Origin of the sequence: Streptomyces sp. NPDC052721, from assembly GCF_040678315.1 — a bacterium.
In the GTDB taxonomy this organism is placed as follows: domain Bacteria; phylum Actinomycetota; class Actinomycetes; order Streptomycetales; family Streptomycetaceae; genus Streptomyces.
The window spans coordinates 102,246-150,435 of record NZ_JBFATL010000018.1; the positions used below are offsets into that span (position 1 = coordinate 102,246).

The window sequence follows — 48,190 nt, forward strand, 5'->3', positions numbered from 1 at the left end:
GGCCGGTGCACGGCGCGCTGCTGGTACTGGCGGCACTGGGCGTGACCGAGGGGGCGCGGGCACTCAGGCTGCGCCGCAGCGCTCCTGAACCGCTCGGACCACCCGCTCGCACAGTTCATGAGTCGCCAGCGCGCCCCTGGCGCTGAGCACCCGCCCGGCCCGCACCGCGTCACGCCGTACGTCCGCTACGGCGACTGGCCGGTGCACGGCGCGCTGCTGGTACTGGCGGCACTGGGCGTGACCGAGGGGGCGCGGGCACTCAGGCTGCGCCGCAGCGCTCCTGAACCGCTCGCACCACCCGCTCGCACAGTTCATGAGTCGCCAGCGCGCCCCTGGCGCTGAGCACCCGCCCGGCCCGCACCGCGTCGAGGAACGCGAGGGCCGCCTGCTCGATGCCGCGCTGGCGGGCCACCGGCACCCAGTCGCCGCGCCGGCGCACGGTCGGCTGCCCCTTGTGGTCGATCACCTCGGCGAGGTTGACCACCTGGCGCTTGGTGTCCTGCCCGGACACCTCCAGGATCTCCTCGGTGGAGCCGCTGAGCCGGTTCATGACACCGAGCGCGGTGAAGCCGTCACCGCCGAGCTGGAGCACGACGTGGTGGAGCAGTCCGCCCTCGGCGCGGGCGCGCACGGTGACGTCGTCGACCGGGCCCGGCACCAGGAACCGCAGGGTGTCGACGACATGGATGAAGTCGTCCAGGATCATCGAGCGCGGTTCCTCGGGCAGCCCGATCCGGTTCTTCTGCATGAGGATCAGCTCGCGCGGGTGGTCCAGGCACTGGGCGTACCCGGGGGCGTACCGGCGGTTGAAGCCGACGAACAGCGAGACGCCCCGCCGCTCGGCGAGGCCGACCAGCCGCTCGGAGTCGGCGAGTTCATAGGCGAGGGGCTTGTCCACGTACGTCGGCACGCCGGCCTCCAGCAGCCGGGTGACGATCTCGGGGTGGACGGCGGTGGGCGCGTGCACGAAGGCCGCGTCGAGTCCGGCGGCGAGCAGCGAGTCCAGGGTGGTGTGCCGCTGCTCCCGGGGCAGGTGCAGGCTGTCGCCGACCCGGTCGAGGGTGGCGGGCGTGCGGGTGTGCAGGTGCAGGTCGATCCCCGGCTGCGTGCCGAGCACCGGCAGATACGCCTTCTGCGCGATGTCCCCGAGTCCGATGCAGCCGACCTTCACGTGCTCTCCCCTACGGCTTGCCCGCGTGTTTCCTGCCGGAAGCATACGGGGGCCGCCAGTCGGCGATGCCGTCGAAGCCACGCGGGAAGAGCGCGGGTCCGGCCTGCGACAAGGCCCCGATGACCGTGTTCCGTACGGCTGCGACGGCCCGGTTTCCGGCCATGTTCAGGCGGGCGACGCGGACGGCCCGGCGGGACCCGAGCGGCGGCCCCGAGGCGCTGGCGGCAGCTGAACGTCAGCCCCGGTACGGCCCTTCCCTCGGCGGGATGCATACGGTCACCCGTACGGGGCATGGGATTCGGCTTCCCCGGTGCCAAGCCGGCCACCCACCCAGCAGAGTTGCGCGGGTGCATCCAACGAGGACCACCGCAGCGCTTCTGGTCACCGTGGCCGTCTCGGCCCTCTCCGGCTGTGTGACGGTGCGGCAGGCGACGCCGACGGGATCACCGCCGCACAGCGCGCCCTCCCGGCCGGCGGTGCCCCGGCCGGACGGCAGCACGGACCCCCGGATGGTGCAGGCGCCGGCCCGCGAGGCACTGGAGATGGCCGGGCCGTCCCGGCGCCCGGAGCACCCCGGACCGCCCGCCCGGCACCGGGCCCCGGTCGCACCCGAGGTCACCCACCGCCCGCCGGCCCCGCCCCGCCCCCCGCTCCCGGCCTCCTCCCGCCGACCGCACACCCCCGTGCCACCCCCGGCGGTGCCCGGTTCTCCGGACGTCTGCGCCCTGGGCAAGGCGTACGGCGGCTGGCAGAAGGACAGTCCGCAGACGAGGATCTGCGAACAGGCATACGGCCACTGACCGGGGTCCCCCGAGGCAGTGAACTCCCGGCGGTGCCGGGGAGCTTCAAGATCCGGCGCGCAACCGGACTAGGTCCTGTCGTCAAACTCCCGTAGTCCGCCCGGAGGGCGGGCCGCGCGGCGTCAGGTGCGTGCTCTCGGCGTGCCGGGCCCGGGCCCTCGTACTGGATGTACTTGGGTCGGGGCCCGGTGCGGCGAGAGTGCGTGCATGGCGTCGCGCGGCAGACGGGAGTTTGACGACAGGGCCTAGGCCTGGCGCGGCGGTCTCCAGCCTTCGTCGCCCAGCGTGCCGTCCTCCCCCAGCCGCAGTGCCAGACGGCTGATCTCGGACCGGACACCCGCGCCGTAGCCGTCGTCGGCGAGGCAACGCGCGGCGCTGCGGGCCCGGCGCAGATGGCTGCGGGCGGCCTCGGCGCGGCCCAGCTTGGCGTAGTCGGCGGCCAGGTTGAGGTGCAGGGAGGGGAAGAAGCCCCGCACGCTCGACGGGTCGGCGTCCACGCGGCCGTCGGCGACCTCCTCCGCTGCCGACAGCGCCCGCAGGTCCCAGGCGAGTTCGTCCGCCGGGTCGTCCTGGGTGTCGGCCAAGTAGTGGGCCAGGGTGCACCGGTGCAGCGGGTCGCCGTCCTCGCCGACCTCCGCCCACAGGTCCAGGAAGCGGCTGCGGGCCTCTTCGCGGTCGCCTCCGTGGTGCAGCATCACGACCTGCCCGATCCGCGTCAGCACGGCGTCCGGCGCCGCCTGTTCCTGTCGCTCCGCCACGGGTGCCCTCCGGACCGTCGGCAATGGTTCGTTCCCGACGCTAACCGGCCCCGCGGGGATTCCTGGTCAGGCGGCGCCGTGGCGGTGTGGGCCCAGCCTCGGCGGCCGTCACCCGAGATCCGGGATGCGCCAGTCGATCGGCTCGTGCCCCTGCGCGGCGATCGCCTCGTTGATCTGCGTGAACGGGCGGGAGCCGAAGAACTTCTTGGCGGACAGCGGCGAGGGGTGCGCGCCCTTGACCACCACGTGCCGGGTCTCGTCGATCAGCGGGAGCTTCTTCTGCGCGTAGTTGCCCCACAGGACGAAGACCGCCGGGTCGGGCCGGGACGCCACCGCGCGGATCACCGCGTCCGTGAACTTCTCCCAGCCCTTGCCCTTGTGCGAGTTGGCCTCGCCGGCCCGGACCGTGAGGACCGCGTTGAGCAGCAGCACGCCCTGCCGGGCCCACGGCATCAGATAGCCGTTGTCCGGGACGGGCAGGCCCAGCTCCTCCTGCATCTCCTTGTAGATGTTCCGCAGGGAGGGCGGGGTCTTCACGCCGGGGCGGACCGAGAAGCACAGGCCGTGGCCCTGGCCCTCGCCGTGGTACGGGTCCTGGCCCAGGATCAGGACCTTCACCCGCTCGTACGGCGTGGCGTCCAGCGCGGCGAAGACCTCCTCGCGCGGCGGGTAGACGGGACCCTTCGCCCGCTCCTCCTCGACGAACTCGGTCAGCTCCTTGAAGTAGGGCTGCTGCAGCTCGTCGCCCAGAACCCCGCGCCAGGACTCGGGCAGCATGGCGATGTCGGTCACGTCAACGTCCTCACGATGTCGATCAACTACGGCGTGCGGTCACTTCCAGGTTTCCGAACCTACAGGCGACCACTGACAACCGGTGCCGCGAGGGCCGTTCGCCGAGCCCGACAGCCGGGCTCACCAGCTGGTCTTGCGGTGCAGTGTCCACATCATCATGATCGTCGAGGGGTCCAGGGCCTGCTCGCCGCCGGAGATGTCGACGCTGGCCGCGAGGAACTGCCGGCCCTGCCACAGCGGGATCAGCCGGGCGTCGTTCACCATGATCCGCTGGGCCGCCTCCACGTCCTTGACGGTCTGGGCGCGGTCGCTCTCCGCGCGCGCGTGGGGCAGCAGCCGGCCGGTGATCTCCTTGGCCGGGTAGGGCGTACCGAGCGCGTTGTGCTCGCCGACGAACGGGGCGATGAAGTTGTCGGCGTCCGGGAAGTCCGGGAACCAGCCGCGTCCGAAGACCGGGTACTCGCCCTTCTGGTAGCCGACCACGTAGCTCTTCCAGGGGCGGCTCCTGAGGGTGACGGTGAACAGGCCGGAGTCGTCCAGCTGCCGCTTCAGCTCCCGGAACATCAGGGCCGTCTCGGAGCCGTAGCGGTCGGTGGTGTACCAGAGGGTGAGCGGGACGGGCCGGGTGATGCCGGCGTCGGAGAGGATCCTGCGGGCCCTGGGGACGCTCGGTTCGCCGTAGTCGTCGAAGAACGGGGTGGCGTGGCCGGTCAGGCCCTTGGGGACCATCGAGTACAGCGGGTCGACGGTGTCCTTGTAGACCTTGTGCGCGATGGCGCCCCGGTCCACGATCTGGGCGATGGCCTTGCGCACGGCGGGCTGCTTGGCCCAGGGGTCCTTGGGGTTGAACACCAGGTAGCTGATGTCGGTGCCGGCGCCGTCGACCAGTTGCAGGTCCTCGCTGTCGTGCTCCTGGAGGGCGAGGATGTCGTCGGCGGCGAGACCGCGGTAGGTGACGTCGATCTGCTTGTCCCGCAGCGCCTTGACCATGCCGGCGGAGTCCTTGAAGTAGCGGATGGTCACCGCGTCGTTCTGCCGCTTGGCGAAGCCCTGGTAGGTGTCGTTGCGCACCAGGACGGCCTTGCCGTCCTCCTCGTAGGACTGGAGCTTGTACGGGCCGGAGCCGTGGACCGTGGTGTCCTTGCGCAGGGAGTTGGCGGGGTAGTCGTCCGGGTCGACGATCGACATGGCGGGGGTGGCCAGCACGAACGGGAAGGTGGCGTCGGGCTGGTTGAGGTGGAAGACGATCTCGCGGTCGCCGCTGGTCTGGACGCGGTCCAGGCTGCCGAGCAGCCCGGCGGGGCCGCCGGGGGCGTCGATGGTGCGGATGCGGTCGATGGAGTGCCGGACGGCCTCGGCGGTCAGCGGGTCGCCGTCGGTGAACTTCAGGCCGGCGCGCAGCTTGCAGCGGTAGGTGCGGCTCGTGGAGTCGGTGAAGGAGCAGCTCTCGGCGGCGTCGGGCTGAGGGGTGGTGGCGCCGTTCGGGTAGGCGAGGAGCGTCTGGAAGATGTTCCGGTACAGCTCCCAGGAACCGTCCCAGGCACCGGCCGGGTCCAGGGTGCTGGGGGCGCTGGTGGTACCCACGACGATCGGCCCCTGGCTGTCGGGGTCGCCGTCGGACAGCAGACTGCATCCGGCCACCAGCGATATGGACGCGATCGCCGCGACTCTCCGCAGGAATCGGTTCCGGTTGAACACGCGCACGCTCCTCGATCTGCCATACCAAGGGTCGGCAGACCATACCGCAGCGTTCGTGAGCCTGAACCTGCCCGATTTCAGGCGTTCTTGATCGACTGAGCGGTGACGACGTTGTCATTCCGCTGTGCGGACCCTGTACGGCGTTCCGGGCGCCGATCCGTCCGAAAATCGGCGCCCGGAAGAGATGCGCGGCTCAGCCCACGCCGGCGTTGAGGAAGATGCCGCCGTCCACGACGAGGGTCTGACCGGTGATCCAGTCGGACTGCTCGGAGGTGAGGAACGCGGCGGCCCCGCCGATGTCGGAGGGCACACCGAGCCGGCCGAGCGGGTAGGCGGCGGCCGCCTCCTCCTCGCGGTTCTCGTACAGGGCCTGTGCGAACTTGGTCTTGACGACGCCCGGGGCGATGGCGTTGACCCGCACCCTGGGCGCGAACTCGTGCGCGAGCTGCTGGGTCAGGTTGATCATGGCGGCCTTGCTGACGCCGTAGGCGCCGATGAAGGGCGAGGGCGCGAGGCCCGCGATGGAGGCGATGTTGACGATCGCGCCGCCGTTGTCCTTCTGCCAGGCGTGCCAGGTCTTCTGGGCGAAGCCGAGCGCGGAGATCACGTTGGTCTCGAAGACCTTGCGGGCGACGTTCAGGTCGAGGTCCGCCATCGGCCCGAACACCGGATTGGTGCCCGCGTTGTTGACGAGGAAGTCGACCCGGCCGAAGGCCTCCATGGTGCGTTCGACGACCTCGCTCTGGTGGTCGAGGTCGTGGGCCTTGCCGGCGACGCCGATGACCCGCTCGGCGCCGAGCTTCTCGACGGCCTCCTTCAGGGCGTCCTCGCCCCGGCCGGTGATGCACACGCGGTCGCCGCGCGCGATCAGCGCCTCGGCGACGCCGTAGCCGATTCCGCGGCTGGCGCCGGTGACGATCGCGACCCTGCCGGACGGCTCCGGGAGTTCAGTCATGTCCGTGTTACCCCTGGATTCCTTAGTTGAGCGGTCCGCCGGCGACGTACAGCACCTGGCCGGAGACGAAGCCGGCGGCCTCGCCGGTGAAGAACGCGATGGCGTTGGCGATGTCCTCGGGCTCGCCGACGCGCTGCACCGGGATCTGGGTGGCGGCGGCCTTCTTGAAGTCCTCGAAGCCCATGCCGACCCGGTCGGCGGTGGCCTTGGTCATCTCGGTGGCGATGAAGCCGGGGGCGACGGCGTTGGCGGTGATGCCGAACTTGCCCAGCTCGATGGCGAGGGTCTTGGTGAAGCCCTGGAGACCCGCCTTGGCGGCCGAGTAGTTGACCTGGCCGCGGTTGCCGAGCGCCGAGGAGGAGGAGAGGTTGACGACTCGGCCCCAGCCGGCGTCCACCATGTGCTTCTGGACGGCCTTGGTCATCAGGAACGAGCCGCGCAGGTGCACGTTCATGACCGTGTCCCAGTCGGAGGCACTCATCTTGAACAGCAGGTTGTCGCGGAGCACGCCCGCGTTGTTGACCAGGATGGTCGGAGCACCGAGCTCCTCCACGATCCGGGCGACGGCGGCCTCGACCTGCGCTTCGTCGGAGACGTCCGCGCCGACCGCGATGGCCTTGCCGCCGGCCGCGGTGATCTTCTCGACGGTGTCCTTGCAGGCGGCCTCGTCCAGGTCGATCACGGCGACCGCGCGACCCTCGGCCGCCAGTCGTACGGCGGTGGCGGCGCCGATGCCGCGCGCCGCGCCGGTGACGATCGCGACCCGCTGTTCAGTGGTGGACATTGCTGTGTCTCCTCGCCCTTGAGAGAACCTGTCGGGCCCTCGGAGAGGACCCCTTGGTGCGGTGAGCGACCGCTTAGTACCTTCAGCACCCGTGACGCTAGAAGCCCTGGCACCCGGTGTCAACGGCACATCCGCCCGGTGTGATCCATTACCTCACCAGGAGGTCCAGCAACCGCTCCGTCTCGGCGGCCGGGTCGGCCGTCAGCCCGGTGTGCACGGGGCCGGGCTGGACGACGGTGGAACGGGGCGCGATCACCCAGCGGTAGCGGCGCCCCGCGTCGTCGCCGGCCGCCTGCCCTGCCTGGGCGCCGCCCGCGCAGTGCCGCTCGATCGCACGGAGCGCGGCGCGCACCCCGGCGACGTCGGCGGCCGGGTCCAGCGCGAGCAGGCGGGCCTCGTCCAGATGGGTGCGGGCGCCGACGTAGCCCCGGGCGCGGCAGTACACGACCACGCCCGCGTTGATGCACTCCCCGCGCTCCACCCGGGGCACGACCCGCAGCAGCGCGTACTCGAACACGTCCCGGTCGCCGCCCTGGCCCGCCCGGGTGATGTGCCGCTCGGTCACATGGCCGGCCATGTGGATGTGGCGCTCGCTCACTTGCCCTCCTCGATTCCGGAGCCGTCACCGGTGCCGATGCCGGTGATCCGCTCGGCGATGACGGCCGCCCGCGCGAGCAGCGGCCGCGCGTAGGCCCGGCGCAGGTCGTCCGGGGTGTCGAAGCCGGGCTCGTCGGCGAGCCAGACGTCGGGGATCTCGGCGGTGACCTCGGCGAGCAGGTCCTCGGTGACCCGGGGGGCCAGCTCGGCCGCGGCGGCGGACACGTCCGGGGCGAAACGGGCGAGGGCGTGGTCGGAGGCGTCGTACGGGCGGGCCGCCGAACTTGAAGCGGCGGGCCAGTTGTGGTGCCAGATCATGGTGGCGCCGTGGTCGATGAGCCACAGCTCGCCCTGGTGCACCAGCAGGTTGGGGTTGCGCCAGGAGCGGTCGACGTTGTTGATCAGCGCGTCGAACCAGACGATCCGGCCGGCTTCCTCGCGGCTCACCGGGAAGGCGAGCGGGTCGTACCCGAGGGCGCCGGACAGGAAGTCCATGCCGAGATTGGTGCCGCCGCTGCCCCGGAGCAGGTCCTGCACCTGCTGCTCGGGCTCGCCGAGCCCGAGGACGGGGTCCAGGTGGACGGTGACCAGGCGGGGCACGCGGAACCCGAGGCGCCGGGCGAGTTCGCCGCACACCACCTCGGCGACCAGCGTCTTGCGTCCCTGTCCGGCGCCGGTGAACTTCATGACGTACGTCCCGAAGTCGTCGGCCTCGACGAGCCCCGGCAGCGAGCCCCCCTCACGCAGGGGCGTGATGTAGCGGGTCGCGGTGACTTCCTTGAGCATCGCCCCAGGTTACTGGGGTACGGCCCGGCGTCCGGCCGACAGCCGGCCCACAGCCGCGGCTTACGGCCCGCTCATCACCGGACGGGAAGGATCCGGGTGCCCGTCTGAACGGCCGCCGTCTGCCGGCCGTACCCCATGACGGATCACGAGAAGCTCCGCGGAAGGGACCCTCACATGACCAGCCCATCGCTCCACCCCGCAGCGGGACCGGCCCGCCGTACCGTCATGGCGGCGGCCGGAGCGGCGGGGCTCGCCGCCGCGCTGACCGCCTGCGGTTCGGGCGACGACTCCTCCGGCACCGTCGACACCAGCTCGGGGTCCGGCGGGTCCGCGCAGGACAGCGCCGCGCTGGCCAAGACCGCCGACATCCCCGAGGGCGGCGGCAAGATCTTCAAGGACCAGGGCGTCGTGGTCACCCAGCCGTCGGCGGGCACCTACAAGGCGTTCTCGTCCAAGTGCACCCACCAGGGCTGCGCGGTGGGCAGTGTGGCGAACGGCGTGATCGTCTGCCCCTGCCACAACAGCGAGTTCTCCGTGACGGACGGCAGCGTGAAGAAGGGGCCCGCGACGCAGCCGCTGCCCGCGGCGAAGATCACCGTCTCCGGCGACGAGATCACGCTGGCCTGAGCGGGCTCAGCGCCGTCCGCGCGCCCGTTTGAAGCTGCCGAGCAGTTCGTCGGTGGTCACGACCGTGGCGACCAGCGCGAGGGTGTTGCGGATCAGCGCGGGGGTGTAGTCGGCGGGCACCCCCGCGACGGCGTCGGCCGGGACGACGGCGGTGTAGCCGAGGTTGACCGCGTCGAACACCGCGTTGGGGACGGCGACGTTGGCCGAGACGCCGGTGACGATCAGCGTGCGGCAGCCGAGGTTGCGCAACAGGGCGTCGACCTCGGTGCCGTGGACCGGGGACAGCCCGTGCAGCCGCCGTACGACGAAGTCCTCCTCGGTGACCTCGATCGGGGGTGCGACGCGGACCGCCGTGCTGCCGGTCAGCTGCTGCACCGCAAGCCGTTCGGCGGCCCGGAACAGGCGCGCGTTGCGGTTCGCGCCCCGGCCGTCGGGGCGGCGTTCGGCGACCGCGTGGATCACCTGCACGCCGGTCTCGTGGGCGGCGGCGACCAGCCGGGCCACGTTGTGCAGGGCACCGGAGGAGCGTGCGGCGCGGGCGAGTTCGGGCAGGGCGCTGTCGGGGCCGACGACCCCCTGCTGGCACTCCACGGTGAGCAGCACGGTGCTCACGGGATCGAGGAGGTCGTCGAGTCGTTCGTACGGCATGGCAGCGCCCCCTTGAAGACGACGGCTTCTCTTTTCTGACGTGATGTCAGAGGATCACCATAGTTTTCTGACACGACGTGGGAGAAGAGGGGGCCGCATGACCGTCACACAGCAGCGCCGGGGCCGGAAGATCATGATGACGCCCGGCGAGCTGGACGAGTTCCTCACCGCCCAGCGCACCTGCCGGGTCGCGACCGTCTCGGCCGACGGCGCACCGCATGTCAGCGCGCTGTGGTTCGCCTGGGACGGCACGTCGCTGTGGCTGTACTCGGTGGTGCGCAGCCGGCGCTGGGCGCAGCTGCGCCGCGATCCCCGGGTGGCCGTCGTGGTGGACTCCGGAGAGGAGTACGACCAGTTGCGCGGGGTCGAGCTGTCCGGCCGGGTGGAGTTCGTCGGCGAGGTGCCGCGCCGGGGTGAGCTGTGCGCCGAACTCGACACGGCCGAGACGCTGTTCGCGCGCAAGAACTTCGGCCTGGACGAGATGCCGCACGACGGCCGGCACGCCTGGGCCCGGCTGACCCCGGACACGATCGTGTCGTGGGACTTCCGGAAGCTGGGCGGGGCGTAGCGCGGGCCGCGGGTCTCAGCCCAGCTTCTGTGCGGCCGTCCGCAGCGCCTCGACCGCCGCGCGGATGGAGGGCCGGCGGTCGGCGTCCGCCCGCCAGACCACGTACACATGGCGGCGCACGCGCTGCTTGAGCGGTACCAGGACCACGCCCTCGGGCACCGGGTGCCGGCCCAGCAGCGGCGCGATGCACACGCCCAGTCCGGCCGCGACGAGCCCGAGCTGGGTGTGGGTCTCGCCCGCGCGGTGGCCGACGATCGGCTCGACGCCCTTGGACCGCAGGGTGAACATCAGCCACTCGTGGCAGAACTCGCCCTCGCCCCAGGTGATCCACTCGTCCTCGGCGAACTCGGTGAGGTCCACCTCGTCCCGGTCCGCGAGCCGGTGGGTCGCGGGCATGGCGACCTCGGCCGGGTCGTCCAGCAGGGGTGCCTTGACCAGTCCGTCGGGCACGGGCATCGGCTTGTTGTACCAGTCCAGGACCACCGCGAGATCGAGATCGCCGCGCACGACCCCGGCGATGCCCTGTTCCGGTTCCAGCTCGCTGGAGCGCACGCGCAGTCCCGGGTGCTCGGTGCGCAGGGCGCCGAGCGCGGTGGGGAAGAGGCCGCGGGCGGCGGTCGGGAAAGCCGACAGCCTGAGTTCGCCGACGACCTGGCCGCGGTGCGCCTCCAGGTCGGACTGGGCCAGCTCGACCTGGGACAGGATGCGGGCCGCGTGCTCCGACAGCAGCCGGCCGGCGTCCGTGAGCCGTACGCCCCGGCCGTTCTTGGCCAGGAGCTGCTGGCCGACCTCCCGCTCCAGTTTGCCCAGCTGCTGGGAGACCGCGGACGTGGTGACGTGCAGCGCGTCGGCGGCGGCGCTGACCGAGCCGTGCCGGGCCAGGGCGTCGAGGGTGCGCAGGCGCTCCAGGTTCAACATGTAAGCGATTCTAAGAGGTACCGGGTGAGAAATCTCGATTGTGCTACGAGGTTGTCTCCCGCATCGTGGAGACCATGAGCACGGTCACCGCATCGACCCGAACCGGGTCCCAGTCCACCGCCCCCGCCCGGCCGCGCGCCCGCCTCGACTGGCGGATCCGCTTCGGCGTCCTGTCCCTGATCTGGGGCTTCAGTTTCCTGTTGATCAAGGTGGGGACCGAGGGGTACGCGCCCTTCCAGGTCACCCTCGGCCGGCTGGTGTTCGGTACGGCGGTACTGGTGGCGGCGATGGCGGTGAAGCGGGAGCGGCTGCCGCGCGGGGCCCGGCTGTGGGGGCACATGGCGGTCGCCGCGTTCCTGCTGAACGCCCTGCCGTTCTCCTTGTTCGCCTACTCCGAGCTGACGATCCCGTCCACCCTGGCCGGCATCTGCAACGCCACGTCTCCCCTGTGGGGCATGGCCCTGTCCCTGGTGGCCCTCTCCGAGGACCGGCCGACCCGGGTGCGCGTCGCCGGGCTCGGCCTGGGCTTCCTGGGCGTCCTCACCGTGCTCGGCGTCTGGCAGGGTTTCCACGGGCTGGACGCCACGGGTACGGCCATGGCGCTGCTGGCCTCGCTGAGCTATCCGGTCGGCTGGATCTATGTGCGGCGGACGCTGGCCGGCACGGGGAACTCCCATCTGTCGTTGACCGGGGGCCAGTTGCTGCTGGCGACCGTGCAGCTGGCCGTGGTGACGCCGTTGTTCACCAGCGCGCCGGATCATTTCTCCGTCGTTCCGCTGCTGGCCGTCGCCGCGCTGGGCGCGCTGGGGACCGGGCTGGCGGTGCTGATCCAGTACGGGCTGGTCGCCGAGGTCGGACCCACCACCGCCCAGATGGTCACGTACTTCGTCCCCGTCATCGCCACGGCCGCGGGAGTGGCGATCCTCGGGGAGTCCCTGCGGTGGACCACACCGGTGGGAGCGGTGATCGTCCTGGCGGGGGCGGCGCTCACGCAGGTGCGGGGCAGGGGCGCGTGAGGGGACGGGGTGCGGGAGCGCGGATCCGCTGTGGCTTGCCACGCAGCTCGCCACGCCCCTTTCCGCGTCACCGTCAGCCGTAGACGCGGGCCGGAGAGGGTCGTACCGCCGCTGCCACCGCGTCGGCCAGCGGGGTGATCTCCTCCTCGGTGAGCGGTGAGACCGTGATGCGGACCGCCTGCGGGGAAGCCAGGCGGAAGCGGGCGCCCGGGGCGACCGCCCAGCCTCTCTGGAGCAGGCGGGCGATGGCGCCGGTCTCGTCGGGGACCGGGACCCAGACGTTCATGCCGCTGCGGCCGTGCGCGACGACCCCCCGCTCCGCCAGCGCGTCGACCAGGCCGGTCCTGCGGGCCCGGTACGACGTCGCCACCGCCGCCCGGTCGACCGCGCCGTCGGTCCAGAGGTGGGCCACGGCCCGTTGCAGGAGGAGGCTCACCCAGCCGGGGCCCAGGCGCTGGCGGCCACGGACCCGGTCGACGGTGACGGGGTCCCCGGCGAGGACGGCGAGGCGCAGGTCGGGGCCGTAGGCCTTGGCGGCGGAGCGGACGAAGGCCCAGTGGCGGGTGGCGCCCGCGAGAGGGTGCAGCGGCAGGTCGACGATGCCGTGGCCGTGGTCGTCCTCGATGAGCAGGGTCCCCGGGTGGTCCGCCAGCACCGCGCGCAGGGCACGCGCGCGCGTGGCGGTGACCGAGGCGCCGGTCGGGTTCTGGGCCCGGTCGGTGACGATCAGGGCGCGGGCCCCGGACTCCAGGGCGCGGCGCAGGTCGTCCGCGCGCGGTCCGTCGTCGTCCACGCCGACCGGTGCCGTGTGCAGACCCAGGGCGGGGACGAGGTCGAGGAGGCTGCCCCAGCCGGGGTCCTCGACGGCGACCGTGTCGCCGGGTCTGAGGTGCGCGGCGAGGACGCGTTCGACGGCGTCGAGGGAGCCGGAGGTCACGGTCAGCGGGCCCGCGGGGACGCCGTCGGCGTCGAGTTCGGCCCGCGCGAGGCGGGCGAGGTCCGCGTCCACGGGGTCGTCGCCGTAGAGGACGGGCCGGCGGTCGCCCTGCTCCGCCGCCGCGGCGAGGGCCGGGGCCAGACGGGGAAGCAGGGCCGGGTCGGGATTGCCCGTGGAGAGGTCCCGGCCTCCGGGGGGCACCTCCACGCGCAGCTGCTCGCGGCCGGTGGTGGCCGGCTTGGGGCGGATACGGCTGCCCCGGCGGCCGGCCGTCTCGATCACCCCGCGTTCGCGCAGGATGCGGTAGGCGGCGGCGACCGTGTTCGGGTTCACCCCCAGCTGGGCCGCCAACTCCCGCATGGGGGGCAGGGCTTGGCCCGGTGGCAGCTCGCCGGCGCCGACCGCCTGCTCGACGCCGGCCGCGATCTCGGCTGCGCCACGCCCGGTGATCCGATATTCTCCTAGCACAAACAACATTATGCACTAGTGCAAAACTGGCCGCCACTGGAGGGGACCGCCATGCAGGGCACGACCGAGGACACGCGGGGCGCCGCCTACACGCCGACCGACCGGACCGTGCCCACGCGCTCCGCGGAGCGGGCGTCGTACGACAAGGAGCTGGTCCACGCGATTCTGGACGAGGGGTACGTCTGCCACCTCGGCTTCGTCCGGGACGGCGCCCCGGTGGTGCTGCCCACGCTGTACGGCCGGGTCGGCGATCGGCTCTACGTCCACGGCTCGACCGGCTCCCGGCCGCTGCGGATGACCGGCCAGGCCGGCCCGGGCCTGCCGGTGTGCCTGACGGTCACCCACGTCGACGGGCTCGTGCTGGCCCGCTCCGCCTTCCACCACTCGGTCAACTACCGCTCGGTCGTGGTGCACGGCATCGCGCGCGAGGTCACCGACCCCGAGGAGCGGCGCCTCGCCCTGGACGCGCTGGTCGACCACGTCGTCCCGGGCCGGGCCGCCGACTCCCGGCCCGCGAACAAGAAGGAGCTGGCCGCCACGGCGGTCATCCGGCTGGATCTGGAGGAGGTCTCGGCCAAGGTCCGCACCGGCGACGCCAACGACGAGCCCGAGGACATGGACCTGCCCCACTGGGCCGGGGTCGTCCCGCTCCGCAAGGGCTACGACACACCGGTCCGCAACGCCGACCTGGCGCCCGGCATCGAGCTGCCGGACTACCTGGCGGCGCGGTAGCGGCGGAGGGTCACACCGGGGCCGGCTCCCGACGGCCGGCCGCCCGGGCCTCGCTCACCGCCAGGCCCGTGACCGCGCCGAGCATCAGCACGGTGCCCGCCGCCGTGGTCACCGTGAGCCGTTCGCCGAGCAGGACGACGGCGAGCACGGCCGCGGTCACCGGCTCCAGCAGCATGATCACGGAGACGGTGGCGGACCGGACGACGGCGGCTCCGGCGAAGTAGAACGCGTACGCGAGGGCCGTGGGCACGGCGGCGATGTAGAACAGCAGCCACAGCAGCCGGGCCGGGTGGGCGGTGTGCGGGAACAGCCCCTCCGCTGCCGCGAACGGCAGCAGGCACAGGCTGGTCACGGCGAAGGCGCCCACCGTGGTGCCGGCGGCGTCGGCGCCGCCGCCCCTCCCCCACCAGCGGGTGAGCAGGGTCATCGCGCCGTAGCCCGCCGCCGAGGCCAGGGCCAGCAGCACGCCGGCCGGCCGTACGGTCGCGGCCGAACCGCCGAAGGTGAGCACGGCCAGCCCGGCGAGCGCGCCGGCGACCGCCGCGACACCGCCGGCGCCGAGCCGTTCCCCGAGCAGCAGCCGGGCGCCGAGCGCGATGAGCACGGGGCCCGCGCCGAGGGTCACGACGGTGGCCACGGCCAGCCCGGTCGACGCCACGGCCGCGAAGTACGCGGTCTGGAAGACGGCCAGGCCGAGCCCGGTGGCCAGGGCCCTCGTGAGCGTCCGGCGCACGGGCCGGACCGGGGCCGGACGGCGGACGCGTGGCCTCAGCAGCCGGCCGGCCGGCAGGAAGGCGAGCCCCAGCGCACAGCGCCAGAAGGAGAGGGCGAAAGCGCCCATGTCACTGGTCCGGTAGACCAGCGAGGCGGCGGCGCCCGCGGTGCCCCAGGCGGCACCGGTGACGATCAGGTAGAGCAGGCCCCGCCCGACGGGCAGGCCTGAAGCAGGGTGCGACAAGGTCGACAAGGGAATCTCTCCGCAGAAGCGCACGTGGACGTGCGGAAGTTCGGGAGCGTCCCGCTCCGGCGGGACGCGCGGACTTCATCCGCGGGCAGCACCGTCCGCCCCGGCGCGCATGCGCCGGGCGAGACCCGGAGGCCCGCCTCAGGCGGCCGGGGGCGAGAGGACGAGTGCGTGGTGCGACATGATCCGGACTCTAGGCGGCCGTGCCCCGCGCGGACAACTCCCTTTCCTCGCCGGCCGCGGCGACCGGCTCCGCCGACCCCGCGGCCGGGGTGGCGGACTGGGCGATGAACGCTCCGACCAGGACGACCGCGCCCCCGGCCACCTGCGGCGCGGACAGGTGCTCGCCGAGCAGCACCCAGGCCAGCACGGTCGCGATGACCGCCTCCAGACAGGCGACGACCCCGGCGACCTGCGGCGACAGCCGGCGCACGGACAGCACCCCGGTGACGTAGGCGATCACCGTCGCGACCAGCACGATCCAGGCGAGCAGGGCGACGGCCGGTACGGCGGTGCCGTGCAGGTCCGCGGAGCCGGCCAGCACCGACCAGTCCATGCTCCAGGGGCGGGCCACCACGGTCAGTACGCCGGCGCCGACGAGCAGCCCGTAGGCGATGACGCCGAGCGGGTCCGGCGCCGCGTCACCCGCGTCGCCGCCCTGGTCGGACAGCACGAAGTAGCCGACCTGGCAGCATGCGGCGCCGAGCGCGAACACCAGGCCCAGCGCGTCGAAGCTCAGGCCGGACCAGACCTCGACCACGCAGGCGAGACCGCCGGCGGCGAGGACGACACCGAGCGCGGCGGCGCGGCTGACGGGCCGCCGCTGCACGAACCGCACCCAGCCGAGCACCAGGGCGGGAGCCAGGTACTCGATGAGGAGGGCGACGCCGACCGGTATGCGGGAGAGCGCGGCGAAGTAACAGGCCTGGACACCGGCGACGGCGAGCAGCCCGAACCCGGCGAGCAGCGCGGGCCGGCGGCGCGGCAGCGCCCGGTGCCGGATCGCGACCGGCAGCATCACCAGGGCGGCGCCCGCCACCCGCAGCCACACCACGTGGAGCGGGTCGAGTCCCGCCTCGATCAGCGGCTTGGCGGCCACTCCGGACCCGCCGAAGGCCAGCGCCGAGCCGAGCGCGAGACCGAGCCCGGCTCCCTTGCCGGGGCTGTCCTGACTGCTCACAGACGTATGCACCGGCACATGATGACAGGCGACGACAGGAGCGTCACCCCTGGTGACACCTGTCTCAGCAGATGGACGGCCGACGGAGGGGACCAGCGGGTCAGCGCGCCGCCCCGCCACCGTCCGCGTACGCGTCCGCTGCGGCCTCGATCCGCGCGGACAGTTCGTGGGCGCGGATGCCGGCGCGTTCGAGGACCTCGGCCGCCCGGGACCGCGGGTCCGCGGCGAGCGCCGCGAGCAGGTCGGTGCCGCTGACGCGGGACGCGCCCCGCCGCCGGGCACGCGCGCGGGCGTCCGCGAGCGCGGCGGACGCGGCCGGGGACCAGTCCTCGGCACCCTTGCCCGGACTGTCGGGCCCGGCGAGACCGGCGGGGCCGGCCGGAGCGGGGACGAGGGGAACCGCGCCCGAGTCCTCCACGCTGCTCTGCCAGCGCAGTCCGTAGCCGATGCTGCGCTGCACCAGGTAGGCGAGGAGCCGGGCGAGCCGCTGCGGGCCCCCCATGGCGGCGCGTGCCTCGGGGTCGTGTTCCAGCAGGGCGTGCAGCAGATGGGCGGTGTCGGTGTGCCGGTCCCTGTCCCGGACGGCCCTTCGGCGGGCAGCGGCGACCACCACTGCGAGCTCGGCACCGAGCCCGGCAGCGCCGTCCGGGTGCGGAACCGGTCCGTCATCGGCGGTCCGGTGGGCTGTACGGGGTTGCACATCCCCCACCTCATCAGCCGCAACAGGACGGGGCATCCACGAGGGGAACCATTTTCGCGTCCCACACGGAGTGGACATCGCCGACCCGGATCTCATCCTTACGGAGGAGATCTGACCGATCCCGGCACGGACGGCACGTCTTCGCACAACTTCTGACGGTTCATCAGTATTGAATGTTCGCGCCCCTGCGGCTACGTTCCGCGACACCGTAGCCCGATACGCCCGATCCGAAGGGGTGGTCGCATGGCCGAAGTCAGCGCGGAGGCACGCATCCAGGCACCGGCCGAGAAGGTGTGGGCCCAGCTCACCGACTGGCCGTCGTACGGGGCGTGGAACGCGACGCACACCAGCTTCCCGCAGGGCGGCCCGCAGACCCTGGCCGTGGGCGGCACGTTCCAGGAGAACATGAAGCTGATGGGCTTTCCGGCGGAGGTCGACTGGACCATCGAGGAGCTGGAGCCCGCCCGGGTGTTCGCCATCCGCGGCAAGGGCCCGATGGCGGTGACCGTGGCCACCCGCTACACGCTGACCCCGGACGGGGACGCCACGACCCTCCGCATCGACGGGGAGTTCACCGGGGCGGCGGTGTCGTTGATGGCGGGCAAGCTCAAGGACTCGGCGACGGCCGCCCTGCACGAGTCGCTGCGCAAGCTGGACGGGCTGGTGGCCTGAAGCCGGGACGGACGAAGGCGCCCCGCTCGGACACAGCGGGGCGCCCGGACCGTCGTACCGGTGACGGCTCCTCACTCACGAGGCTCAGTGCTCGTCGGCGAGGATGAGGTACAGCTTCTTGCGAGCGTCGTTGATGACGGCGAGCGCCTTCTCGCGCTGCTCCTTGCTGCCGGTCTTCCACACCTGACCGAAGGCCTCCATCAGCCCGAAGCCGGCCTGGCGGATCTCGGCGAGGGCCTCCCAGTCGACCCCGCGCGAGGCCTCCTCCCAGGGGGCGTCCGGCCCCTCGTCGGCGGCGGCGCGTCCGCTCTCGGTCAGGGCGAACAGCTTCTTGCCGCCCTCGCTCTCGCTGGCGATCAGCCCCTCGTCCTCCAGCAGCTGGAGGGTCGGGTAGACCGAGCCGGGGCTGGGCTTCCAGGCGCCGCCGCTGCGTTCGGCGATCTCCTGGATCATCTCGTAGCCGTGCATGGGCCGGTCCTTGAGCAGGGCCAGGATCGAGGCGCGTACGTCACCGCGCCGCGCCCGCCCTCTCGGACCGCCCCGTCCGCGCGGCCCCCAGGGGCCCGGTCCGAAACCGGGTCCGCCCGGACCGAAGCCCGGACCGCCCGGACCGAAGGGCCCGAAGGCGGCCCGCCGCCCGTCGAAGCCACCGAAACCGCCCATGCCCCGCCGACCGGGGCCCTCCTGCCGATGTCCACGCTCGAAACCGTGGGTGCGCATCACGATCACTCCATTCCATCGTTGATCTGTCGCGTCTGCATCACTTATCGTTCACGATGCCTCAACGATATATCGGAACCGACCGAATGACAATCCCCTTGCCGGGCGAGGGGACCGGCTGCGGACGCGCGCGACGGTGGCCGGCCCGGGAATCAGTCCGGGATCCCTGAATTGGCCTTGGTCCAAAGGCCGTCGCAGCCGCTAGCGTCGGCGCCATGCGCATCCGAATCGTCGACGCCTTCACCGACCGCGCCTTCGCCGGCAACCCGGCCGGAGTCCTGCTCCTGGACGACGTCTTCCCCGACGACGACTGGCTCCAGAACGTCGCCATGGAGGTCAACCACGCCGAGACGGCGTTCGCGCACCGGCTGCCCGACGGCGGCGAGGCGGACTGGGCGCTGCGCTGGTTCACGCCCGTCGCGGAGGTCGCGATGTGCGGCCACGCCACCCTCGCCACGGCCCACGTCCTGCACACCACCGGCGCCCACGAGGGCCCGGTGCGGTTCACCACCCGCAGCGGTGTGCTGATCGCCACGCCCGGCGCGGACGGCTCGATCACCCTCGACTTCCCGACCGCCCCCCTCACCCCGGTCGAGATCCCGGCCGGGGTCGCCGAGGCGCTCGGCGCGCGGCCGGCCGCCGCGTTCGACACCGGCCCGAACGTCGGCGACCTGCTGGTGGAACTCGCCGACGAGAAGACCGTGCTCGGCCTCTCCCCCGACCACCGGGCCCTCGGCGCCTACTCCTCGCGCGGCATCATCGCCACCGCCCGCGCCGACGACCCGTCCCGTGGCTACGACTTCGTCTCCCGCTGCTTCTTCCCGAACGTCGGCATCGACGAGGACCCGGTGACCGGCAGCGCCCACACCGCGCTCGCCCCGCACTGGTCCGCCCGCCTCGGCCGCGACGACCTCACCGGGTTCCAGGCCTCCCGCCGCACCGGGCTGGTCCGCACCGGCCTGCGGGGCGAGCGCACCCTGCTCACCGGCTTCGCGGTGACGGTCATCGACGGGGAGCTGCGCGCCTGAGGGCTTGCTCAGGCTGTCGGCAGCCAGCCCACCTTGCCCGCGAGGAGGGCGTAGCCGACGAACGCGCCGATGTCGAGCAGCGAGTGCGCGACGACCAGCGGCCCGACCCGGCCCCAGCGGCGGTACAGGCAGACGAACACCACGCCCATGACCATGTTGCCGACGAAGCCGCCGATGCCCTGGTAGAGGTGGTACGAGCCGCGCAGCACCGCGCTGGCCACCAGCGCGGTCCCCGGAGTCCAGCCCAACTGCCCCAGCCTGCGCAGCAGATAGCCGACGACGATCACCTCTTCGAGGATCGCGTTCTGCAGCGCGGAGAGGATCAGCACCGGGTACTTCCACCACACGTCCGGAAGGGCCTCGGGCACCACCGTGAGGTTGAAGCCGAAGCCGCGGGCTGCGAGGTAGAAGGCGATGCCGGTGCTGCCGATCACGGCCGCGATGCCGGCACCCCGGGCGAGGTCGGGCCGGGGGCGGGCGCGGTCGAAGCCGAGGGTGCGCAGGCCCGCGCCCTCGCGCAGCAACAGGTGGGCGACGAGAGCCACGGGGACCAGCGCGGTGGCGATGCCGAAGAGCTGCCAGGCCAGGTCCAGCCAGGGGCGGCCCGGCGCGGCGGAGGCGTTGAGGGTGGCCGCCTGGTCCTTCAGGCCGCCCGGCTTGGTGACCGAGCCGATGAAGCTGATCAGCGCGGACACTCCGCTCGCCCCGAGCGAGAGCGCGAGGACGAGCAGCGTCTCGTCCCGCAGGATCCGCCGCGGGTCGCGCTCCCGCGCCGCGGAATCGGCCACCGAGTCAGCCTCCACCTGCACCCCTGCCTCCAGCCGGCTCACGGGCCCCTGGCCCACCTCTCGCCTGGCAAGGATCGCAGAAGGAGCTGTGAAGAGCGCGGGATGCCCCCCGGAAGCCCTGGGCTCTTCTCGCGGTCCTACGAAGCTCGCCGACGACGGCGGCCGACTCCTCCGCCACGCCCCACCGCCCACCAACGTCCGCAGCGGGCTCCTCCGCCACGCCCCACCGCCCACCGACGTCCGCTGCCGGTTCCTCCGCCACGCCCCACCGCCCACCGACGTCCGCAGCGGGCTCCTCCGCCACGCCCCACCGCCCACCGACGTCCGCAGCCGGTTCCTCCGCCACGCCCCGCGGCGCACTGCTGCCCGCCGCCCCCTCTTCTCCGCCGCGACGGCGCTCAGCCCCCACGGCGCGGCCGACGGTGCGCGCGGCGCGAGGCCTCTCCAGCGGCTCGGCGGTCACGTGGCGCTCAGCCCCTCCAGCGGCCCGGCAGAGCCCGACGCTCAGCCTCCCCAACGGCTTGGCGGTCGCGCGCCGCCCAACCCCACCAGCAGCCCGGCAGTCACGCGACACTCAACCCCACCAGCAGCCCGGCAGTCCCGCGACACTCAACCCCACCAGCAGCCCGGCAGTCACGCGACACTCAACCCCACCAGCAGCCCGGCGGAGCCCGGCGCTCAGCGCACCAGCTGTCCGGCGGAGCCTGGTGGTACCGGCTCCGGCAATCCGACCGGCCACGTGTGCACCGGCTCGCCCACGTGCATCAGCTCGGCGTACCGCCGCGTCGTCGCCGCCAGGGCCGCCTGCCGCGACAGTCCCTGCTCCAGTGCCCGGTGGAAGGTGGCCGCCTGCCAGGACGCCCCGTTGACCCGGCGCCGGCAGCGCTCCTCGATCACGCCCAGGTAGAGGTCCCGGTCGGCGGCCTCCACACCCCACGCGTCCAGCCCGGCCGAGGCGAGCGGCAGCAGCTCGTCACGGACCAGCGTGACCGCGTCGACCTCGCCCGTGCCGCCGTACCGCCCCCGCCGGGGCCACACGAAGCGCGCGTCGATGCCGTACCGGCACGCCGCGTCGAAGTTCGCCTCGGCCGCGGCGAACGGCAGCCGCGTCCACACTGGCCGGGACTCCTCGGCGAGGGCGCGGACGAGGCCGTAGTAGAAGGCCGCGTTGGCGATGACGTCGGTGATGGTCGGCCCGGCCGGCAGCACCCGGTTCTCCACCCTGAGGTGTGGGACGCCGTCAGCGATGCCGTACACCGGCCGGTTCCAGCGGTAGATCGTGCCGTTGTGCAGCACGAGTTCGGCGAGTCTGGGCACCCCGCCGGCCTCGATGACCTCCAGCGGCTCCTCGTCGTCACAGATCGGCAGCAGCGCCGGGAAGTAGCGCAGGTTCTCCTCGAACAAGTCGTACGCGGAGGTGATCCACCGCTCGCCGAACCAGGTGCGCGGCCGTACGCCCTGCGCCTGGAGCTCGGGCGGCCGGGTGTCGGTGGACTGGAGGAACAGCGGGGGCCGGGACTCGCGCCACAGCTCGTGCCCGAAGAGGAACGGCGAGTTGGCGCCGACGGCGATCTGCGCGGCGGAGGCGGCCTGGGCCGCGTTCCACACGTCGGCGAACCGGGCCGGGGTGACCTGCAGATGCAGTTGCAGGGAGGTGCAGGCGGCCTCGGGCACGATCGACTTCGAGGTGCAGACGAGGTGCTCCACGCCCTCGATGTCGAGCCGGAAGTCCTCTCCGCGCGCGGCGACGATCTGGTCGTTGAGGAGGGTGTAGCGGTCGACCTCGGAGAGGTTTGAGGAGACCAGGTCGTCCCGGTCCAGGGTGGGCAGGATGCCGATCATCACGATGCCCGCGTCCACCTCGCCGGCCTTCCGGTCGGCATAGGCGAGCGAGGTGCGCAGTTCCTCGGCGAGCCGGTCGAATACCCGGCCGCCCAGCCGGTGTGGGGCTATGTTGACTTCCAGGTTGAACATGGCGAGTTCTGTTTGGAAATCGCGGCTCGCGATGCGCTCCAGTACCTGCCCGTTCAACATTTTCGGCATACCGTCCGGCCCGGCGAGATTCAACTCGATCTCGACGCCCATGAGATTCTTGGGACGGTCGAATCGCTTCTCGCGCAGCAGCCGCTCCAGTCCCGTCAGGCACTGCTGGAGCTTTTCACGGTAGCGCTGGCGATCGGACAGGTCGAACTGCCCTGCCACGACCTTCTCCCCCATCGAAGTGTCCCTCCTCGGATGAGCGGGCCGACGATCCGGCCGCCCGGCTCCCGGGTCAGGTGGGATGATGCCCAGCCGAAGCGATCGATAACGTCCCGCGCGGGCCCGCCGCCCGCTAGTCTGTCGAATGTTCCCGGCGGCACATTCACGGGGCATGCCGCACTCGCACCTTCGGGTGCCCCGCACGCCTCGTGAAAAACGCCGACGGCTTTCGGCCGACCGTTACCGGCGCGTATGGCGAGGTCAGCGACGGGGGCCCGGGTCGGAAATCGGGATGATTTCCGCAAATCGACGGCCTAATTCCGACTTGCCCGGCCGACCGAAATCGGATAGACGAAACACCGGCCGAACACACGTCGTATAAACTCCGTCCACAAGGCAGAAGGTTGGCGCCCTCGGTCCTGGTTTCCGCGGTGTTCCTGCCGTCCCCGTTGACGGGCGGCAGAGCGAGCCGCACTCTCTTTCACACCAACCCGGGCCCCCACCTCTCCGGCCTTCCGTGAGCTGACAGCGCCGTCCGCCCCACCCTCCTCGCGCCGCCGCGCCTGTCGAATGAGAGGCGACCCACATGCCGCTGCACGTACCCCCGGCCCCCGCGCCTGCCCTGCGCTCCGTCCTCACCGCCCTCGGTTCCCCCACCGCGGTCCGTGAGGCCCGCACCCCCTCCCTGCGCGCCGCGCAGGGTCCGGCGACACCGGAACTCCCGCTGCCCGTCCACGTGCTGGACCGGATCACCGCGCAAGGCCTGTCCGCGACCCGGCTGGCCGGCTGGCGCTTCCTGATCCGGTGCGGTGATCACGCGGTGGCCGCGGCCGAGACCATGCTGACTCCCGACGGCTGGGCCTTCTCGCACTTCTTCGAGGGCCCGTACGTCGCCTCCACCGAACGCGCCCTGCAACAGGCCGAGGCCCTGCAGCAGCCGTACCAGGCGCGGCTGCTGTCCGTGCCCGGCCTGTACATGCTCACACTGTGGCTGCACGGCGACTGCTCCGGCGACGGCAGCGAGGGCCATCCCGCCGCCACCGATCTGCTCGTGCCGCTGGCGCCCGCACCGCCCGGCATTCCGACGCACCGTCCGTTCCCGGTCGCCGAGTTGCTGCCGGTGCTGACCCATCGGGCGACTCCTCTCCCGCTGCTCGGCTCGCCTGCCTGACCGACGCCCGCGTACCCCGCTGCCCGCAAGGGAAGCGGGGTACGACTGTCTTTCGAGCACTCCACCGCCCGGAGCCATCCGGACTAGTCCTATCCGGCCACTGCGAACCATCCGAAGGGACAGTGCAGTTGGACTGAACCGTCCGCGCGGGTGACGCGTCCTGAACCTGTGAGAAGCGGTGCTGTGAAATCCCTGCGGAACCACGCCCAGAGGACAACACTGGTTTCCGACCGACTCATCACCACGGGGGACGGACATGATCACGACAAAGCGAAAGATCCCGCCCATGTGCCAGCACCAGCCACCGTGCCCGCCAGCCGAATCCGCCGACCGGGAGTCCGCCCGCCTCGTGGCGCACCACCCGGAGCAGGGTTGGAGCCTGCTGTGCAACGGCGTCCTGCTCTTCGAGGACACCGGTGAGCTGCTGCCCGACGGCCGCATCATCGCCCCGCACCGCCCGCTCGGTGCGGACCAGGTGATGACCGCCGCCTGAGCACGGCACGGTGACCCTGACCTGAGCAGGGCACAGTGCCCCGAGGGGCCGACCGCACCTGACACGTGCGACCGGCCCCGACGCGTGTCCGGAGTGCGGGGACTGGAGAGCCCCCACACCCGTCCCTTCGAAACTTTCGGAATCCCTCGATGCGTCAGGGTGTCGACTACGGCGTGGCGGGCGCGTACTCGAACCAGTCGAAGGCCGCGCGGCCCTCGGTGACGTACATGCCGATGACACGGCCGGTGAAACCGGCGGCCACCTCCGTGGACAGATAGCGGCCGTCGAGTTCGGCGAGCCGGACGGTTCCCTCGGAGGTTTCGACGGAGAACGCCAGGGTGTCGGGGCCGTGCTGCGTCCCGGGGTCCCGGGTGGCGCGGACGTCGACGGCCAGGGTGACCGGCCCCGCGGGCACCGGGTGTGCGGCGACGCGCTGCCGCAGCGGGCCGATCCGCGCGATCACCGCCGCGGTACCCCCGCTCACCTCCAGGTCGTAGTGGTGGGCCTCGTCCAGACGCACCGACAGCCCCGCCCGCGCGGCGCCGGGCTCCAGCGACGCCGCCGCCCGGCAGTCGTGGTGCTGCTGGCGGCGGCCGACGAAGGTGTGCCCGGGCCGGTCGAGGCTGTCACCGGTGGCGGTCAGGGTGAGCCGGCCCGGCCGCTCGGTCAGCGACCAGCAGCCGTCGGGCCGGCGCCGCGGGGATATCCAGTGCGGTGCGAGCACCGGGTCCGTGAAGTCGTCCCGCACCGGCGGCTGTTCGACGGGCACCCAGGCGGCCGGCGCCGGATGCCGCTCCTGGACCGGGCCCGTCCGCGGCCAGCCGTCGGCCCACTCCACCGGGACCAGGAACGTCTCCCGGCCGAGGACGTGGAACTCCGGGAACCAGCCACGGGGCCTGGTGCCGAGCAGCACCATCCACCAGGTGCCGTCGGCCGCCTGGACCAGGTCGCCGTGACCGGTGCACTGGATGGGCAGACCGGTGCCGCGGTGGGACAGCAGCGGGTTGCCGGGAGCCGGTTCCCAGGGGCCGCGCGGCGAGCGGGCGCGTGCCACGGAGACACCGTGGCCCAGGGCGGTTCCGCCCTCGGCGAGCAGCAGGTACCACCAGTCGCCGATCCGGTACAGATGCGGGGCCTCCGGGTCCCGCAGGCCGGTGCCGGACCACATCGGCAGCGGGCCCTCCAGCACCCGTCCCGTGCGCGGGTCGATGCGGGCGACGCTGACCCCGGCCATCGCGACCCAGCAGGAACCGTCCTCGTCCCACGCCAGGTCGGGGTCGATGCCGGGCAGATCGATCCACACCGGGTCCGACCAGGGGCCCTCGGGACGCTCGGCGGTGACGAGGAAGGTACCGCCGGCGCCCGCGCTGGTGGTGATGACGTGGAAGAGTCCGTCGTGGTACCGGATCGTCGGCGCGTAGATGCCGGCGGACGCCGGGACGTCGTCGGGCAGGTCCAACTGCTTCGGCCGGTCGAGCACGTTGCCGATCTGGCGCCAGTGCACCAGGTCCCGGCTGTGGAACAGCGGAACGCCGGGGAAGTACTCGAAGCTGGAACACACCAGGTAATAGTCGTCGTCGACCCGGCACACGCTGGGGTCGGGATGGAAGCCCGGGATGACGGGATTGTCGTACGTTCGCATGCTCGCCTCCTGGAGGCGCTCGAAAGTTTCGTTCTGAGTGCCGAATTTTAATGGCCGGAGGGGCGTACGTGGAGGTGTTCGTGCCGCCCGGCTGGTCGAATCACCGGCACGGGAGTGGGATGGAAGGAAGCGAGGACCCTGCAGCGGGCACGCCCGCGGGTGTCACGGCTGTCACGGTGTCACCCCCTCCGGTGCCCGTCCGGAACGGTGGAGTCATGAGTCATGTCCGGTTACGACGCCTCGGCGGTCACGCGAGTGGTGGTCGGCGTGAGCGGCTCCCTGAACAGCGTCACGGCCCTGCGGCGGGCCACCGCGCTGGCCCGCCGGCTGAGAGCCGGGCTGTGGCCCGTGCTCGCCTGGGAGCCACCGGGCGGTGACTCCGCCGCGCGGCGCGCCCCCGCCGCCGGACTGCTGGTCGAGAAGTGGCAGCGGCTCGCCAAGCAGCGGCTGGCCTCGGTGCTGGAGGAGATCTTCGACGCGGAGGAACCCGGTGTGCCGATGCAGCCCGCCGTCGTACGCGGCGCCCCCGGCCCGGCGCTGGTGGCGACCGCGAACCGGGAGGACGACGTGCTGGTCGTGGGCACCGGGCGGCGCGGACTGCACCGGGCGTTCTCCGGCCGGGTCTGCCGGCACTGCCTGGCCCACGCGGTCTGCCCGGTCCTGGCGGTACCCCCGTCCCCCCTGGAATCCGAGTTGCTGTCCGTCCACCGCCGCAATACGTGGCATCTGCGCATCGACACCCGGGGGTTGTGAAGGGGGCGACGGGGCCACGAACCGGCGAGTGACGCGAGGACGTCGCACTGGGCCCGCTGCCGCCCCGTCAAGAACAGGCCCCCGGCCGTCAGAGCGCCGTCAGGGGAAGAGCCGGGGCCCCGTCGGCGGACTACCGTTTCCCCCATGGAGCACGGCAACGACACCCGCCCCCAGCCGACCGGCGCGTACCCGTCCGGCACCGGGACCGTGGTGGAGGACCGCGGCTGGACCGAGGAAGCGCGCACGTCGGCCCGCTGTGCCGGCGCGCTGTTCGGCCTGCTGCTGTGCGTCGACTGGGCGGCCGGCTCGCTGACCTGGTGGCGCGGTGCCCTGTGGCTCCTGCTGGCCCTGCTCCTGCTGCTCGTGCTGTTCCCGGTGCGCGTGTCCGCCGGCCGGGGCTGGCTGGCCGCCCGCCGCCTGTACCGTACCCGCCGCGTCCGCACCGATCTGCTGACCGCGGTGCGCCCGCTGGACGGTGTCACCCAGCGCCTGGTGCTGCGCGACACTCTCGGCAATCGGGTCGAGATCGACCCGGCGGTCCTGATCCGCAACCCGGAGCTGTGGTACCGGCTGGACGAGGGTGCCCGCGGCTCGGAGGCCGCCGGCACGCTGCTGTGCGGCACGACGGAACTGCACCGCCTGGCCCGCCGCGTGGACCGCGAGACGGCCCTCGGGGTGTTCCGGGCCTCGGGCCTGGAGTGACGCTCGGTGGCCACCGCCCGGCCGACTCCCCCGCCGACTCCCCTGGGCTCAGCCGCTCCGCCTCACCCCGGCCGACCCGCTGCGGCCTCCCCTTATTGGTGCGGCCTCTGCCCGCACGGGCCATTCTTAACGCAAGCTTGACGCCGCCTGAGCCGTGATCCATAGGCCCAGGCGTCACGCTCTGCTTACGCTGGTGCCGCCGTCCAGGTGATGGCCCGGAAGAGCTGAGCCGCACATCAGGAGCACGCCGATGGTCACGACCGAGCGCCCTCCCAGTACCAGCCGCCTGCGCGCGTGGATGCTGGAGGGCCTGTCCGACATGGGCAAGGGCGGTGGCCACACCGGACCCCACGCCGAGCCGGAGCCCCCGCACCAGGGACAGCGCTGGTGGCGGGTGATGTGCCTGACCGGTGTCGACTACTTCTCCACCCTCGGCTACCAGCCCGGCATCGCGGCCCTGGCCGCCGGTCTGCTCTCGCCGGTGGCGACCATCGTGCTCGTCGTCGTGACGCTGGCCGGCGCGCTGCCGGTCTACCGCAGGGTCGCGGAGGAGAGCCCGCGCGGCGAGGGCTCCATCGCGATGCTGGAGCGGCTGCTGTCGTTCTGGCAGGGCAAGCTGTTCGTGCTCACGCTGCTGGGTTTCGCGGCGACGGACTTCCTCATCACCATCACGCTGTCCGCCGCCGACGCCTCCACCCACCTGGTGGAGAACCCGCACCTGACGGAGGCCCTGCAGGGCAAGCAGATGCTGATCACGCTGTTCCTCGTGGCCCTGCTCGGCGCGGTCTTCCTCAAGGGCTTCCTGGAGGCGATCGGAGTCGCGGTCGCCCTGGTGGGCGTGTACCTCGCGCTCAACCTCGTCGTCGTGATCACCGGCCTGTGGCACGTCGTCACCGCCGGGCATGTGATCACGGACTGGAGCAGCGCGCTGACCACGGAGCACGGGAACGTCTTCGTGATGATCGGCGTGGCACTGATCGTCTTCCCGAAACTCGCCCTGGGCCTGTCCGGCTTCGAAACCGGTGTCGCCGTCATGCCGCATGTGAAGGGCGACCCCGACGACACCGAAGAGCGGCCCGCGGGCCGCATCCGGGACACCAAGAAGCTGCTGACCACCGCCGCGCTGATCATGAGCTGCTTCCTGATCGCCACCAGCTTCATCACCACGCTGCTGATCCCGGAGAAGGAGTTCAGGACGGGCGGCGAGGCCAACGGCCGCGCGCTCGCCTACCTCGCGCACGAGTACCTCGGCAACGCCTTCGGCACGGTGTACGACGTGTCGACCATCGCCATCCTGTGGTTCGCGGGCGCCTCCGCCATGGCGGGCCTGCTCAACCTGATGCCGCGCTATCTGCCCCGCTACGGCATGGCCCCGCACTGGGCGCGGGCGGTGCGGCCGATGGTCATCGTCTTCACCCTGGTCGCCTTCCTGGTGACCTGGATCTTCGACGCCAACGTCGACAAGCAGGGCGGCGCCTACGCCACCGGTGTGCTGGTGCTGATCAGCTCGGCCGCGATCGCCGTGACCATCGCCGCGCGCAAGGCGGGACAGCGCGGCTGGACCCTCACGTTCGGGGTGATCTCGGTGGTGTTCCTCTACACCACCGTCGTGAACGTCATCGAGCGCCCGGACGGTGTGAAGATCGGTGCCTGTTTCATCGCCGGCATCGTACTGGTCTCCCTGCTGTCCCGGCTGGCCCGTGCCTTCGAGCTGCGGGTGACCAGCGTGTCGCTCGATCCCCTGGCGGAACGGTTCATACGGGACATGGCCAGCCGCAAGATGCGGTTCATCGCCAACGAGCCGGACCGCCGGGACAAGGCCGAGTACCGCGACAAGATCGAGCAGATCCGCGCCGACAACGAGATGCCCGAGCAGGAGGACTTCGTCTTCGTCGAGGTCACGGTCACCGACCCGTCCGAGTTCGAGGCGGGCCTCACCGTCCGCGGCGAGGTGCTGCACGGCCGCTACCGGGTGCTGACGCTGGAGTCCGCCTCGATCCCCAACGCCCTCGCCGCACTGCTGCTGCACGTCCGTGACGTCACCGGCTGCACCCCGCACATCTACTTCGAGTGGACCGAGGGCAATCCGTTCGCCAACTTCCTCCGCTTCTTCCTCTTCGGCCAGGGCGAGGTCGCCCCGGTCACCCGTGAAGTACTGCGCGAGGCGGAACCGGACCGGGAACGCCGGCCGCGGGTGCACACGGGCTGAGCCGAGCCGCGCGGCCGGCGTGGATCACCTCGCCGGCCCACGCGTCCGGCACTCCGGCGACCTACGCCTGGTCGGCGTCGGGTCGGGAGGCCGAGACCCGCTCGACGGGGCGCGCCCGGTGGACGACGGCGTTCCGGTGGATGACGGCGCTGACGATGTCGCGCGTGCGTCCGGACAACCGCAGACACCCCCGCGCGTCGAGCAATCAGCAGGATCACGGCGCTCAGCACGGCGCCCGACGCGAGCATCCACCGCCAGGTTCCGGGAGCGGGTGCGGACCCAGCCGTCCCGCACGATCTCCGCCGTCTCCTGAGGGTCCTCCCCACAGCCGCCGAACGCGTCCGCCGGGTCCGGCCGCGGTACGGCGGAATCGCGGTACCTCCGACGGCCGGCCCACGTCCACGGCTCCCTGGGGCCCACGTCCACGGTTCCCGGGAGCGTGGCCCTATCGTGACCGGCATGCAGTCCTACACGATCGGCCAGGCCGCGCGGCTGCTCGGCGTCAGCCCGGACACCGCCCGCCGCTGGGCCGACGCCGGCCGGGTGGCCACGCACCGCGACGAGTCCGGGCGGCGGCTCATCGACGGCAGAGACCTCGCCGCGTTCTCGGTCGAACTGGCCAAGGCGGGCGCCGCCGAGGAGGACGCCTCGTACACCTCGGCCCGCAACGCCTTCCCCGGCATCGTCACCGCGATCAAGCTCGGTGATGTCGCCGCCCAGGTGGAGATCCAGGCGGGCCCGCACCGGCTCGTCTCGCTGCTGACCCGGGAGGCGGTGGAGGAGCTGGGCCTGGAGGTCGGCATGGAGGCCACCGCGCGCGTGAAGTCCACCAACGTGCACATCGACCGGACCTGACCGGGCGCGTGAGACCGTCACACCTCGGGTCGACGAGCGCCGTACAAACGCACATGCAAGCTGGAAGTCGTAAGTTCGCAGCTCATGCGATGCGACAGGAGACTTCCACCTGGCAGATGCGGCAGTATCATCGCCGCACGGCCGCCACTCGGCCGTGCCCGGGCGCGACAGTCGTTCGACAGAACCGAGGAGTAGATCCGTGTTGACCCGTTCCGTGCGCCGGTCCCGGCGGATGCTGCAGCTGGCCGGTGCGGGAGCCGCCGCCGTGATGACCCTCAGCGCCTGCTCCTCCTCGTCGGACTCCACCGACTCGTCCAACTCCTCCGGCACATCGACGTCCCCGAAGCTCTCCGGCACGGTCACCGTGTTCGCTGCGGCCTCGCTGAAGGAGAGCTTCACGGCCCTGGGCAAGGAGTTCGAGAAACAGCATCAGGGCACGAAGGTCAGCTTCAACTTCGGCGGCAGCGACACCCTCGCCGCGAACATCACCAGCGGTGCCCCGGCGGACGTGTTCGCCGCGGCCAGCCCCAGGACGATGGCCGTCGTGACGGACAGGAAGGACACGGCCGGCACCCCGGTCACCTTCGTCCGCAACCAGCTGGAGATCGCCACCGTGCCGGGCAACCCGCACCAGGTGTCCTCCCTGAAAGACCTCACCAAGCCCGGTCTGAAGGTCGTCCTGTGCGACAGGACCGTGCCGTGCGGCGCCGCCGCCCGGAAGGCCCTGGACGCCGGCAAGCTGAAGCTCACGCCGGTCTCCTACGAGCAGGACGTCAAGGGCGCCCTGACGAAGGTGGAGCTGAAGGAGGCCGACGCGGCGGTGGTGTACAGGACCGATGTGAAGGCCGCGGGTGACAGGGTGGAGGGCGTGGAGTTCCCTGAATCGGCCGGCGCCGTCAACGACTACCCGATCGCGCTGCTGAAGAACGCGCCGAACGCCGAGGCCGCCAAGGCGTTCATCGCCCTCGTGCGCTCCGCCGAGGGGCAGAAGGTGCTGAACGAGGCCGGGTTCCTCAAGCCGTGACCCCGCTCGACAAGCCCGGTGCCGCGACCGGCCCCCGCACAGGCCGGCCACGGCGCCGCCGTGCCGGCACGGGCGGCCGGCACGGGGTGCCGTTGCCGCTGCTGCTGCCGGGCGTGCTCGCCCTGGCGTTCCTGCTGCTGCCGCTGCTCGCGCTGCTCGTCCGCGCGCCGTGGCGCGGCCTGCCGGATCGGCTGACCAGCGCCGAGGTGTGGCAGGCGCTCCAGCTGTCCCTGGTCAGCGCCACCGCGGCGACCGCCGTCAGCCTCGTCCTCGGTGTGCCGCTGGCCTGGCTGCTGGCCCGTACGAAGTTCCCCGGGCGGGGTCTCGTACGCGCCCTGGTGACCCTCCCGCTGGTGCTGCCGCCGGTGGTCGGCGGTGTGGCCCTCCTGCTCGCCCTGGGCCGCAACGGCGTCATCGGCCAGTGGCTCGACGCGTGGTTCGGCATCACCCTGCCGTTCACCACCACCGGGGTCGTGATCGCGGAGGCGTTCGTCGCGATGCCGTTCCTGGTGATCAGCGTGGAGGGCACGCTGCGCGCCGCCGACCCGCGCTACGAGGAGGCGGCGACCACGCTCGGCGCCTCCCGCTTCACCGCGTTCCGCCGGGTCACGCTGCCGCTGATCGCGCCCGGCATCGCCGCCGGCGCGGTGCTTGCCTGGGCCCGCGCGCTCGGCGAGTTCGGCGCGACGATCACGTTCGCGGGCAACTTCCCGGGCCGCACCCAGACCATGCCCCTCGCGGTCTACCTGGCCCTGCAGAACGACCCCGAGGCCGCCATCTCCCTCAGCCTGGTCCTGCTGACCGTGTCGATCGCGGTACTGGCGGGTCTCAGGGACCGCTGGACGACAACGTCATGACGACTCCCCACCCCACGGCCGCCGACAGCACCGGCCCCTCCCGGGACCCGGCCGCAGCCGCCGACGGCGCTCCCGCCCCCCAGGAGCCGGCCGAAGGCCGGCCGGCCACCACACACCGGCCCGAGACCACCGGCCTCGACGCCCACCTCGTGGTCGACCGAGGCACCTTCCGCCTGGACGTGGCCCTGAAGGCCGCCCCCGGAGACGTCCTCGCCCTGCTGGGCCCCAACGGCGCCGGCAAGACCACCGCCCTGCGCGCTCTCGCCGGCCTCACCCCGCTCACCGACGGTCATCTCCACCTGGACGGCACCCCCCTGGACCACACACCCCCGGAGTCCCGCCCGGTCGGCGTCGTCTTCCAGGACTACCTGCTCTTCCCCCACCTGTCCGCGCTGGACAACGTCGCCTTCGGCCCCCGCTGCCAGGGCGTGCGCAAGGCGGAGGCCCGCGCCCAGGCGGCGACGTGGCTGGAGCGGATGGGTCTGGCGGCCCACGCGGGCGCCAAGCCGCGCAGCCTGTCCGGCGGCCAGGCGCAGCGCGTGGCCCTCGCCCGCGCCCTGGCCACCCGCCCCCGGCTGCTGCTCCTGGACGAGCCACTGGCAGCGCTGGACGCCCGTACCCGCCTGGAGGTCCGCGCACAGCTCCGTCGCCGTCTGGCCGAGTTCGAGGCGGTCTCCGTGCTGGTCACCCACGACCCGCTGGACGCCATGGTGCTCGCGGACCGGCTGGTGGTCGTGGAGCACGGCCGGGTCGTCCAGGAGGGCACCCCCGCCGACATCGCCCGCCACCCGCGCACGGACTACATCGCCCGGCTCGTCGGCCTCAACCTCTACCGCGGACAGGCCGCGGGGCACACCGTACGGCTCGACACGGGGCCCGCGATCACGACCACGGAGGAGCTGTCGGGCCCGGTCTTCGTGGCCTTCCCCCCGTCCGCCGTGACCCTGTTCCGGGACCGGCCCTCCGGCGCCAGCGCCCGCAACCTGTGGCGTTGCGAGGTCGCCGGCCTGGAGACGCACGGCGACCAGATCCGCGCCGACCTCACCGGCGAGCTGCCGCACGCGGCGGACCTGACGACGGTCGCCGCCGCGGAGCTGGACCTGCATCCGGGTGCACCGGTCTGGGCGACGGTCAAAGCGACGCAGACCCACGCATACCCGGCCTGAGTGGACCGGCGCTCTACGGTGGGTGCCCATGACCCTGAGCATCCGCAACCAACTGCCCGGCACCGTCACCGAGGTGCACCCGGGAGAAGTCATGGCGACCGTCAAAGTCCGGCTCACCGGCGGCCAGAACCTCACCGCGGCCGTCACCCTGGAAGCCGTCGAACACCTCGGCCTCGCCCCGGGTTCCCCGGTGACCGCCCTGGTCAAGGCGACGGAGGTCTCCCTGGCCGCCAACCGGATCGAGGGTCTGTCGATCCGCAACCAGCTGCCGGGCACGGTCACCCGTCTGTCGCTCGGCGAGGCCATGGCCACCGTCCGGATCGCCGTGGAAGGCGGCGAACTCACCGCCGCGATCACGAAGGACGCGGCCGGGGACCTCGGCCTGTTCGTGGGCTCCGACGTCGTCGCCCTGATCAAGGCGACCGAGGTCTCGCTGGCGACGGCGTAGGAAAGCCGGAAGGCCCCGGCCCGGAACCCGGGCGGGGCCTTCGGCAGCGGCTCGCTCAGTCCTCGTAGGCGTCCAGCGGCGGGCAGGAGCACACCAGGTTGCGGTCGCCGTAGGCCTGGTCGATGCGGCGCACCGGCGGCCAGTACTTGTCGGCGGCCGAGACACCGGCCGGGAAGACGGCCTCCTCGCGGCTGTAGGCGTGCGACCACTCACCGCCGAGCGCCGCGGCGGTGTGCGGGGCGTTGCGCAGCGGGTTGTCCTCGGCGGACCACGCGCCGGAGCCGACCTTCTCGATCTCCGCGCGGATGGCGATCATCGCATCGCAGAAACGGTCCAGCTCGGTGAGGTCCTCGGACTCGGTCGGCTCGATCATCAGCGTGCCGGCCACCGGGAAGGACATGGTCGGCGCGTGGAAGCCGTAGTCGATCAGGCGCTTGGCGACGTCGTCCACGCTCACGCCGGTCGCCTTGGTCAGCGGGCGCAGGTCGATGATGCACTCGTGCGCGACGAGGCCGCCGGGGCCGGTGTAGAGCACCGGGTAGTGCGGCTCCAGGCGCTTGGCGATGTAGTTCGCGGAGAGCACCGCGACCTGCGTGGCACGCTTGAGGCCCTCGCCGCCCATCAGACGGACGTACGCCCACGAGATCGGCAGGATGCCCGCGCTGCCCCACGGGGCGGCCGAGATCGGGCCCACGCCCGTCTCCGGGCCGGCCTGCGGCTGGAGCGGGTGGTTCGGCAGGTACGGCGCCAGGTGCGAGCGGACCGCGACCGGGCCGACGCCCGGACCGCCGCCGCCGTGCGGGATGCAGAACGTCTTGTGCAGGTTCAGGTGGGAGACGTCACCGCCGAAGTGGCCGGGCTTGGCGAGGCCGACGAGCGCGTTGAGGTTGGCGCCGTCCACGTACACCTGGCCGCCCGCCTCGTGCACCTGGGCGCAGATGTCGGCGACGTGCTCCTCGAACACACCGTGCGTGGAGGGGTAGGTGATCATCAGCACCGCCAGCTCGTCGCGGTACCGCTCGATCTTGGCGCGCAGGTCCTCGACGTCGATCTCGCCGTCCTCGGCGGTCTTGACGACGACGACCTTCATGCCGGCCATCACGGCGCTGGCGGCGTTGGTGCCGTGCGCGGAGGACGGGATCAGGCAGACGGTGCGCTGCTCGTCACCGTTGGCGCGGTGGTAGCCGCGTACGGCCAGCAGACCGGCCAGCTCGCCCTGCGAGCCGGCGTTCGGCTGGAGGGAGACCTTGTCGTAGCCGGTGACCTCCGCGAGACGGTCCTCCAGCTCGTGGATGAGCGTGAGGTAGCCCTGCGCCTGCTCGGCCGGCGCGAAGGGGTGCAGCTGCCCGAACTCGGGCCAGGTGACCGGCTCCATCTCCGTGGTCGCGTTGAGCTTCATGGTGCAGGAGCCCAGCGGGATCATGCCGCGGTCGAGCGCGTAGTCGCGGTCGGCCAGCCTGCGCAGGTAGCGCAGCATCGCGGTCTCGGAGCGGTGCTGCTGGAAGACCGGGTGGGTGAGGTAGGCGTCGGTGCGCAGCAGCGCCTCGGGCAGGGTGTCCTCGGCGGTCTCGTCCAGCGCCTCGATGTCGCCCTCGACACCGAAGGCGGCGAAGACGGCGGCCAGCTGGGCCCGGTCGGTGGTCTCGTCGCAGGCCGCCGAGACGTGGTCGGCGTCGACCAGGCGCAGGTTGACCCCGTTCTCCCGGGCGGCGGCGACGATCGCGGCGGCCTTGCCGGGCACGCGCGCGGTGACGGTGTCGAAGTAGGCGCCGTGGACGATCTCCACGCCACCGGCCTTCAGCCCCGCGGCGAGGACCGTGGCGTACCGGTGCGTCCGCCGGGCGATGGTCTTCAGACCCTCCGGCCCGTGGTAGACGGCGTACATGCCGGCCATCACGGCGAGCAGGACCTGCGCGGTGCAGATGTTGCTGGTGGCCTTCTCCCGGCGGATGTGCTGCTCACGGGTCTGCAGCGCCAGGCGGTAGGCCTTGTTGCCGTCGGCGTCGACGGAAACACCGACGAGCCGGCCGGGGAGGCTGCGCGCGAACTTCTCGTGTACGGCCATGTAGCCGGCGTGCGGGCCGCCGAAGCCCATCGGCACACCGAAGCGCTGGGTCGTACCGACGGCGATGTCCGCCCCGAGCTCGCCCGGGGAGGTCAGCAGGGTCAGCGCGAGCAGGTCCGCGGCGACCGTGACGAGGGCGCCCAGCTCGTGCGCCTGGTCGATGACGGGCTTGATGTCCCGTACGGCACCCGAGGCGCCCGGGTACTGGAGCAGCACGCCGTTGATCTCGCGCTCGGCGATGTCCGCCGGGATGCCGTCGCTGAGGTCGGCGACGACGACCTCGACGCCGGTCGGCTCGGCGCGGGTCTCGATCACGGCGATGGTCTGCGGCATCGCGTCCGCGTCGACCAGGAACAGGCCCTTCTTGTTCTTGCCCATACGCCGGGAGAGGGCCATGGCTTCGGCGGCGGCGGTGCCCTCGTCCAGCAGGGAGGCGCCGGAGGTGGGCAGCCCGGTCAGGTCGGCGACCATCGTCTGGAAGTTCAGCAGGGCCTCCAGGCGGCCCTGGGAGATCTCCGGCTGGTACGGCGTGTAGGCCGTGTACCAGGCCGGGTTCTCCATGACGTTGCGCAGGACGACGGGCGGCGTGAAGGTGCCGTAGTAACCCAGGCCGATCATGGAGCCGAGGACCTGGTTGCGGTCGGCGAGCAAGCGCAGCTCGGCGAGCACCTCCGCCTCGGTGCGGGCGCCCGGCAGGTCCAGGGCATCGGCGTTCTTGATCACATCCGGGACCGCGGCGGCGGTCAGCTCGTCCAGCGAGCCGTATCCGACCTGCGCGAGCATCTTGGCCTGCGCCTCCTGGTCGGGCCCGATGTGGCGCTGCTCGAACGGGGTGCCCGCTTCGAGTTCGGAGAGCGGAATGCGATGGGCGGTCATTGCGGAGGCCTCCTGGTCTGACGCGACCTGCGAGGGGCACCACGGCGCGGGTACCCCGACGGCCTCCCCCTCTGTCATCTCGACCTGAGAGCTTCACCGGACGCCCGTGGGCGCCGGCTTTCCCCGTCGGTGAGGGCGGAAGCCGTCGACATCCGCCCTGCTTTCCAGAGTGACCTCGTCCGTGCGGTACGTGAGCCTGAGAGATTCCGGGGAGGATTTGCTCCTTCGGCGCCTCCGAGGTGGTCGGAGGACTCTCCCGCACGGGGTCAGCAGCCGCTGTCAGCCTACCAGCGAGGCCAACGCCGGGGCCTTCGAGTGGCCGCCTCCTTGAATGTGCTCTTTTGTAGTGCTTACGGATGAGTTGCGACCACGTGGAGGGAGAGGGACCGTGCAGACCGACATCGATCCACGCAACCTGATCGGCCGCAAGGCGTTCGACCGCAATGGCACCAAGATCGGCACCATCGACGAGGTGTACCTGGACGACGCGACCGGCGTGCCCGAATGGGCGGCCATACGCACCGGACTGTTCTCCCGGGACGCCTTCGTGCCCCTGGAGCCCAGCGAACTCGTCGAGGGCACCCTGCACGTCCCCTTCGACCGCGCCCTGATCAAGGACGCCCCCGACTTCGGTGTAGGACGCCACCTCTCCCCGGAACAGGAACTCCAGCTCTACCACCACTACGGCCTCGACGTGGCCTCATCCCCCAAGGTCCCGGACCACGACTTCGGCAAGCTGGCAGGGTCGGAGGAGGCCTGATCGGTGGCTTCTTCCGGGGTCCGGAGCGGAGCCCCGTGACGGTCACTGCTCGGCGGACCGAGACGGGTGGGCAGGTGGGAAGAGTCCGAAACCAACGGCAACGGATCAGCAGACTCCAGCGCCGGATCGTCGACAAAAAACGTCCGCACCCTCCCCGGAGGGGACTGCGGCGTCTCGAACCGCACCGTCACCCGCCCCAGCCCGCTCCCCTGCACCCACCCGTGCCCGTACTCCGCATGCCGCACATCCTGCCCGGCCCGCCACTGCCGCTCGACGGGCTCCGCCCGCTCCACCACAGCCTCCACCGCACCGTTCTCCGGCTCCTCCACCGCAGACACGGGCATCGCCTGCGCGAACAGGTCCTCCTGCGTGTAGTCGGCGAGCCCGGACACCCCCACTCCGAGCAGCCGCACCCCGCCCGTCGTGTCCACGGAGTCCAGCAGCCGCGCCGCCGCCTCGCGGATGACCACGGGGTCGTCCGTGGGCCCCCTGAGCGTCTCGGAGCGGGTCAGGGTGGAGAAGTCGTACCGCCGCACCTTCAGCACGATGGTCCGCCCGGACAGCCCGGCCTCGCGCAGCCGCCGCACACACCGGTCGGCCAGCCGCCGCACCTCCAGACCGACCCGCAGCCGGTCATGGATGTCCACGTCGTACGTGTCCTCCACCGACACCGACTTGGTCTCCCGCTCGGCCACCACGGGCCGCTCGTCCCGGGCCAGGGCCATGGCGTACAGCGCCTGCCCGTGCGCCTTGCCGAGCAGCCGGACCAGCTCGTCCTCGCCTGCCTCCGCCAGCTCCTCCACCGTGGTGATCCCGGCCCGGCGCAGGTGGTCCCCGGTGGCCGGTCCGACCCCCGGCAGGGTGCGCACCGGCATCGGCGCCAGCAGCGCCCGCTCCGTGCCCGGCTCGATCAGCATCAGGCCGTCCGGCTTGGCCTGCTCGGAGGCGATCTTCGCGAGCATCTTGGAAGCGGCGAGCCCCACCGATCCGGTGAGCCCGGTGACCGCCCGGATGTCCGCGCGCAGCGTCTGCCCGGTCCGCCGCGCCGACTCCTCGTCCCACGCCACTCCCCCGGCCTCCAGGTCCACGAACGCCTCGTCCAGACTCAGCGGCTCGACCAGCGGTGACAGCTCCCGCAGCAGCGCCATCACCTGCTCGCTGATCGCCCGGTACAGGGTGAAGCGCGGCACCAGATAGGCGGCGTTGGGAACCAGCCGGCGCGCCTGGGCCATGGGCATCGCCGAGCGCACCCCGAACACCCGTGCCTCGTACGACGCGGTGGCGACCACCCCGCGGGGGCCGAGCCCGCCCACGACCACCGCTTTCCCGCGCAGGCTCGGCTTGGACGCCTGCTCCACCGAGGCGAAGAAGGCATCCATGTCGAGATGCAGGATCGTGGGCGCGTTTCTCACATCTCCGATGCTGCACCACGGCACTGACAATGCCGTGGTGCCGGAGCGCCCCGCGAGGGGTCCGGCGGTCGGACGCGGCGGTCAGACCGCCCGGTTGCGGCGCCGCGCCAGCTCGTCCGCGGGATTGTGCCCGACGAGGGTCTCGCCGGTGTCGATGCGCTCGCCGTGCAGCTGGGAGAGCGCGCTTTCCACATCCCGCCACACCACGCCGACGGCGATCCCGAAGATGCCCTGACCGCCCTGGAGCAGGGCGTGGACCTCGTCCGGCGAGGTGCACTCGTACACGGTCGCGCCGTCGCTCATCAGGGTCATCCGCTCCAGGTCGCGGAAACCGCGTTCTCTGAGGTGCTGGACGGCGGAGCGGATGTTCTGCAGGGACACCCCGGTGTCCAGGAACCGCTTCACGATCTTCAGGACGACGACGTCCCGGAAGCTGTACAGACGCTGGGTGCCCGACCCGTAGGCGGGCCGTACGCTGGGCTCGACCAGACCGGTGCGGGCCCAGTAGTCGAGCTGCCGGTAGGTGATGCCGGCAGCCGCGCAGGCCGTGGGCCCGCGGTAGCCGATCTCCTCGGACGTCATGGACGCCACCCCTCCGCCGTTCGGCACCGCCGTCGGCAGCTGTGGAGCGTGCTCCACCGCGCTGCCGGGATGGGCATGTCCCCCGCCTGAGCGCGGCCGCGAGCTCGGGGGCGGGTACGGACCGCTCTCCCCGAAACCGCGTCCGGGGGCACCCCCAGCCGTACCGTCGCCGCTCGTTCTCACGCCGACCTCCGTCCTTGACCTGCCTTCTCGACGGTAGGCAGTCACCAGGGGTGCGTCAACGATCGCCACACTCGGCACGCCGAGTGATAATCACCCAAGGAGTGGTTTCCCGTGTCCCACCGCGGGGAAAGGCTAGCCGAATGCGCTGGCCGAGGGGCCGTAGGACGCTCTCACTGGCCGGAGGCCAGGCCGGGGCGCGGACCGCGCGAGGCCGCCGTCCGCCCCGGGGGACCCCCGGGACCGACAGGCCGGCCACGGGGCTCACTGACTGCTGGTGCCGAAGTCCTCGGGCGAGATCTGGTCGAGGAACTCGCGGAACTTCTCCACCTCGTCCTCCTGCTCGTCCGGAATGGCGATGCCCGCGTCGTCCAGCACCGTGTCACTGCCGTAGATCGGCGTTCCGGTGCGCAAGGCAAGCGCTATGGCATCGGAGGGGCGGGCGCTGACCTCGACCCCACTGGCGAACACCAGCTCCGCGTAGAAGACGCCTTCCCGCAGATCGGTGATGCGCACTTCGGTCAGCTCCTGGCCGACGGCCTCCAGCACGTCCTTGAACAGGTCGTGGGTCAGCGGTCGCGCGGGGGCCATGCCCTGCTGGGCGAAGGCGATCGCCGTCGCCTCCCCCGGCCCGATCCAGATGGGGAGGTAACGGTCGCCTCCCACTTCGCGCAGGAGCACGATCGGTTGGTTGGAGGGCATTTCGACCCGGACACCTACGACATCGAGCTCGTTCACACAGCAACCCTAGGCCGTGCTCGGGATGTTTGGGTAGTCGGGCCGGGAACAGGTGCACGATCCGGCCGCTCCCCAGCCCGCCGTATCAGGGCAGCCGCACACCGAGAGCGGTCTGCACCAGGGCCGCGTGCAGCTTCACCGTGAGGGCCGCCAGCTCCTTCGTACGGGCCTCGGCGTGTGCCCTGGTCTGCGGGTTGCGGTGGCGCTTGAGCGGGGCCACCACCTGGTCGACCAGGCCCGCCTCACGGTCGGCGGCGGCCTTCATCACCCGCAGGTGGCGCGGCTCGATCCCGAACCGGCCCAGCTCGGCGATGAGCGAGGCCACCGTGACGGCCTCGGCGTCGTACGCCCCGTCCTCCAGCGGAGCGATGAGCCCGTAGGACTCCCACTCCTCCAGGTCGCCCTCGTCGATGTCCGCGGCGGCCAGCAGCTCGGCCCTGCCGACCCTGGCCACCGTGGGCCCCTCCACGCGCGCGGGCAGGTCCTCCGCGGTGCGCTGACGGCCCACCACGGGCAGCGGGACGGCCTCACCCCGCTCCATGGCGTCCAGATGCTCACGGATCACCTTGAGCGGCAGATAGTGGTCCCGCTGCATCCGCAGGACGTGACCGAGGCGCTCGACGTCCCCGGCGCTGAACTTGCGGTACCCCGACGGGGTCCGCTGCGGCTCGATGAGCCCCTCCGACTCCAGGAAGCGGATCTTGGAGATGGTGACTTCGGGGAACTCGTCGCGCAGCACGTTCAGCACCGTGCCGATGCTCATCAGCCCACTGTCCCTGGCGGCGGTACCGCTTCCGGCACCGCCGCTCGGTGTTTGAAGCATGGACCTTCCCTGGGGGTCCCCCCGGACATCAGTCCGGGGGCGGGTCAGATGCCCTGCCGGCTCGCGTAGAACACCAGCCGGTACTTGCCGATCTGCACCTCGTCACCGTTCGACAGAGCGACCTGGTCGATGCGCTCCCGGTTGACGTACGTGCCGTTCAGGCTGCCCACGTCGGCCACCGTGAAGGAACCGTCCGGGGAGCGCCGGAACTCCACGTGGCGCCGGGATACGGTCACGTCGTCCAGGAAGATGTCGCTCTGCGGGTGACGGCCCGCCGTGGTCAGGTCGCTGTCCAGCAGGAAGCGGCTGCCCGAGTTCGGCCCGCGGCGCACCACCAGCAGCGCCGAGCCCATCGGCAGCGCGTCCACCGCGGCCTGTGCCTCCGGGGAGAGCATCGGCAGCGGCGTCTGGCCGGTCGCCTCGGCGTCGTAGGCCTCCAGGCCCGAGATCGAGATCGTGGACGTCGTCTCGGAGGCCCGCTCGGGCGTCAACCCGGGACGCAACGGCGCCCCGCAGTTGGAGCAGAACCGGGCGTTCTCCGCGTTCCGGTTACCGCACCTCGTACATACCAGGACCGACATCGACGGATCCTCCTGCCGCGGCTGCCCCGCCGGGGCGTTGGACGCGTACGGGCCGGGGGCGAACCCTCCACCCGTACCTGAGGTTGACGGTTGCCCGAAACCTATGCCGCCGGACTGGGCAGGGTCAACAGACGCCGCGCCCTGACCTCCCGAAATGTCACCGCCCGGACCAGCGACCTGGTCCCGGAACAGCGGGCGCCGGCCCTCCGCGTCAGGCTGTGCGCGATGACGAGCGGTCGCGTTGTCGCTGCCCTCTCGCGCGCTCTTGCCGAACAACTTCGCAAACAACTTCACGGGCGATTCCCCTTGACCGAAACAGACCCGCCCGTGGGGCAGGACGAACCCTGATTGCCTACACCGGCCGAGCCGGACATTCTCACAACGTCCGTATCCACCAGACAGTTTCCACCACGCGCCACCCCTTCGGTGCGCCGACCCCCCGCAACCTCATGCCCCTGCCGGACGGCCCCCATGCACCGCCGGTTCACTGGGAGGACGACCGAGCGTAGTCAGGCCGCTTCGCCTGCCGCAAGGCGTCCACGACGATCTTGTCCGACCGCTCGACGGTCACCGTGGCCTGCTCCTTCTCCAGAGTCTGCACCACGCCTCCAGGGATGTTCAGGGCGGGCTCAAGGTCCTGCGGCTTCCCGATGACCTTGAAACGATAGGGAGCGTTGATCTTGTTCCCGTCGACGCTCACACTCTTGCCGGAGTCCGTGAAGTAGGTGCCGGTGACCACCCGGACCCCGTTGACCTGGATCGCCTCCGCACCGGCCGCGCGCAACTCCTGGATGGCGTCGAGCAGCATGTCCGCCTGGACCGTCCCCTTCGTGTCCTCGATCGTCATGGTGATGCCGGGACCCTGCGCCGCCACGGTGCCCGCCAGGATGCCGAGTTGCCTCTCCTTCTCGGCGGTCTGGCGGCGCGCCTCCGCGGCCTGGTCGGAGCTGGTCTGCAGCTCCTGACGCTGCTTTTCGAGTCCCTGCTTCTCGTCCTGAAGACGCTGAGTACGCGAATCCAGTTCATCGAGGATGCGCACAAGATCTTCTTGGCGGGCTCCGCGCAGCGCGCTGTCGGTGTCGCTGTTGGACGCCACCTGCACGGCCAGGCCGAAGCCGAGGCCGAACAGCAGTACCGCCACGATGAGTTGAGCACGCGTGAAGCGCGGCGGCCACAGTCCGTCGACGAGCCGCTGCCGGCCGGTCAGCGGCTGCTGGGACTCCCCCTGCGCCGACTGCCCCGCCTCGGGCGCGGGTGCGGGCACTTCCGCCGGCAGTTCCCTGCGCAGCCGGTTCTCCGCCTGATCGTTCCGGCCGTTGCCGTCGCTGCTGTCGTTTCGCTCGCTCATGGGTGTCACGCCCGGAACACGTGCCGTCGGATCGCCGCGGCATTGGAGAAGATACGGATACCCAGGACCACCACGACACCCGTGGACAGCTGCGCGCCCACGCCCAACTTGTCACCGAGGAACACGATGAGGGCGGCGACGACCACGTTCGACAGGAACGACACCACGAAGACCTTGTCGTCGAAGATGCCGTCGAGCATGGCCCGCAGACCACCGAAGACGGCGTCCAGCGCCGCGACGACGGCGATCGGCAGATAAGGCTCGACGACCGCCGGAACCTCGGGCCGGACCAACAGGCCGGCCACGACTCCCACGACGAGGCCCAGTACGGCGATCACGATGTGCCCTTCTCGGTTTTCTCTGACTTCGGCTGTGCTGTGCGTACGATCACACTGGGCGCGGCGGGCAACCGGACGTCGCCCTCCGTGGAGATGGTGGCGCGGATGCCGTAGTTCTCCTCCAGCGCATGCAGATACAGGCCGTCCGCGCTGTTCTGGAACCTGGTGCTCAACCTCTCCCCGTCCCCCACCGCCAGCACCGTGTACGGCGGCACCAGCGGCCTGTTGTCGACCAGTATCGCGTCACCGGCGGCCCTGATCGCGGACAGGGCGGTCAGCCGCTGCCCGTTGACGGAGATCGCCTCGGCCCCGGAGGCCCACAGTCCGTTGACCACGCGCTGCATGTCGCGGTCCCGTACCCGGCCGGTGTCGGAGAAGCCCGACGTCTCCCGGGGGTTGGAGCCGTCCCCGCCGCCGCTCGCCTCCTTGGCGTCGTTCACGACGAGCCTGACCCCGGGACCGTGCACCGCGGTGGCACCCGACAGCAGACCTACCAGGTCGGCCTCGGCGCTGCCCCCGCTCGACTTCAGAGCCGCCCGCTGGCGCGCGCTGACGTCGTCACGCAGCGTGTCGACGGTACTTTCCAGCTTGTCCGCGTCCGCGGTCTCGCTGTCGATGCGGTCGATCAGCTCCTGGCGCTCCTTGGCCACCACGGGCGCCGCCACGCGCGCCTGTGCCGCCCCCACGGTGACGACGAGCGCCGCGAGGACGAGACCGGCGGCCAGGCCCAGCTTGGCCCGGAGCGTCTTCGGCAGGCCGCCCTCGCCCTCGGACTTCCTCCGGGCGGCGGCCTCGGCGTAGCCGTCGTCGAGGCTGTGGTCCATGACGTTGGTGATCAACGACATGGAGGCGTCCGGGCGCTGCGGCCGCGTGGGGCTGCTCCGAACGGGGGGTTGCTGCGGCATGCCGCACATCGTCGCATGTCGCGAGCAGTACCTCCGAACGGCCCCACCGGCGTGCCGGACAGGCCCCCTTGGGGACACTTGTCCGGCACGCACGCGTGCAGCGGGTTTTGCCGTTCTCAGCCGCCTGCGGTCACCGGCCGGCGCTGTCCACGACCGCCGACCACTCGTCCAGCAGGGCCTGCGCGGAGGCGTCGTCCGGCCCCTCGGCCCACAGATGGGTGACCGCTTCGGCCGGGTCGGGCAGCACCATCACCCAGCGCCCGTCGGTCTCCACGACCCGCACACCGTCGGTCGTGTCGACAAAGCGATCTCCTGCCGCCTCGACGACCCGTCGCATCACCAGACCCTTGACGGCCCACGGCGTCGCCAGGTCCCGCTTGAGGACGTGCGCCCGGGGGATCCGGGCATCGATCTGGCTCAGGGTGAGCTGCGTCCGCGCCACGAGCCCGATGAGGCGTACGAAGGCGGCCGTGCCGTCGTACACGCCGCTGAACTCGGGGACGATGAACCCGCCCTTGCCGTCACCGCCGAAGATGGTGCCCTCCTCGCGCCCCACGCGCGTGAGGTCGTCGGGCGAGGTGGTCGTCCACTCCACCTGGGTGCCGTGGTACGCGGCCACCTGCTCGGCGATCCGGGTCGTGGTGACCGGCAGCGCCACCCGGCCGCTGCGCCGCTCGGCGGCCACCAGGTCCAGCATCACCAGCAGCGCCCGGTCGTCCTCGATGATCCGGCCCTTCTCGTCCACGAGCGACAGCCGCTCGCCGACGGGGTCGAACCGCACACCGAACGCGGCACCCGAGGACGCCACGATCTCCCCGAGCCGCACCAGCCCCTTGCGCCGCATCTCGGCGGTCTCGGTGGGCCGGGACTCGTCCAGACCGGGGTTGATGGTCAGCGAATCCACACCCAGCTTGCCGAGCAGGCTGGGCAGCAAGAGCCCGGCACTGCCGTTCGACGCGTCCACGACCACCTTGAGACCCGACTCGGCTATCCCGGTCGTGTCGACGTTGCGCAGCAGCGATCCGGTGTACGAGTCGAAGACGCTGGCCGGGAAGTACAGGTCACCGATCTCGCCGGGGAACGCCCGCCGGTACTCCTGGCGAGCGAACACCCGGTCCAGCTTGCGCTGGCTGCCCTGCGAGAGGTCCGCGCCCTGCCCGTCGAAGAACATGATGTCGACCGAGTCCGGGACACCCGGCGAGGTCCGGATCATGATCCCGCCGGCACTGCCGCGCGCGGTCTGCTGCCGGGCCACGGGCAGCGGGACGTTCTCCAGGTCGCGTACGTCGATGGCGCTGGCCTGGAGCGCGGAGATGACCGCCCGCTTGAGCGCCCGGGCACCCCGGGAGTGGTCGCGGGCCGTCGTGACGGTGGAGCCCTTCTTCAGGGTCGTCGCATAGGCGCCGGCGAGCCGCACCGCCAGCTCGGGCGTGATCTCCACGTTGAGGATGCCGGAGACACCCCGGGCGCCGAACAGATGGGCCTGCCCACGGGACTCCCAGATCACCGAGGTGTTGACGAAGGCACCGGCCTCGATGGTCTTGAACGGGTAGACGCGGACATTGCCCTGAACGATCGATTCCTCACCGATCAGGCACTCGTCACCGATGACCGCGCCGTCCTCGATCCGGGCCGCACGCATGATGTCGGTGTTCTTGCCGACGACACAGCCCCGCAGATTGCTGTGCTGCCCGATGTACACGTTGTCGTGCACGACGGCCTTGTGCAGGAAGGCACCGCTCTTGACGACGACGTTGGAGCCGACGACGGTGTGCTCGCGGATCTCCGCGCCGGCCTCGACCTTCGCATAGTCGCCGATGTACAGCGGCCCGCGCAGCACGGCGTCGGGATGCACCTCGGCGCCCTCGGCCACCCACACACCGGGGGAGATCTCGAAGCCGTCGATGTCGACGTTGACCTTGCCTTCGAGGACGTCCGCCTGGGCCTTCACATAGCTCTCGTGCGTGCCGACGTCCTCCCAGTAGCCCTCGGCGACATAGCCGTAGATCGGCTTGCCTTCCTTCATCAGCTGTGGGAAGACATCGCCGGACCAGTCGACGGGCACATCGGCTTCGACGTAGTTGAAGACCTCGGGCTCCATGACGTAGATGCCCGTGTTCACCGTGTCGGAGAAGACCTGCCCCCAGGTCGGCTTCTCCAGGAAGCGTTCGACCTTGCCTTCCTCGTCGACGATGGTGATGCCGAACTCCAGCGGATTGGGCACGCGGGTCAGGCAGACCGTGACCAGCGCACCCTTCTCCTTGTGGAAATTGATCAGCTCGGTGAGGTCGAAGTCGGTCAGGGCATCGCCGGAGATGACGAGGAAGGCATCGTCCTTCAACGCCTCTTCGGCGTTCTTGACGCTTCCGGCGGTACCGAGTGGCTTCTCCTCATTGGCATACGTGAGCTCCATGCCGAGTTCTTCGCCGTCGCCGAAATAGTTCTTGACGAGCGATGCCAGGAACTGCACGGTGACAACGGTCTCGGTGAGCCCGTGCCTTTTGAGCAGCCGTAGCACGTGCTCCATGATCGGGCGGTTCGCCACGGGCAGGAGCGGCTTGGGCATGCTAGAGGTCATGGGGCGCAGGCGTGTGCCTTCGCCCCCGGCCATCACGACGGCCTTCATGTCGGAAGCGTCCTCCTCCAAGAGACGACGGTCTAGCCGACTTCACCCGTCCAGATTGTCCCGCACTTTTGCACCGCGGGCCATCGAGGCGTCAGGTCTGGACAATCACCGAGCTCAATCGGCCGTGGCGTCCGCGCGAACCAAGCGGCGGACCTGTACCACGTAAAGCACTCCTGCCCACCAATAGAGGGTTGTACCCCATCCGGCGAACGCCCATCCGAAAATAGCAGCGAGTGACGCGATCCAACCACTTCCGTCACTGAGCAGCAGGAGCGGGAAGGCGTACATCAGGTTGAAGGTCGCGGCCTTCCCGAGGAAGTTCACCTGCGGCGGCGGATATCCGTGCCGGCGGAGGATGCCCACCATCACCAGGAGAACCAGTTCGCGGGCCAGCAGCAGGGCGGTCAGCCAGAGCGGCAGGATCTCCCGCCAGGTGAGGCCGACCAGAGTGGAAAGCACGTAGAGGCGGTCGGCGGCGGGGTCGAGAAGCCGGCCGAGGCTACTGATCTGATTCCAGCGCCGGGCGAGCTTGCCGTCGAGATAGTCACTGACCCCGCTCAGGGCCAGCACGAGGAGGGCCCAGCCATCACTCTTCGGCCCGCCGAACTCCGGCCTGAGGATCAACCACAGGAAGAGGGGTACGCCGACGAGCCGCGCCATGCTGAGGATGTTGGGGATGGTGAGGACCCGGTCTGTCTGGACGCGGGTCTCCTGGACCTCCACCCGGGGGCCTCCTGTGCGAAATTGAACCAACGATGCTCCCTGACCTTACCCCAACGCAAAAAAGCTCCGGCCCCTGGGCAGTGCCCAAGAGCCGGAGCTTCAAAAGGAGTTCGGCGGCGTCCTACTCTCCCACAGGGTCCCCCCTGCAGTACCATCGGCGCTGTGAGGCTTAGCTTCCGGGTTCGGAATGTAACCGGGCGTTTCCCTCACGCTATGACCACCGAAACACTATGAAACTGTGAACGCCACACCGCTGAATACAACGGGGCTGTTCGTGGTTTCAGAACCAACACAGTGGACGCGAGCAACTGAGGACAAGCCCTCGGCCTATTAGTACCAGTCAACTCCACCCGTTACCAGGCTTCCATATCTGGCCTATCAACCCAGTCGTCTACTGGGAGCCTTAC

General features: G+C 71.5%; 47 protein-coding genes, 2 rRNA genes, 1 pseudogene and 1 riboswitch. Of the genes and pseudogenes, 19 read left to right on the plus strand and 31 right to left on the minus strand.

The features are described from left to right. Window positions 1-162: 162 nt before the first annotated feature. Window positions 163-342, plus strand: a pseudogene (locus tag AB0L21_RS19175) (apolipoprotein N-acyltransferase); the annotation flags it as partial. Here AB0L21_RS19175 and AB0L21_RS19180 read toward each other — a convergent pair. Further along, window positions 260-1,171 carry a Gfo/Idh/MocA family oxidoreductase gene (locus tag AB0L21_RS19180; protein WP_365706071.1) on the minus strand — a complete coding sequence of 304 codons (912 nt, stop codon included), beginning with the start codon at window positions 1,169-1,171 and terminating at the stop codon, window positions 260-262. The pseudogene AB0L21_RS19175 and the gene AB0L21_RS19180 sit on opposite strands and share 83 nt — an antisense overlap. Window positions 1,172-1,518: 347 nt before the next feature. On the opposite strand from AB0L21_RS19180, the gene AB0L21_RS19185 reads away from it, so the two are divergent. After that, on the plus strand, window positions 1,519-1,971 hold the full coding sequence (locus tag AB0L21_RS19185; RefSeq protein ID WP_365785253.1) for a hypothetical protein: 453 nt from the start codon (window positions 1,519-1,521) through the stop codon (window positions 1,969-1,971). A 245-nt stretch (window positions 1,972-2,216) separates the two neighbouring features. On the opposite strand, the gene AB0L21_RS19190 is transcribed toward AB0L21_RS19185, so the two are convergent. From AB0L21_RS19190 to AB0L21_RS19220, 7 genes are all read right to left on the minus strand, one after another. Then, on the minus strand, window positions 2,217-2,729 hold the full coding sequence (locus AB0L21_RS19190) for a hypothetical protein (RefSeq protein WP_365785255.1): 513 nt from the start codon (window positions 2,727-2,729) through the stop codon (window positions 2,217-2,219). 108 nt (window positions 2,730-2,837) lie between these two features. Continuing rightward, window positions 2,838-3,521, minus strand: a complete 684-nt coding sequence (gene ung / locus AB0L21_RS19195; protein WP_365706079.1) for a uracil-DNA glycosylase — start codon at window positions 3,519-3,521, stop codon at window positions 2,838-2,840. Between the two features lie 120 nt (window positions 3,522-3,641). Further along, window positions 3,642-5,219 (minus strand): ABC transporter substrate-binding protein, encoded by a 1,578-nt coding sequence (locus AB0L21_RS19200; RefSeq protein WP_365706081.1) that lies wholly within the window; start codon window positions 5,217-5,219, stop codon window positions 3,642-3,644. A 193-nt stretch (window positions 5,220-5,412) separates the two neighbouring features. After that, window positions 5,413-6,174: an SDR family oxidoreductase gene (locus AB0L21_RS19205; protein WP_365706083.1), complete on the minus strand. Its 762-nt coding sequence runs from the start codon at window positions 6,172-6,174 to the stop codon at window positions 5,413-5,415. Window positions 6,175-6,196: 22 nt separating this feature from the next. Next, a complete protein-coding gene (gene fabG / locus AB0L21_RS19210; RefSeq protein ID WP_365706085.1) occupies window positions 6,197-6,958 on the minus strand; it encodes a 3-oxoacyl-ACP reductase FabG in 762 nt (253 codons plus the stop codon). A 148-nt stretch (window positions 6,959-7,106) separates the two neighbouring features. After that, a complete protein-coding gene (locus AB0L21_RS19215) occupies window positions 7,107-7,556 on the minus strand; it encodes a DUF3037 domain-containing protein (RefSeq protein ID WP_365706087.1) in 450 nt (149 codons plus the stop codon). Next, complete coding sequence (locus AB0L21_RS19220; RefSeq protein ID WP_365785257.1) at window positions 7,553-8,341, minus strand: HipA family kinase; 789 nt, start codon at window positions 8,339-8,341, stop codon at window positions 7,553-7,555. The genes AB0L21_RS19215 and AB0L21_RS19220 overlap by 4 nt, the downstream gene beginning before the upstream one ends. Before the next feature lie 174 nt (window positions 8,342-8,515). On the opposite strand from AB0L21_RS19220, the gene AB0L21_RS19225 reads away from it, so the two are divergent. Next, window positions 8,516-8,968, plus strand: coding sequence for a Rieske (2Fe-2S) protein (locus AB0L21_RS19225; protein ID WP_365706091.1), 453 nt, complete (start codon window positions 8,516-8,518; stop codon window positions 8,966-8,968). 6 nt (window positions 8,969-8,974) lie between these two features. On the opposite strand, the gene AB0L21_RS19230 is transcribed toward AB0L21_RS19225, so the two are convergent. After that, the gene (locus AB0L21_RS19230; RefSeq protein ID WP_365785259.1) at window positions 8,975-9,616 is read right to left on the minus strand and encodes a cysteine hydrolase; all 642 of its coding nucleotides are present in this window, start codon (window positions 9,614-9,616) and stop codon (window positions 8,975-8,977) included. A 97-nt stretch (window positions 9,617-9,713) separates the two neighbouring features. Between AB0L21_RS19230 and AB0L21_RS19235 the strand changes: the two genes are divergently transcribed. Next, a complete protein-coding gene (locus AB0L21_RS19235) occupies window positions 9,714-10,184 on the plus strand; it encodes a pyridoxamine 5'-phosphate oxidase family protein (protein WP_365706095.1) in 471 nt (156 codons plus the stop codon). A 15-nt stretch (window positions 10,185-10,199) separates the two neighbouring features. On the opposite strand, the gene AB0L21_RS19240 is transcribed toward AB0L21_RS19235, so the two are convergent. Next, the gene (locus tag AB0L21_RS19240) at window positions 10,200-11,102 is read right to left on the minus strand and encodes a LysR family transcriptional regulator (protein WP_365706097.1); all 903 of its coding nucleotides are present in this window, start codon (window positions 11,100-11,102) and stop codon (window positions 10,200-10,202) included. A 74-nt stretch (window positions 11,103-11,176) separates the two neighbouring features. On the opposite strand from AB0L21_RS19240, the gene AB0L21_RS19245 reads away from it, so the two are divergent. Continuing rightward, window positions 11,177-12,118: a DMT family transporter gene (locus AB0L21_RS19245; protein WP_365785260.1), complete on the plus strand. Its 942-nt coding sequence runs from the start codon at window positions 11,177-11,179 to the stop codon at window positions 12,116-12,118. Between the two features lie 73 nt (window positions 12,119-12,191). Here the strand turns inward: AB0L21_RS19245 and AB0L21_RS19250 are convergent, their stop codons facing one another. Continuing rightward, a complete protein-coding gene (locus tag AB0L21_RS19250; protein WP_365785262.1) occupies window positions 12,192-13,523 on the minus strand; it encodes an aminotransferase class I/II-fold pyridoxal phosphate-dependent enzyme in 1,332 nt (443 codons plus the stop codon). A gap of 51 nt (window positions 13,524-13,574) precedes the next feature. Here AB0L21_RS19250 and AB0L21_RS19255 point away from each other — a divergent pair, with 51 nt between their 5' ends. Further along, window positions 13,575-14,255: a pyridoxamine 5'-phosphate oxidase family protein gene (locus tag AB0L21_RS19255; protein ID WP_365706103.1), complete on the plus strand. Its 681-nt coding sequence runs from the start codon at window positions 13,575-13,577 to the stop codon at window positions 14,253-14,255. Window positions 14,256-14,265: 10 nt separating this feature from the next. On the opposite strand, the gene AB0L21_RS19260 is transcribed toward AB0L21_RS19255, so the two are convergent. The 3 genes from AB0L21_RS19260 to AB0L21_RS19270 form a co-directional block, all read right to left on the minus strand. Beyond that, window positions 14,266-15,213, minus strand: coding sequence for an EamA family transporter (locus AB0L21_RS19260; RefSeq protein ID WP_365706158.1), 948 nt, complete (start codon window positions 15,211-15,213; stop codon window positions 14,266-14,268). A gap of 199 nt (window positions 15,214-15,412) precedes the next feature. Beyond that, a complete protein-coding gene (locus AB0L21_RS19265) occupies window positions 15,413-16,417 on the minus strand; it encodes an EamA family transporter (protein ID WP_365706105.1) in 1,005 nt (334 codons plus the stop codon). A gap of 82 nt (window positions 16,418-16,499) precedes the next feature. Beyond that, window positions 16,500-17,108 (minus strand): Clp protease N-terminal domain-containing protein, encoded by a 609-nt coding sequence (locus tag AB0L21_RS19270; RefSeq protein WP_365706107.1) that lies wholly within the window; start codon window positions 17,106-17,108, stop codon window positions 16,500-16,502. A gap of 234 nt (window positions 17,109-17,342) precedes the next feature. On the opposite strand from AB0L21_RS19270, the gene AB0L21_RS19275 reads away from it, so the two are divergent. Beyond that, entirely contained in the window at window positions 17,343-17,771 is a 429-nt protein-coding gene (locus AB0L21_RS19275) for an SRPBCC family protein (RefSeq protein WP_365706109.1), read from the plus strand. A gap of 84 nt (window positions 17,772-17,855) precedes the next feature. Here AB0L21_RS19275 and AB0L21_RS19280 read toward each other — a convergent pair whose 3' ends face one another. Further along, the gene (locus AB0L21_RS19280) at window positions 17,856-18,491 is read right to left on the minus strand and encodes a PadR family transcriptional regulator (RefSeq protein ID WP_365785264.1); all 636 of its coding nucleotides are present in this window, start codon (window positions 18,489-18,491) and stop codon (window positions 17,856-17,858) included. Between the two features lie 215 nt (window positions 18,492-18,706). On the opposite strand from AB0L21_RS19280, the gene AB0L21_RS19285 reads away from it, so the two are divergent. Further along, complete coding sequence (locus tag AB0L21_RS19285) at window positions 18,707-19,519, plus strand: PhzF family phenazine biosynthesis protein (RefSeq protein WP_365785266.1); 813 nt, start codon at window positions 18,707-18,709, stop codon at window positions 19,517-19,519. 8 nt (window positions 19,520-19,527) lie between these two features. On the opposite strand, the gene AB0L21_RS19290 is transcribed toward AB0L21_RS19285, so the two are convergent. Together AB0L21_RS19290 and AB0L21_RS19295 are read right to left on the minus strand one after the other, a co-directional pair. After that, window positions 19,528-20,328, minus strand: a complete 801-nt coding sequence (locus tag AB0L21_RS19290) for a type II CAAX endopeptidase family protein (RefSeq protein WP_365785286.1) — start codon at window positions 20,326-20,328, stop codon at window positions 19,528-19,530. A 657-nt stretch (window positions 20,329-20,985) separates the two neighbouring features. Beyond that, window positions 20,986-22,524 carry a glutamate--cysteine ligase gene (locus AB0L21_RS19295; RefSeq protein ID WP_365706115.1) on the minus strand — a complete coding sequence of 513 codons (1,539 nt, stop codon included), beginning with the start codon at window positions 22,522-22,524 and terminating at the stop codon, window positions 20,986-20,988. 568 nt (window positions 22,525-23,092) lie between these two features. Here AB0L21_RS19295 and AB0L21_RS19300 point away from each other — a divergent pair. Together AB0L21_RS19300 and AB0L21_RS19305 are read left to right on the plus strand one after the other, a co-directional pair. Then, window positions 23,093-23,677, plus strand: coding sequence for a hypothetical protein (locus AB0L21_RS19300; protein ID WP_365706117.1), 585 nt, complete (start codon window positions 23,093-23,095; stop codon window positions 23,675-23,677). Window positions 23,678-23,963: 286 nt separating this feature from the next. Beyond that, window positions 23,964-24,170: a DUF5999 family protein gene (locus AB0L21_RS19305; RefSeq protein WP_059248121.1), complete on the plus strand. Its 207-nt coding sequence runs from the start codon at window positions 23,964-23,966 to the stop codon at window positions 24,168-24,170. A 166-nt stretch (window positions 24,171-24,336) separates the two neighbouring features. Here the strand turns inward: AB0L21_RS19305 and AB0L21_RS19310 are convergent, their stop codons facing one another. Beyond that, entirely contained in the window at window positions 24,337-25,812 is a 1,476-nt protein-coding gene (locus AB0L21_RS19310) for a glycoside hydrolase family 43 protein (RefSeq protein WP_365785268.1), read from the minus strand. A 222-nt stretch (window positions 25,813-26,034) separates the two neighbouring features. Between AB0L21_RS19310 and AB0L21_RS19315 the strand changes: the two genes are divergently transcribed. From AB0L21_RS19315 to AB0L21_RS19350, 8 genes are all read left to right on the plus strand, one after another. Next, window positions 26,035-26,565: a universal stress protein gene (locus AB0L21_RS19315; RefSeq protein ID WP_365785270.1), complete on the plus strand. Its 531-nt coding sequence runs from the start codon at window positions 26,035-26,037 to the stop codon at window positions 26,563-26,565. Window positions 26,566-26,709: 144 nt separating this feature from the next. Beyond that, entirely contained in the window at window positions 26,710-27,267 is a 558-nt protein-coding gene (locus AB0L21_RS19320; protein WP_365706123.1) for a hypothetical protein, read from the plus strand. Between the two features lie 250 nt (window positions 27,268-27,517). After that, window positions 27,518-29,476 carry an amino acid transporter gene (locus AB0L21_RS19325; protein WP_365706125.1) on the plus strand — a complete coding sequence of 653 codons (1,959 nt, stop codon included), beginning with the start codon at window positions 27,518-27,520 and terminating at the stop codon, window positions 29,474-29,476. 459 nt (window positions 29,477-29,935) lie between these two features. Further along, window positions 29,936-30,331 carry a molybdopterin-binding protein gene (locus AB0L21_RS19330; protein WP_103817071.1) on the plus strand — a complete coding sequence of 132 codons (396 nt, stop codon included), beginning with the start codon at window positions 29,936-29,938 and terminating at the stop codon, window positions 30,329-30,331. A 202-nt stretch (window positions 30,332-30,533) separates the two neighbouring features. Next, window positions 30,534-31,355, plus strand: a complete 822-nt coding sequence (gene modA, locus AB0L21_RS19335) for a molybdate ABC transporter substrate-binding protein (RefSeq protein ID WP_365706162.1) — start codon at window positions 30,534-30,536, stop codon at window positions 31,353-31,355. Further along, a complete protein-coding gene (gene modB, locus AB0L21_RS19340; protein ID WP_365785272.1) occupies window positions 31,352-32,212 on the plus strand; it encodes a molybdate ABC transporter permease subunit in 861 nt (286 codons plus the stop codon). The genes modA and modB overlap by 4 nt, the downstream gene beginning before the upstream one ends. Then, on the plus strand, window positions 32,209-33,378 hold the full coding sequence (locus AB0L21_RS19345) for an ABC transporter ATP-binding protein (protein ID WP_365785274.1): 1,170 nt from the start codon (window positions 32,209-32,211) through the stop codon (window positions 33,376-33,378). The genes modB and AB0L21_RS19345 overlap by 4 nt, the downstream gene beginning before the upstream one ends. Window positions 33,379-33,406: 28 nt before the next feature. Beyond that, complete coding sequence (locus tag AB0L21_RS19350) at window positions 33,407-33,826, plus strand: TOBE domain-containing protein (protein ID WP_365706132.1); 420 nt, start codon at window positions 33,407-33,409, stop codon at window positions 33,824-33,826. Window positions 33,827-33,881: 55 nt separating this feature from the next. Here the strand turns inward: AB0L21_RS19350 and gcvP are convergent, their stop codons facing one another. Beyond that, a complete protein-coding gene (gene gcvP, locus AB0L21_RS19355; protein ID WP_365785276.1) occupies window positions 33,882-36,767 on the minus strand; it encodes an aminomethyl-transferring glycine dehydrogenase in 2,886 nt (961 codons plus the stop codon). 174 nt (window positions 36,768-36,941) lie between these two features. Beyond that, a riboswitch (glycine riboswitch) is annotated at window positions 36,942-37,036 on the minus strand. Window positions 37,037-37,155: 119 nt separating this feature from the next. Here gcvP and AB0L21_RS19360 point away from each other — a divergent pair. After that, a complete protein-coding gene (locus tag AB0L21_RS19360; RefSeq protein ID WP_365706136.1) occupies window positions 37,156-37,527 on the plus strand; it encodes a PRC-barrel domain-containing protein in 372 nt (123 codons plus the stop codon). Here AB0L21_RS19360 and AB0L21_RS19365 read toward each other — a convergent pair. The 12 genes from AB0L21_RS19365 to AB0L21_RS19420 form a co-directional block, all read right to left on the minus strand. Beyond that, window positions 37,449-38,939: a DNA polymerase IV gene (locus tag AB0L21_RS19365; RefSeq protein ID WP_365785277.1), complete on the minus strand. Its 1,491-nt coding sequence runs from the start codon at window positions 38,937-38,939 to the stop codon at window positions 37,449-37,451. The two genes, AB0L21_RS19360 and AB0L21_RS19365, sit on opposite strands and share 79 nt — an antisense overlap. Before the next feature lie 81 nt (window positions 38,940-39,020). Further along, window positions 39,021-39,704, minus strand: coding sequence for a MerR family transcriptional regulator (locus AB0L21_RS19370; protein ID WP_365785279.1), 684 nt, complete (start codon window positions 39,702-39,704; stop codon window positions 39,021-39,023). A gap of 261 nt (window positions 39,705-39,965) precedes the next feature. Then, window positions 39,966-40,439 carry a bifunctional nuclease family protein gene (locus tag AB0L21_RS19375; RefSeq protein WP_026253112.1) on the minus strand — a complete coding sequence of 158 codons (474 nt, stop codon included), beginning with the start codon at window positions 40,437-40,439 and terminating at the stop codon, window positions 39,966-39,968. 85 nt (window positions 40,440-40,524) lie between these two features. After that, window positions 40,525-41,262: a MerR family transcriptional regulator gene (locus tag AB0L21_RS19380; RefSeq protein ID WP_365706140.1), complete on the minus strand. Its 738-nt coding sequence runs from the start codon at window positions 41,260-41,262 to the stop codon at window positions 40,525-40,527. Between the two features lie 44 nt (window positions 41,263-41,306). Next, window positions 41,307-42,137, minus strand: coding sequence for an FHA domain-containing protein (locus AB0L21_RS19385; RefSeq protein WP_365706142.1), 831 nt, complete (start codon window positions 42,135-42,137; stop codon window positions 41,307-41,309). Window positions 42,138-42,327: 190 nt separating this feature from the next. Then, window positions 42,328-43,191: a DUF881 domain-containing protein gene (locus tag AB0L21_RS19390; protein ID WP_365785281.1), complete on the minus strand. Its 864-nt coding sequence runs from the start codon at window positions 43,189-43,191 to the stop codon at window positions 42,328-42,330. A gap of 5 nt (window positions 43,192-43,196) precedes the next feature. Then, the gene (locus AB0L21_RS19395) at window positions 43,197-43,529 is read right to left on the minus strand and encodes a small basic family protein (protein ID WP_003988855.1); all 333 of its coding nucleotides are present in this window, start codon (window positions 43,527-43,529) and stop codon (window positions 43,197-43,199) included. Continuing rightward, window positions 43,526-44,434 carry a DUF881 domain-containing protein gene (locus tag AB0L21_RS19400; RefSeq protein ID WP_365706146.1) on the minus strand — a complete coding sequence of 303 codons (909 nt, stop codon included), beginning with the start codon at window positions 44,432-44,434 and terminating at the stop codon, window positions 43,526-43,528. The genes AB0L21_RS19395 and AB0L21_RS19400 overlap by 4 nt, the downstream gene beginning before the upstream one ends. 130 nt (window positions 44,435-44,564) lie before the next feature. Further along, entirely contained in the window at window positions 44,565-47,060 is a 2,496-nt protein-coding gene (locus AB0L21_RS19405; protein WP_365706148.1) for a mannose-1-phosphate guanyltransferase, read from the minus strand. Window positions 47,061-47,174: 114 nt separating this feature from the next. Then, entirely contained in the window at window positions 47,175-47,783 is a 609-nt protein-coding gene (locus AB0L21_RS19410) for a CDP-alcohol phosphatidyltransferase family protein (RefSeq protein WP_365706150.1), read from the minus strand. 108 nt (window positions 47,784-47,891) lie between these two features. Further along, a 5S ribosomal RNA gene (gene rrf / locus AB0L21_RS19415) occupies window positions 47,892-48,008 on the minus strand. An 85-nt stretch (window positions 48,009-48,093) separates the two neighbouring features. Continuing rightward, window positions 48,094-48,190: ribosomal RNA gene (locus AB0L21_RS19420) — 23S ribosomal RNA — on the minus strand; the annotation flags it as partial.

What these genes read in the sequence shown, in the direction of transcription:
- AB0L21_RS19315 (WP_365785270.1), top strand. Translation starts at nt 26,035, where the DNA reads ATGTCCGGTTACGACGCCTCGGCGGTCACGCGAGTGGTGGTCGGCGTG.
- AB0L21_RS19245 (WP_365785260.1), top strand. Translation starts at nt 11,177, where the DNA reads ATGAGCACGGTCACCGCATCGACCCGAACCGGGTCCCAGTCCACCGCC.
- AB0L21_RS19225 (WP_365706091.1), top strand. Translation starts at nt 8,516, where the DNA reads ATGACCAGCCCATCGCTCCACCCCGCAGCGGGACCGGCCCGCCGTACC.
- AB0L21_RS19345 (WP_365785274.1), top strand. Translation starts at nt 32,209, where the DNA reads ATGACGACTCCCCACCCCACGGCCGCCGACAGCACCGGCCCCTCCCGG.
- AB0L21_RS19285 (WP_365785266.1), top strand. Translation starts at nt 18,707, where the DNA reads ATGCGCATCCGAATCGTCGACGCCTTCACCGACCGCGCCTTCGCCGGC.
- AB0L21_RS19300 (WP_365706117.1), top strand. Translation starts at nt 23,093, where the DNA reads ATGCCGCTGCACGTACCCCCGGCCCCCGCGCCTGCCCTGCGCTCCGTC.
- gcvP (WP_365785276.1), bottom strand. Translation starts at nt 36,767, where the DNA reads ATGACCGCCCATCGCATTCCGCTCTCCGAACTCGAAGCGGGCACCCCG.
- fabG (WP_365706085.1), bottom strand. Translation starts at nt 6,958, where the DNA reads ATGTCCACCACTGAACAGCGGGTCGCGATCGTCACCGGCGCGGCGCGC.
- AB0L21_RS19205 (WP_365706083.1), bottom strand. Translation starts at nt 6,174, where the DNA reads ATGACTGAACTCCCGGAGCCGTCCGGCAGGGTCGCGATCGTCACCGGC.
- AB0L21_RS19310 (WP_365785268.1), bottom strand. Translation starts at nt 25,812, where the DNA reads ATGCGAACGTACGACAATCCCGTCATCCCGGGCTTCCATCCCGACCCC.
- AB0L21_RS19405 (WP_365706148.1), bottom strand. Translation starts at nt 47,060, where the DNA reads ATGAAGGCCGTCGTGATGGCCGGGGGCGAAGGCACACGCCTGCGCCCC.
- AB0L21_RS19330 (WP_103817071.1), top strand. Translation starts at nt 29,936, where the DNA reads ATGCAGTCCTACACGATCGGCCAGGCCGCGCGGCTGCTCGGCGTCAGC.
- AB0L21_RS19220 (WP_365785257.1), bottom strand. Translation starts at nt 8,341, where the DNA reads ATGCTCAAGGAAGTCACCGCGACCCGCTACATCACGCCCCTGCGTGAG.
- AB0L21_RS19280 (WP_365785264.1), bottom strand. Translation starts at nt 18,491, where the DNA reads ATGCGCACCCACGGTTTCGAGCGTGGACATCGGCAGGAGGGCCCCGGT.
- AB0L21_RS19305 (WP_059248121.1), top strand. Translation starts at nt 23,964, where the DNA reads ATGTGCCAGCACCAGCCACCGTGCCCGCCAGCCGAATCCGCCGACCGG.
- AB0L21_RS19235 (WP_365706095.1), top strand. Translation starts at nt 9,714, where the DNA reads ATGACCGTCACACAGCAGCGCCGGGGCCGGAAGATCATGATGACGCCC.
- AB0L21_RS19400 (WP_365706146.1), bottom strand. Translation starts at nt 44,434, where the DNA reads ATGCCGCAGCAACCCCCCGTTCGGAGCAGCCCCACGCGGCCGCAGCGC.
- AB0L21_RS19275 (WP_365706109.1), top strand. Translation starts at nt 17,343, where the DNA reads ATGGCCGAAGTCAGCGCGGAGGCACGCATCCAGGCACCGGCCGAGAAG.
- AB0L21_RS19380 (WP_365706140.1), bottom strand. Translation starts at nt 41,262, where the DNA reads ATGCTTCAAACACCGAGCGGCGGTGCCGGAAGCGGTACCGCCGCCAGG.
- AB0L21_RS19350 (WP_365706132.1), top strand. Translation starts at nt 33,407, where the DNA reads ATGACCCTGAGCATCCGCAACCAACTGCCCGGCACCGTCACCGAGGTG.
- AB0L21_RS19230 (WP_365785259.1), bottom strand. Translation starts at nt 9,616, where the DNA reads ATGCCGTACGAACGACTCGACGACCTCCTCGATCCCGTGAGCACCGTG.
- AB0L21_RS19320 (WP_365706123.1), top strand. Translation starts at nt 26,710, where the DNA reads ATGGAGCACGGCAACGACACCCGCCCCCAGCCGACCGGCGCGTACCCG.
- AB0L21_RS19295 (WP_365706115.1), bottom strand. Translation starts at nt 22,524, where the DNA reads ATGGGGGAGAAGGTCGTGGCAGGGCAGTTCGACCTGTCCGATCGCCAG.
- AB0L21_RS19390 (WP_365785281.1), bottom strand. Translation starts at nt 43,191, where the DNA reads ATGAGCGAGCGAAACGACAGCAGCGACGGCAACGGCCGGAACGATCAG.
- AB0L21_RS19325 (WP_365706125.1), top strand. Translation starts at nt 27,518, where the DNA reads ATGGTCACGACCGAGCGCCCTCCCAGTACCAGCCGCCTGCGCGCGTGG.
- AB0L21_RS19255 (WP_365706103.1), top strand. Translation starts at nt 13,575, where the DNA reads ATGCAGGGCACGACCGAGGACACGCGGGGCGCCGCCTACACGCCGACC.
- AB0L21_RS19240 (WP_365706097.1), bottom strand. Translation starts at nt 11,102, where the DNA reads ATGTTGAACCTGGAGCGCCTGCGCACCCTCGACGCCCTGGCCCGGCAC.